General features: G+C 48.5%; 58 protein-coding genes and 1 riboswitch (2 of these 59 cut by a window edge). Of the genes, 47 read left to right on the forward strand and 11 right to left on the reverse strand.

The genetic code is table 11. The features are described 5' to 3' along the window. The 9 genes from Q0785_RS01425 to Q0785_RS01465 form a co-directional block, all read left to right on the forward strand. Positions 1–802, forward strand: the final stretch of a protein-coding gene (locus Q0785_RS01425; RefSeq protein ID WP_298824169.1) for a DNA topoisomerase III. Its footprint begins 1,358 nt before the window's first position; the window shows 802 of its 2,160 coding nt (coding positions 1,359–2,160); its start codon lies off the left edge, out of view; its stop codon occupies positions 800–802. A gap of 62 nt (positions 803–864) precedes the next feature. Continuing rightward, complete coding sequence (ybaK, locus tag Q0785_RS01430; protein WP_298824172.1) at positions 865–1,356, forward strand: Cys-tRNA(Pro) deacylase; 492 nt, start codon at positions 865–867, stop codon at positions 1,354–1,356. A gap of 66 nt (positions 1,357–1,422) precedes the next feature. Continuing rightward, the gene (locus Q0785_RS01435) at positions 1,423–2,064 is read left to right on the forward strand and encodes a YitT family protein (protein WP_298824176.1); all 642 of its coding nucleotides are present in this window, start codon (positions 1,423–1,425) and stop codon (positions 2,062–2,064) included. Positions 2,065–2,317: 253 nt separating this feature from the next. Next, complete coding sequence (locus Q0785_RS01440) at positions 2,318–2,953, forward strand: methyltransferase domain-containing protein (protein ID WP_298824179.1); 636 nt, start codon at positions 2,318–2,320, stop codon at positions 2,951–2,953. Between the two features lie 19 nt (positions 2,954–2,972). After that, positions 2,973–3,446, forward strand: a complete 474-nt coding sequence (locus Q0785_RS01445) for an S-ribosylhomocysteine lyase (RefSeq protein ID WP_223640035.1) — start codon at positions 2,973–2,975, stop codon at positions 3,444–3,446. A gap of 11 nt (positions 3,447–3,457) precedes the next feature. Beyond that, the gene (locus Q0785_RS01450) at positions 3,458–4,390 is read left to right on the forward strand and encodes a cysteine synthase family protein (protein ID WP_298824183.1); all 933 of its coding nucleotides are present in this window, start codon (positions 3,458–3,460) and stop codon (positions 4,388–4,390) included. Beyond that, the gene (locus Q0785_RS01455; RefSeq protein ID WP_298824186.1) at positions 4,390–5,523 is read left to right on the forward strand and encodes a bifunctional cystathionine gamma-lyase/homocysteine desulfhydrase; all 1,134 of its coding nucleotides are present in this window, start codon (positions 4,390–4,392) and stop codon (positions 5,521–5,523) included. The genes Q0785_RS01450 and Q0785_RS01455 overlap by 1 nt, the downstream gene beginning before the upstream one ends. A gap of 205 nt (positions 5,524–5,728) precedes the next feature. Next, positions 5,729–7,837, forward strand: a complete 2,109-nt coding sequence (locus Q0785_RS01460) for an immune inhibitor A domain-containing protein (RefSeq protein WP_298824189.1) — start codon at positions 5,729–5,731, stop codon at positions 7,835–7,837. Positions 7,838–7,930: 93 nt separating this feature from the next. Then, the gene (locus Q0785_RS01465) at positions 7,931–9,121 is read left to right on the forward strand and encodes a glycine C-acetyltransferase (protein WP_298824191.1); all 1,191 of its coding nucleotides are present in this window, start codon (positions 7,931–7,933) and stop codon (positions 9,119–9,121) included. A 119-nt stretch (positions 9,122–9,240) separates the two neighbouring features. On the opposite strand, the gene Q0785_RS01470 is transcribed toward Q0785_RS01465, so the two are convergent. Beyond that, a complete protein-coding gene (locus tag Q0785_RS01470) occupies positions 9,241–10,446 on the reverse strand; it encodes an amidohydrolase (RefSeq protein ID WP_298824193.1) in 1,206 nt (401 codons plus the stop codon). A 100-nt stretch (positions 10,447–10,546) separates the two neighbouring features. Between Q0785_RS01470 and Q0785_RS01475 the strand changes: the two genes are divergently transcribed. Next, on the forward strand, positions 10,547–11,662 hold the full coding sequence (locus Q0785_RS01475; RefSeq protein ID WP_298824195.1) for a mandelate racemase/muconate lactonizing enzyme family protein: 1,116 nt from the start codon (positions 10,547–10,549) through the stop codon (positions 11,660–11,662). Between the two features lie 66 nt (positions 11,663–11,728). Here the strand turns inward: Q0785_RS01475 and Q0785_RS01480 are convergent, their stop codons facing one another. From Q0785_RS01480 to Q0785_RS01490, 3 genes are read right to left on the reverse strand one after another with little or no spacing between them, the layout of a single operon-like run. After that, the gene (locus tag Q0785_RS01480) at positions 11,729–12,478 is read right to left on the reverse strand and encodes an amino acid ABC transporter ATP-binding protein (protein ID WP_298824200.1); all 750 of its coding nucleotides are present in this window, start codon (positions 12,476–12,478) and stop codon (positions 11,729–11,731) included. Positions 12,479–12,514: 36 nt separating this feature from the next. Then, positions 12,515–13,216: an amino acid ABC transporter permease gene (locus Q0785_RS01485; RefSeq protein WP_203339677.1), complete on the reverse strand. Its 702-nt coding sequence runs from the start codon at positions 13,214–13,216 to the stop codon at positions 12,515–12,517. Then, positions 13,203–14,027 carry an amino acid ABC transporter substrate-binding protein gene (locus tag Q0785_RS01490; protein ID WP_223640080.1) on the reverse strand — a complete coding sequence of 275 codons (825 nt, stop codon included), beginning with the start codon at positions 14,025–14,027 and terminating at the stop codon, positions 13,203–13,205. Before Q0785_RS01490 ends, Q0785_RS01485 begins: the two co-directional genes overlap by 14 nt. A 445-nt stretch (positions 14,028–14,472) precedes the next feature. Here Q0785_RS01490 and Q0785_RS01495 point away from each other — a divergent pair, with 445 nt between their 5' ends. Continuing rightward, positions 14,473–15,417, forward strand: coding sequence for an L-threonine 3-dehydrogenase (locus tag Q0785_RS01495; RefSeq protein ID WP_298824207.1), 945 nt, complete (start codon positions 14,473–14,475; stop codon positions 15,415–15,417). 502 nt (positions 15,418–15,919) lie between these two features. On the opposite strand, the gene Q0785_RS01500 is transcribed toward Q0785_RS01495, so the two are convergent. From Q0785_RS01500 to Q0785_RS01520, 5 genes are all read right to left on the reverse strand, one after another. Beyond that, positions 15,920–17,272: a YjiH family protein gene (locus tag Q0785_RS01500; protein WP_298824211.1), complete on the reverse strand. Its 1,353-nt coding sequence runs from the start codon at positions 17,270–17,272 to the stop codon at positions 15,920–15,922. Between the two features lie 156 nt (positions 17,273–17,428). Then, on the reverse strand, positions 17,429–18,118 hold the full coding sequence (bshB2, locus tag Q0785_RS01505; protein ID WP_298824213.1) for a bacillithiol biosynthesis deacetylase BshB2: 690 nt from the start codon (positions 18,116–18,118) through the stop codon (positions 17,429–17,431). A gap of 14 nt (positions 18,119–18,132) precedes the next feature. Next, positions 18,133–18,483 (reverse strand): YojF family protein, encoded by a 351-nt coding sequence (locus Q0785_RS01510; RefSeq protein WP_223640104.1) that lies wholly within the window; start codon positions 18,481–18,483, stop codon positions 18,133–18,135. Positions 18,484–18,772: 289 nt separating this feature from the next. Next, positions 18,773–19,606, reverse strand: a complete 834-nt coding sequence (pdxK, locus tag Q0785_RS01515) for a pyridoxine/pyridoxal/pyridoxamine kinase (RefSeq protein ID WP_298824220.1) — start codon at positions 19,604–19,606, stop codon at positions 18,773–18,775. Between the two features lie 61 nt (positions 19,607–19,667). Continuing rightward, entirely contained in the window at positions 19,668–19,922 is a 255-nt protein-coding gene (locus Q0785_RS01520) for a hypothetical protein (protein WP_298824223.1), read from the reverse strand. Between the two features lie 70 nt (positions 19,923–19,992). Here Q0785_RS01520 and Q0785_RS01525 point away from each other — a divergent pair, with 70 nt between their 5' ends. Genes Q0785_RS01525 through Q0785_RS01540 form a run of 4 tightly spaced genes read left to right on the forward strand, consistent with a single transcriptional unit; the run spans position 19,993 to position 22,111 of the window. Next, a complete protein-coding gene (locus tag Q0785_RS01525) occupies positions 19,993–20,712 on the forward strand; it encodes a DUF4230 domain-containing protein (RefSeq protein WP_298824225.1) in 720 nt (239 codons plus the stop codon). A 5-nt stretch (positions 20,713–20,717) separates the two neighbouring features. Further along, a complete protein-coding gene (locus tag Q0785_RS01530; RefSeq protein ID WP_298824227.1) occupies positions 20,718–21,392 on the forward strand; it encodes a uracil-DNA glycosylase in 675 nt (224 codons plus the stop codon). Positions 21,393–21,452: 60 nt separating this feature from the next. Then, the gene (locus Q0785_RS01535; protein WP_298824230.1) at positions 21,453–21,713 is read left to right on the forward strand and encodes a YwdI family protein; all 261 of its coding nucleotides are present in this window, start codon (positions 21,453–21,455) and stop codon (positions 21,711–21,713) included. Between the two features lie 20 nt (positions 21,714–21,733). Then, a complete protein-coding gene (locus Q0785_RS01540; protein ID WP_223640135.1) occupies positions 21,734–22,111 on the forward strand; it encodes a DUF423 domain-containing protein in 378 nt (125 codons plus the stop codon). Between the two features lie 364 nt (positions 22,112–22,475). Here the strand turns inward: Q0785_RS01540 and hemQ are convergent, their stop codons facing one another. Then, positions 22,476–23,225, reverse strand: coding sequence for a hydrogen peroxide-dependent heme synthase (gene hemQ / locus Q0785_RS01545; RefSeq protein ID WP_298824241.1), 750 nt, complete (start codon positions 23,223–23,225; stop codon positions 22,476–22,478). A gap of 175 nt (positions 23,226–23,400) precedes the next feature. On the opposite strand from hemQ, the gene Q0785_RS01550 reads away from it, so the two are divergent. The 3 genes from Q0785_RS01550 to Q0785_RS01560 are packed head-to-tail and all read left to right on the forward strand — an operon-like array spanning position 23,401 to position 26,076. Further along, entirely contained in the window at positions 23,401–24,222 is an 822-nt protein-coding gene (locus Q0785_RS01550; RefSeq protein ID WP_298824244.1) for a lipoate--protein ligase family protein, read from the forward strand. A 54-nt stretch (positions 24,223–24,276) separates the two neighbouring features. Then, complete coding sequence (locus tag Q0785_RS01555; protein ID WP_223640144.1) at positions 24,277–25,581, forward strand: HD domain-containing protein; 1,305 nt, start codon at positions 24,277–24,279, stop codon at positions 25,579–25,581. Then, a complete protein-coding gene (locus Q0785_RS01560; protein ID WP_298824249.1) occupies positions 25,582–26,076 on the forward strand; it encodes a YwgA family protein in 495 nt (164 codons plus the stop codon). A 99-nt stretch (positions 26,077–26,175) separates the two neighbouring features. Here Q0785_RS01560 and Q0785_RS01565 read toward each other — a convergent pair whose 3' ends face one another. Further along, positions 26,176–26,361: a 2-hydroxymuconate tautomerase gene (locus Q0785_RS01565; protein WP_038704761.1), complete on the reverse strand. Its 186-nt coding sequence runs from the start codon at positions 26,359–26,361 to the stop codon at positions 26,176–26,178. 61 nt (positions 26,362–26,422) lie between these two features. Here Q0785_RS01565 and Q0785_RS01570 point away from each other — a divergent pair, with 61 nt between their 5' ends. The 29 genes from Q0785_RS01570 to Q0785_RS01710 form a co-directional block, all read left to right on the forward strand. After that, positions 26,423–26,941: a YwhD family protein gene (locus tag Q0785_RS01570; RefSeq protein ID WP_298824284.1), complete on the forward strand. Its 519-nt coding sequence runs from the start codon at positions 26,423–26,425 to the stop codon at positions 26,939–26,941. Between the two features lie 431 nt (positions 26,942–27,372). Further along, complete coding sequence (gene speE / locus Q0785_RS01575; RefSeq protein WP_223640153.1) at positions 27,373–28,206, forward strand: spermidine synthase; 834 nt, start codon at positions 27,373–27,375, stop codon at positions 28,204–28,206. Positions 28,207–28,209: 3 nt separating this feature from the next. Next, complete coding sequence (gene speB / locus Q0785_RS01580) at positions 28,210–29,082, forward strand: agmatinase (protein ID WP_298824294.1); 873 nt, start codon at positions 28,210–28,212, stop codon at positions 29,080–29,082. Positions 29,083–29,332: 250 nt separating this feature from the next. Continuing rightward, the gene (locus Q0785_RS01585) at positions 29,333–29,830 is read left to right on the forward strand and encodes an antibiotic biosynthesis monooxygenase (protein WP_223640159.1); all 498 of its coding nucleotides are present in this window, start codon (positions 29,333–29,335) and stop codon (positions 29,828–29,830) included. Between the two features lie 167 nt (positions 29,831–29,997). After that, the gene (locus Q0785_RS01590; protein WP_298824299.1) at positions 29,998–30,405 is read left to right on the forward strand and encodes a DUF1934 domain-containing protein; all 408 of its coding nucleotides are present in this window, start codon (positions 29,998–30,000) and stop codon (positions 30,403–30,405) included. Then, positions 30,405–32,066, forward strand: coding sequence for an arginine--tRNA ligase (argS, locus tag Q0785_RS01595; RefSeq protein WP_298824302.1), 1,662 nt, complete (start codon positions 30,405–30,407; stop codon positions 32,064–32,066). The genes Q0785_RS01590 and argS overlap by 1 nt, the downstream gene beginning before the upstream one ends. Positions 32,067–32,113: 47 nt before the next feature. Next, positions 32,114–32,301: riboswitch (cobalamin riboswitch) on the forward strand. A gap of 558 nt (positions 32,302–32,859) precedes the next feature. Further along, on the forward strand, positions 32,860–33,837 hold the full coding sequence (locus Q0785_RS01600) for an ABC transporter substrate-binding protein (protein WP_298824304.1): 978 nt from the start codon (positions 32,860–32,862) through the stop codon (positions 33,835–33,837). Further along, a complete protein-coding gene (locus Q0785_RS01605; RefSeq protein WP_298824305.1) occupies positions 33,830–34,822 on the forward strand; it encodes an iron ABC transporter permease in 993 nt (330 codons plus the stop codon). Before Q0785_RS01600 ends, Q0785_RS01605 begins: the two co-directional genes overlap by 8 nt. A gap of 2 nt (positions 34,823–34,824) precedes the next feature. Beyond that, positions 34,825–36,291, forward strand: coding sequence for an adenosylcobinamide amidohydrolase (locus Q0785_RS01610; RefSeq protein WP_298824306.1), 1,467 nt, complete (start codon positions 34,825–34,827; stop codon positions 36,289–36,291). Continuing rightward, complete coding sequence (gene cbiB / locus Q0785_RS01615) at positions 36,288–37,241, forward strand: adenosylcobinamide-phosphate synthase CbiB (protein ID WP_298824308.1); 954 nt, start codon at positions 36,288–36,290, stop codon at positions 37,239–37,241. The genes Q0785_RS01610 and cbiB overlap by 4 nt, the downstream gene beginning before the upstream one ends. Next, positions 37,228–38,307, forward strand: a complete 1,080-nt coding sequence (locus Q0785_RS01620) for a histidinol-phosphate transaminase (RefSeq protein ID WP_298824310.1) — start codon at positions 37,228–37,230, stop codon at positions 38,305–38,307. The genes cbiB and Q0785_RS01620 overlap by 14 nt, the downstream gene beginning before the upstream one ends. Next, on the forward strand, positions 38,289–38,837 hold the full coding sequence (locus Q0785_RS01625; RefSeq protein WP_298824312.1) for a bifunctional adenosylcobinamide kinase/adenosylcobinamide-phosphate guanylyltransferase: 549 nt from the start codon (positions 38,289–38,291) through the stop codon (positions 38,835–38,837). Before Q0785_RS01620 ends, Q0785_RS01625 begins: the two co-directional genes overlap by 19 nt. Before the next feature lie 4 nt (positions 38,838–38,841). Beyond that, positions 38,842–40,299 carry a cobyric acid synthase gene (locus tag Q0785_RS01630; protein WP_298824314.1) on the forward strand — a complete coding sequence of 486 codons (1,458 nt, stop codon included), beginning with the start codon at positions 38,842–38,844 and terminating at the stop codon, positions 40,297–40,299. Beyond that, entirely contained in the window at positions 40,296–41,066 is a 771-nt protein-coding gene (cobS, locus tag Q0785_RS01635) for an adenosylcobinamide-GDP ribazoletransferase (protein WP_298824317.1), read from the forward strand. The genes Q0785_RS01630 and cobS overlap by 4 nt, the downstream gene beginning before the upstream one ends. Beyond that, the gene (locus Q0785_RS01640) at positions 41,039–41,623 is read left to right on the forward strand and encodes a histidine phosphatase family protein (RefSeq protein ID WP_298824320.1); all 585 of its coding nucleotides are present in this window, start codon (positions 41,039–41,041) and stop codon (positions 41,621–41,623) included. Before cobS ends, Q0785_RS01640 begins: the two co-directional genes overlap by 28 nt. Next, positions 41,575–42,006: a bifunctional adenosylcobinamide kinase/adenosylcobinamide-phosphate guanylyltransferase gene (locus Q0785_RS01645; protein WP_298824322.1), complete on the forward strand. Its 432-nt coding sequence runs from the start codon at positions 41,575–41,577 to the stop codon at positions 42,004–42,006. Before Q0785_RS01640 ends, Q0785_RS01645 begins: the two co-directional genes overlap by 49 nt. Next, positions 41,978–42,568, forward strand: coding sequence for a cob(I)yrinic acid a,c-diamide adenosyltransferase (locus tag Q0785_RS01650; protein ID WP_298824325.1), 591 nt, complete (start codon positions 41,978–41,980; stop codon positions 42,566–42,568). Before Q0785_RS01645 ends, Q0785_RS01650 begins: the two co-directional genes overlap by 29 nt. Position 42,569: 1 nt before the next feature. After that, the gene (locus tag Q0785_RS01655; RefSeq protein WP_298824328.1) at positions 42,570–43,052 is read left to right on the forward strand and encodes an ECF transporter S component; all 483 of its coding nucleotides are present in this window, start codon (positions 42,570–42,572) and stop codon (positions 43,050–43,052) included. Continuing rightward, on the forward strand, positions 43,042–43,719 hold the full coding sequence (locus Q0785_RS01660) for an alpha-ribazole-5-phosphate synthase (RefSeq protein ID WP_298824331.1): 678 nt from the start codon (positions 43,042–43,044) through the stop codon (positions 43,717–43,719). The genes Q0785_RS01655 and Q0785_RS01660 overlap by 11 nt, the downstream gene beginning before the upstream one ends. Positions 43,720–43,988: 269 nt before the next feature. Further along, on the forward strand, positions 43,989–46,124 hold the full coding sequence (locus Q0785_RS01665; protein ID WP_298824334.1) for a (Fe-S)-binding protein: 2,136 nt from the start codon (positions 43,989–43,991) through the stop codon (positions 46,122–46,124). A 337-nt stretch (positions 46,125–46,461) separates the two neighbouring features. Beyond that, complete coding sequence (locus Q0785_RS01670; protein WP_298824337.1) at positions 46,462–47,655, forward strand: acetyl-CoA C-acetyltransferase; 1,194 nt, start codon at positions 46,462–46,464, stop codon at positions 47,653–47,655. Between the two features lie 2 nt (positions 47,656–47,657). After that, the gene (locus tag Q0785_RS01675; RefSeq protein ID WP_298824340.1) at positions 47,658–48,509 is read left to right on the forward strand and encodes a 3-hydroxybutyryl-CoA dehydrogenase; all 852 of its coding nucleotides are present in this window, start codon (positions 47,658–47,660) and stop codon (positions 48,507–48,509) included. Positions 48,510–48,527: 18 nt separating this feature from the next. Next, the gene (locus Q0785_RS01680; protein ID WP_298824343.1) at positions 48,528–49,664 is read left to right on the forward strand and encodes an acyl-CoA dehydrogenase; all 1,137 of its coding nucleotides are present in this window, start codon (positions 48,528–48,530) and stop codon (positions 49,662–49,664) included. Between the two features lie 19 nt (positions 49,665–49,683). Then, complete coding sequence (locus tag Q0785_RS01685) at positions 49,684–50,823, forward strand: acyl-CoA dehydrogenase (protein WP_298824346.1); 1,140 nt, start codon at positions 49,684–49,686, stop codon at positions 50,821–50,823. A gap of 15 nt (positions 50,824–50,838) precedes the next feature. Further along, on the forward strand, positions 50,839–51,480 hold the full coding sequence (locus Q0785_RS01690; RefSeq protein ID WP_298824349.1) for a TetR/AcrR family transcriptional regulator: 642 nt from the start codon (positions 50,839–50,841) through the stop codon (positions 51,478–51,480). Between the two features lie 5 nt (positions 51,481–51,485). Then, on the forward strand, positions 51,486–54,737 hold the full coding sequence (gene icmF, locus Q0785_RS01695; protein WP_298824352.1) for a fused isobutyryl-CoA mutase/GTPase IcmF: 3,252 nt from the start codon (positions 51,486–51,488) through the stop codon (positions 54,735–54,737). Between the two features lie 361 nt (positions 54,738–55,098). Continuing rightward, positions 55,099–55,335, forward strand: coding sequence for a hypothetical protein (locus Q0785_RS01700; RefSeq protein ID WP_298824353.1), 237 nt, complete (start codon positions 55,099–55,101; stop codon positions 55,333–55,335). 563 nt (positions 55,336–55,898) lie between these two features. Beyond that, a complete protein-coding gene (rpoE, locus tag Q0785_RS01705) occupies positions 55,899–56,474 on the forward strand; it encodes a DNA-directed RNA polymerase subunit delta (protein ID WP_298824355.1) in 576 nt (191 codons plus the stop codon). A gap of 158 nt (positions 56,475–56,632) precedes the next feature. Then, positions 56,633–57,671: the 5' portion of a CTP synthase gene (locus Q0785_RS01710; RefSeq protein ID WP_223640274.1), read on the forward strand. It continues 560 nt past the right edge of the window; only the first 1,039 of its 1,599 coding nucleotides appear in the window; it begins with the start codon at positions 56,633–56,635; its stop codon lies off the right edge, out of view.

Here is a 57,671-nt window from a genome sequence, read left to right on the forward strand (position 1 = left end):
GGCCATCAAAGGCATAGCCTTGACTGATGGCAAAACCAAGCCGCCCGCTTTCTTCAATGAAGGAACGCTGCTCGGCGCTATGGAAAATCCGGCACAGTTCATGAGCGGTGAATCGAAAGAGCTGATCCAAACGCTTGGCGAAACGGGTGGCCTCGGGACGGTTGCGACGCGTGCCGATGTCATCGATAAGTTGTTCAATACATTCCTGATTGAGAAAAAAGGCAAGGACCTGACGATTACCTCAAAAGGCCGCCAGCTGCTCGAGCTTGTTCCGGAAGACTTGAAGTCGCCGAAACTGACAGCCGACTGGGAACAGCAGTTGACCAAGATCGCCAAAGGCCAATTGAAAAAAGAAGAATTCATCAAAGAAATGATCGTCTTTGCCGAGAAATCGGTGTCGGACATCAAGAAGAGCGACAAGAAATTCAAGCACGACAACATCACCGGCAAAATGTGCCCGGATTGCGGCAAGCCGCTTCTGGAAGTCAACGGCAAGCGCGGCAAGATGAATGTCTGCCAGGACCGTGACTGCGGATACAAAAAGAATGTGGCGATGCAGACCAATGCACGCTGCCCGAACTGCCACAAGAAACTCGAGATGCAGGGCGAAGGCGATGGCAAGATCTTCGTCTGCAAATGCGGACATCGCGAGAAGCTGTCGGCCTTTGAGAAACGCAAAAAATCCGGCCAGTCCAAAGCCAATAAGAAAGACGTCAATAAATACTTGAACCAGCAGGATGAAGCGCCGCAAAATACGGCAATGGCAGATGCATTGAAAAAATTATTGGGCCAAACCGAATAGAAACCCGCTGATGAAGATGGTATGCTGTGAAGAAGAGAGTTTTCAGATAAGGAGAAAACGCCATGGCTAAGAAAATCGCAAAAACCAATGCGGCACGCATGCTCGACAAAGAGAAGATTTCTTACGAACTGCTTCATTACAGCACCGATGACGGCAAAGTGGACGGTGTTTCTGTTGCCGCTAAAATCGGCGCCTCTGCCGACCTTGTCTACAAGACACTGGTGGCGATCGGTGCGTCAAAGCAGGCTTATGTGTTCGTCATTCCGGTTGCAGAAGAGCTGGATCTGAAAAAAGCGGCTAAAGCCGCCGGCGAAAAGAAAATCGACATGGCACCGTCCAAAGATATTCTGTCTTTGACCGGCTACATCCGGGGTGGCTGTTCACCTGTCGGGATGAAAAAACCGTTTCCGACATTTCTTTCAACTGAAGCGGAACAATTGCCTGAAATGATTGTGTCCGCCGGCAAAATCGGCATGCAGTTGAAACTGGCTCCTGCCGAACTGGCCGGTGTGACAGATGCCCAGTTTGCCGAATTAACAGCCTCCGGTCAATGAGGCCTCCATCCATTCTTTTAGAATGGGTGGATTTTTCATATCACACTAGCAGAAAGAAGGATTTGGATGAAGCGTTCGTTGTTTTACCGTTGGCTGTTTTTTATTGTCGGATTGATCGTGCTCGCTCTTGGTTTCACCATGACCATCAAAGGCAGCAAGCTGGGCATCGGACCATGGGATGTGCTGCATGTCGGGCTGTACCTGAATTTCGGATTGACGATCGGTACCTGGTCGGTTATCGCCGGGTTTGTGCTGATTGCCAGCACGGCTTTGTTCACACGGCGAATTCCGCAAATCGGCACCTTCTTGAATATGGTGCTGATCGGGGTATTCATCGATATTTTCAACTTTCTGATTCCGGACATCCACACGCTGGTCGGACAAATCCTGATTTTGTCAGCCGGCATCGTGGTTTCGGGTTATGGCGTCGGCCTCTATGTGTCGCCGAAAATCGGAGCGGGGCCGCGGGATAGCCTGATGATGATGCTCGTTGAAAAGACCGGGCTCAGCATCAGCGTCGTGCGGGCGGGCATCGAAGTGGGTGTCGCCTTGCTCGGCTGGCTGCTCGGCGGACCGGTTGGCGTCGGTACGATTGCAGTGGCGTTGCTGACCGGGAGAATCGTGCAAGTCTCCCTGCCGCAATTTGAAAAGCTGCTGGTGACGCTCATCGGCAGAGAAGAAGAAATTCCGCCTGTGCTCAAAATTTGAGCTGAGCCAGCTTAAAATGATAACAGTAAAGCTTGTTTTTATACCAATGATATCTGCAGCGATGTCCCGTTGGTGGGGCATACGAAAAAGGAAGCCAGTGTGTAATTTGCCTGGCTTCCTTTTGACGATATGGAGGAAATAAGCTGAATCTTCGATCCGTCTCATATAGTTGAAACCGCTCTGCTGATATGGTATAAATAAAGCCGAGTAACTCTATTGGTTTTATTGAATATAAACGTAAAGGGGTATTTTTATGGGACGTGAATTTGTAGAAATCTTTGATGAATGGGTTCATACGTATGATGATTCAGTCAGTGGAAAAGACCAGGAATACAGGGATGTATTCGTAAAATATAATGAGATTCTGCAGGCAGTGGCCGATGCGGCAGTTGGTCCGGTGGTGGAATTCGGTGTCGGTACGGGAAACCTGACCGAAAAGCTTCTTGTCCGTGGCTTGGAAGTGGTGGGAATCGAACCGAATCAGGCGATGCGTGAAGTGGTCGCGGAAAAACTGAAAGACCTGACAGTCACAGACGGAGATTTTCTGGAATTTGAGGCAGGCATCACACCGCAGAGCTTTGTCAGCTCTTACGCCTTCCATCATTTGACGGATGCAGAAAAAGCACAAGCTTTCCAGATTTACGCGGAGCAATTGCCGACAGGCGGCAAAGTGGTTTTCGCAGATACGCTATTCGAATCAGAAGATGCTAAAAAGGAAATAATTGCATTTGAACAAGCAAGAGGTCATGCTAATCTAGTAGAGGACTTGAACCGTGAGTATTACACCACAGTGCCTGTCATGGAAAAGTTGATTACGGATGCAGGGTTTACGGTAGAATTGTCGAAGTTGAACAATTACGTATTTCTGATTGATGCAACGAAAAAATAAGAAACAAGGAGCGATTAAGATGAAAAAAATGAATGTTGAAAGCTTTAACTTGGACCATACAAAAGTAGTGGCGCCATATGTACGCCTCGCAGGAGAAAAAACTGGAGCCAAAGGCGATACGATCCGCAAATACGATATCCGTTTCAAGCAGCCGAACAAAGAGCATATGGATATGCCCGGACTTCATTCGCTTGAGCATATGATGGCAGAACACAGCCGCAACCATTCGGACAACATTGTGGACATCGGGCCGATGGGATGCCAGACCGGCTATTACCTGTCCGTCATCAACCATGACGATTATGAAGACATACTCCGCATTCTGGAAAACACATTGAAGGATGTAATCGAAGCGGACGAAGTGCCTGCATGCAATGAAGTGCAATGCGGTTGGGCTGCAAGCCATAGCTTAGAAGGCGCAAAAGAACTGGCACGTGAAATGCTGGCGAAAAAAGACCAATGGCGCCAAGTCTTCGCGGATGAAGCGATCTAAGGAGAATAACGATGAAATATGTTACTGAAATTCAACAGCTGATCGGCAATACGCCACTGTTGGAACTGACACACAGCGAAATTCCGAACGGCTGCCGCATTTTTGCCAAGCTGGAGTATTTTAACCCCGGCGGCAGTGTCAAGGACCGTTTGGGCGTTTCGTTGATCGAAGATGCTGAAAAACGCGGGCTGCTCCAACCGGGCGGTACGATGATCGAGCCGACAGCCGGCAACACCGGCATCGGTCTGGCGATCGCCGCCATCGGCAAAGGCTATCACGTGAAATTTGTGGTGCCTGAAAAATTCAGCCAGGAAAAACAAGGGCTGATGCGCGCATTGGGAGCGGAAGTCATCAATACGCCTACTGAAAAAGGCATCAAAGGCGCAATCGAAAAAGCCAAGGAACTGGTGGAAGCGGAAGGGGCATTCTCCCCTTCCCAATTTTCCAATCCAGCCAATCCCGAAACCTATGTCCGGACACTTGGACCGGAAGTCTGGGAAGCGCTTAATGGAGAAATCGATGTTTTTATTGCCGGAGCAGGATCCGGTGGCACTTTCATGGGTACAGCGCGTTATTTGAAATCAAAAAAACAAGCCATCAAAACAGTCATCGTGGAACCGGAAGGCTCGATTTTAAACGGCGGGCCATCAGGACCACATTTGACTGAAGGCATCGGCATGGAATTTTTGCCGGATTACATGGATGCGCGCTATTTTGAAGCCATCCACACCATAACGGATAAAGAAGCATTTATGGCTGTCCGCGAATTGGCTAAAAGTGAAGGGTTATTGGTGGGCAGCTCTTCAGGCGCGGCTTTCGTGGCAGCGCTTCGGGAAGCGGAATCCGCTAAACCGGGAAGCCATATTGTGACCGTGTTCGCTGATTCGAGCGAGCGCTATATGAGCCAGGATATTTATGGCCGAAGTTTTGAGGAGGATCATTGATGAAACCAAAAACAAGATTAATCCACGGCGGCATTGTTGGAGATGAAGCAACAGGTGCCGTATCTACACCGATTTACCAGGTCAGTACCTATAAGCAGGAAGCGGTCGGCAAATTCAAGGGCTATGAATATTCCCGTACAGGAAATCCGACCCGCCATGCACTGGAGGAATTGATCGCCGATGTGGAATTCGGCCATGCCGGTTTTGCGTTCGGTTCAGGGATGGCTGCGATTTCGTCAGTTATGATGCTGTTTTCAGCCGGAGACCACGTCGTACTGACAGACGACGTTTATGGCGGCACCTACCGTGTCATCAATAAAGTACTGAACCGTTTCGGCTTGGAATTCACGTTTGTCGATACCGGTAACCTGGCGGAAGTGGAAGCGGCAGTCAAAGAAAATACCAAAGCGATTTTCATTGAAACACCGACCAATCCGCTGTTGAAAGTGACGGATATCGAAGCGGTCGCTGCCTTCGCTAAATCGAAGGATCTGCTGACGATTGTCGACAACACGTTCATGACGCCGTATTTGCAGAACCCGATTGCCTTGGGTGCTGACATTGTTGTGCACAGTGCGACGAAATACATCGGCGGCCATAGTGATGTCGTAGCAGGTTTGGTAGTCGTCAATTCAGCGGAACTTGCTGAAGAGGTCCACTTTGTGCAAAACTCTATCGGGGCGATTTTAGGGCCGCAGGATTCATGGCTGTTGATCCGTGGGTTGAAGACTTTAGGATTGCGCATGGAAGAAGCCAATTCCAATGCACAGAAAATTGCAGAGTTTTTAGAAGCGCATGACGCCGTCGGCAAAGTCATCTATCCAGGACTTGAAAGCCATCCAGGACGCGATTTGATGCAGAAACAAGCAACTGGATTCGGCGGTATGATTTCATTTGATGTTGGCAGCAAGGAGAAAGCCGGAGAATTATTGGCGAAGCTGAAATACTTCACATTGGCTGAAAGTTTAGGTGCTGTGGAAAGCTTGATTTCCGTACCGGCCCAAATGACCCATGCTTCAATTCCTATAGAACGCAGGGGCGAATTGGGTATCGTCGAAGGACTCGTCCGAATTTCAGTCGGGATCGAAGATGTTGAAGATTTGATCGAAGATCTGGATAATGCTTTAAAATAAGTGATAAACCGCCTAATAAAGGCGGTTTTTTTATGCTTTTTTTCTTTGTTAAAACCATTTTACCTACTTTTTATGAAAAAAATTGTATCTTATTACCCGTAATTTCGTAACTCGAAATATACCTTTTCCCCTATTCTTCTGACTATTCTGTCATGGTAAGATTTTGAAAGAAATAATATTCTGACAGTTTGGAAGGGGATGCAACATGAAGAACAGCAAATGGGTATCGATCTTATCGGCTAGTGCGTTAACCCTATCTTTATTCGCGCCAGCAGCTGCAGCGGCACCAACCGAAGCAGTACCATCAGTAAACGACTGGAACAGCGAACGATACGGGGATCGGATCGATATCGACCAAAGCTTGAATGATTTAACGCAGGATGAAAATTTCAAAAAAGAAGCGGATAAAAAGATAAAAGCACAGGCTGATGATGTAACAGACGGAACGTCTGATGCGGCAGCCGATGGAACATTTACAGAAGATCACGGGACGAAATTATTCTTGGACCGCAATTTAGCTTTTAAAGAATTTACACTTCGGAGCATTGGCGACAACGTGGAAATCTGGGTGGCCAATGATTTGGCTTACGGACCGGACAACCCGAAACCGGCTGACGTCGTGACACAGGCTCAGGTGGATAAATTGAAGGCTGAGTTTGACAGCAATATCTATCCGGTAGCGACTGACTTCTTCGGAACACCGGATCAATTGGATGGCTCCAACTCGCCGCTTCCCGGTATGGTCAATCTTCCTGAAGGCTATTACGAAGGATCTGATAAAGTCATCATGCTGGTCGATAATGTCCAGGATGAAGGATGGAACAACCCAAGCTACCCATTCTTTGTTGCCGGCTTCTTCTGGCAGACACTTGAAAATTACACAGACCGCAACATCATCACCATCGATACGAATTCATGGGAAACGCGTCTGGAGAGCACATTCTTCGGGACAACAATCCACGAATTGCAGCATTTGATCCAAGCTGATAATGACCCTTCTGAAGAAACATGGTTGAACGAAGGCATGTCGACATTCTCTGAATTTCTGGGCGGATATGGCCACGGAGAAGGATCGATCAACTTCTATTTGGACCACCCGGAAAACTCATTAGTCAACTGGGACGAGCATGGAACAGCAGCAACCGGCCCTGAAACAATTGCGGATTACGGCCAGGTTTACCTGTTCACTCTATATATGTACGACAAGTTCGGACAAGAGTTCATCCGTGAATTAGCGACAGACGGCGACAGCCAGGGAATGGCGAGCGTCGACAAAGTATTACAGGATTATGGCACCAATAAGACATTCACTGAAGTCTACCAGAACTTCATGACGGCGTTGACGTTGGACAACTCAGACGTCAGCAGCGATTATAATTTCGAAAGCATTGATTTGCGTGAACTGCCGGTCGGTACAAATGGTGAAGTGCGCGGCAAAACGGTAGACTTTGAAAAAGCGAAGACATTCGAAAAAGAAGGTGTTCCAGCGTGGGGCGGCGACTTTAAGGAATTCAACTTCGGCAAAGATGTCCGCGGCCTGGAATTTGACGGCGTCGACTTCCTGCCATTGCAATGGCAAACTGTAGCAGATCCAAAAGGTTCTGGTGCACAGGTACTACACGCAAATAACGGCGACGAAGCAGATCAGGAATTGATTTTCGGAGCAACTATTCCTGCTGACAACGCGACATTGACATTCGAGCATTACTACGATATTGAAGAGCAATGGGATTTCGGTATGGTTCAGGTTTCAACGGACAATGGCGATTCATGGACTTCTCTTGAAAATGAAAACACGCGCAGTGATGTAGTTGAAGAAGGTTACCCGACCATCAAGGAAAATGTTCCTGGATTTACTGGGACGAATGGTGATTGGGCAACTGAAAGCTTTGATTTATCCGCTTATGCAGGACAGGATGTTCTGGTTTCATTCCGCAACCTGACTGACTGGGGCTCAAACAATCCAGGGTGGTTCATCAAGAACATTGAATTAGGCGAGTTCACAGCTGATGGCACTTCAACGGATGTGTTCCAGTCATTGGGCCAATTGAAAGGTGACTATGTCAACTTCACGACAACATTCATCCAAACCAAGAAAAACGGCAAAGAACGCGTTTTCCACGTAGATCCATTTAACGTGACAGAAAAACAGGCGTTGGATCTCAACCAGGTTCTTCGTGAAGGCAATGTGAAAATGATCACTTCTTACGCTGCAGAAGAAGGGCAAAAAGAAGCGAAAGAATTCACGTATGAAGTAATCTATAAGCAAGACAACCCGAAAAAAGGCAAGAACAAAGAAAAAAGCAATAAATAAGCTGAAAGCGGACCCCGGTCCGCTTTTTCTTTTGGAGAAAAAGCCCCGTATGGTAAGATGGAAACTGAGATTGTTTGTGAAAGGAAGAGGACATTGTCGAAAAAACTAGATGCATTTTTAAATGAAAACTTAACAGAATTAAAAGAGCAGGGCCTCTATAATGAAATCGATCCGGTTGAAGGACCGAACGGCGCAATCATTAAAGTGCGCGGCAAGGAATTGATCAACCTTTCTTCAAATAACTATTTAGGGCTTGCGACCAACGAAGAGTTGAAGCAAGTGGCAAAAGACGCAATCGATAAATATGGAGTCGGTGCAGGGGCAGTCCGCACAATCAACGGGACGCTTGATCTGCATGTGAAATTGGAAGAGAAATTAGCCGAGTTTAAAGGGACCGAAGCGGCCATTTCCTATCAATCCGGTTTTAATTGCAACATGGCGGCAATTTCAGCTGTAATGGACAAGAACGATGCGATTCTATCCGATCAATTGAACCATGCATCGATTATCGATGGCTGCCGCTTGTCAAAAGCGAAAATCATCGCGTACAAGCATTCCGATATGGAAGACCTTCGCATGAAAGCGAAAGAAGCGACAGAATCAGGCCTCTACAATAAAGTTATGGTCATCACGGACGGGGTCTTCTCGATGGATGGCGATATCGCCAAGCTTCCTGAGATTGTGGAAATCGCCAAGGAATTCGACTTGATCACGTACGTGGATGATGCGCACGGTTCAGGCGTCACTGGCAAAGGAAAAGGAACTGTGAAGCATTTCGGCCTTGAAAAAGAAGTCGATATGCAAATGGGAACTTTGTCTAAAGCAGTCGGAGTTGTAGGTGGTTATGTAGCCGGCAAAAAGAACCTTATCGACTGGCTGAAAGTCCGTTCACGTCCGTTCCTGTTCTCGACAGCAGTAACTCCAGGCGACGTGGCAGCTATCACCGCTGCAGTCCAAATGATCATGGATTCAACGGAATTGCATGATAAATTATGGAACAACGGCGATTACCTGAAAAAAGGGCTGGATGCATTAGGCTTTGATATCGGCCATTCCGAAACGCCGATTACGCCTTGCATCATCGGCGACGAAAAGCTGACGCAGGAATTTTCGAAACGTTTATTCGAAGAAGGCGTCTATGCAAAATCAATCGTTTTCCCAACCGTTCCAAAAGGTACTGGACGCGTCCGCAACATGCCTACAGCTGCCCACACGAAAGAAATGTTGGATGAAGCCATCGCCACTTACGAAAAAGTCGGCAAAGAATTAGGCGTCATCAACTAAATAAACGAAAACACGCCCGGCTATACGCTGCTGGGCGTGTTTTTATTTCCAGATATAGGATATACAGTCCGGATGATGCGATATACAGTCCAAACGGCGGGAAATACTGTCCAAACTTCTCAAATACTGTCCAAATCAACCAAAATACTGTCCGCAGGCATTTCTTGCGCCTCAAAGTAAATCGCAGCGAACATTTTTGCCGTCACCAGCATGGCGGTTTCATTGAAATCGAAGTTTTCGTGGTGATGTGGGTAAACGGCGGCATCATCTGCCATTTTCGCCCCGACAAAAAAGTAGGCACCCGGTTTTTCCTGCGTAAAATAAGTGAAATCCTCGACCGGCATGACCGGATCGATTTCCACGACATGTTCTTCGCCCAACAAGCCCCGGCCCGCATTACGGACTACATCAGCTTCTGCCGGATGGTTCCACAGCGCATCATAACCATTTTCGATGATCACTTCAGCAGTAGCGCCCATCGCGATGGCGACATTCTCCACAATTGTCCGCAGACGCTGGCTGGCCAGCTTGCGCAGCTCAGGATCGAAGACGCGGATGGTGCCTTCCAGCACGGCTTTGCCCGGAATGACGTTATCGGCATCACCTGCATGGAATTTGCCGATGGAGACGACCAACTCCTTCAGCGGGTCGGCGCTGCGGCTGACGATGGATTGCAATGCCACCATGATGTGGCTCGCTGCCAGAATCGGATCGATCCCGTTATGTGGTTCTGCACCGTGGCTTCCTGAGCCGTGGACGATAATTTTGACCGTATCCTCGGATGCCTGCAGAAAGCCATCGCGCAAATAAATACGGTCACTGTCCATTTTACTTTGCAGATGGGCGCCGTAGACGGCATCCACGCCATCCAGGCAGCCATCTGCAATCATGGCGCGTGCACCGCCAGGCGACAATTCTTCGCCGAATTGATGGATCAGCACAATCGTGCCCGGAATCTCTTCCCGAATGGTCATCATCGCTTTAGCGAAGCCGAGTAAAGCAGCAGTGTGTCCATCGTGTCCACAAGCATGCATGACGCCGGGAACAGTGGATTTATAAGGGACATCTTTTTGATCATCGATCGGCAGGGCATCGAAATCTGCACGAAATGCAATCGTTTTGCCAGGCTTGCCGCCGCGGATTGTCCCGACGACTCCGCGACCGCCAACTTTCCGACGAACCTCAACGCCCAATTCTTCCAGACGGTCCGCAATAAAAGCAGGAGTCGCAATCTCTTGATGCGACAGTTCGGGATGCATATGCAGGCGCCTTCTTGTTTCCACCATTTCATCGTAAAGTGAATCAATTTGCTCAGCTAGTGTCATACATGTAAACTCCTTTGGATATAAAATAAAATACCAATCATGCCTTAATTTCACTATAGTAGTAAGTATACAATAAGTTAAAATCATTGGAGGCACTCAAATGAAAATCACAAAAGCAACTTTGCATGCAGTCAGATTTCCTCTCAACGAACCATTCATCATCTCTTATGCGACTTATCCGGATATGCCGGCATTGATTGTGGTACTGGAAACAGACACCGGCCTTGTCGGATACGGAGAAGCAGTTCCGGATGAACATGTGACAGGAGAGTATTTCACTGCCGCGTTTGAACTATTGAAAGAGCTGTTCCTCCCGGCGATCATCGGAATGAACCCGTTCGATATTGAAACTATCCATTCGAACCTGAATGCGTTGATGGCCCGCAATCCAGCGGCTAAAGCCGCTGTGGATATCGCCTGCTATGATTTGATGGGCAAAGCGTCCGGACAGCCAGTCTATAACCTGATTGGCGGGCAGGCAACTGCTCATTTAGATTATCCGAAAGTGCTCAGCATCGAAGCGCCTGAAATCATGGCGGAAAAAGCGAAGAAAGCCGTTGAAATGGGCTATGCTTCCCTAAAGCTGAAAGTAGGGAAAGGGCAGGCGCAGGAAGATGTCGACCGGATTTTGGCCGTTCGCGAAGCAGTCGGCAAAGACATGCCGATCCGAGTCGATGTCAATCAAGGATGGAAGTCGCCAGGCATTGCTGTAGCGGCAATCAAACAACTTGAAGGGGCCAACATTGCCTGGATCGAGCAGCCGATCCGCATGGGCGACATCCGGGGACTCGCTGAAATCCGTTCGAAGACCGCCGTGCCGATCATGGCCGACGAAAGCATTCAATCGATGGAAGACCTTTTGGAAATCATCCGGCTGCAGGCGGCGGATGTCATCAACATCAAATTGATGAAATGTGCGGGGATTTTCCATGCTGCACAAATGGCAAAGACTGCTGAAGCAGCGGGTATGCTGTGCCAAATCGGTTCCATGGTGGAATCATCCATCGGTTCAGCCGCAGGCTATCACGTTGCGATGTCACGCATCAATATCGAAAGCACCGAATTGACGGGACCGTTACTGTTCAGTGAAGAAATCGGCGACTTGACCTATCAGCACCCGAATGTCTTATTATCCGGTAAGCCAGGTCTGGGTGTGGAAGTGGATCAGGCGCAATTGGAGAAATTGACGGTTAAATCATGCATCATCGAAAAGTGACCGCAAAAAAACTCGCAATCTCAAAAGAGAGGCGAGTTTTTCTGTTTCATTCAGTTTAGGCTTTTCTTAAATAGTATCGGCTTTCTGTATCAAACTCAGGAAACGTTTTGTCCGTTCTTCTGTCGGATGGTTGAAGATGTCTTCGGGTTTGCCGCGTTCGACGATGCGTCCCTCGTCCATGAATAGCACTTCGTCAGCGACGCCTTTGGCAAAACGCATTTCGTGTGTCACCACGACCATCGTCATGCCTTCAGCAGCAAGGTCTTTCATGACCTGCAGCACTTCACCGACCAATTCGGGATCGAGCGCAGACGTCGGTTCGTCGAACAGCATGACTTTCGGTTCGAGTGCCAGCGCCCGTGCGATGCCGACGCGCTGTTGTTGGCCGCCGCTCAGCTGGAACGGATAGTCATTGATCTTTTCGCCGAGCCCGACTTTCGTCAGCAGCTGTTCGGCTTTTTTGCGGGCGAGCTTCTTGTCCTGTTTTTGGACCGTGACCGGGCCTTCCATGACATTTTCAAGAGCTGTCATGTGAGGGAACAGGTTGTAATGCTGAAAGACCATAGCCGATTGCTTGCGAAAAGCCATGATCTGCTTTTTCGACAAAGGCTTGGAGAAGTCGACGGTTTGTTCGTCGATCGTTACGGAACCGGAAGTCGGTGTCTCCAACGTATTGAGGCAGCGCAGGAATGTCGTTTTCCCGGAACCGGAGGGCCCGATGACCACGATGGCCTGGCCTTTTTGGACGTCTGCATCAATGCCTTTCAATACTTCAAGATCGCCGAACTTTTTATGCAAATTTTTGATTGAAATCATCTGGAACTCCTTACTGCAATAAGTGAACTGCTTTTATTATCTGGAAACGTACCGGTCAAAGCGGTGTTCGAGTCTTCCTTGAACCAGAGACAAGGCAAAGCAGATGACCCAGTAAAGCAATGCCGCCTGCCCGTAAAGCAGCAGGAACTCGTAATTGGTCGCAGCGATTTGCTGGGCGACTCTGAACATCTCGGTAACCAGAATGAGCGATGCCAGCGATGTATCTTTAATCAGACTAATGAATGTATTCGACAAGGGAGGCAAAGAAACGCGTGATGCCTGCGGTAAAATGACGCGTCGCAGGGATTGTGTGTAAGACATGCCGATGGTATCGGCTGCCTCCCATTGACCTTTTGGAATCGACAAGATGGCTGCCCGGATCACTTCGGAAGCATAAGCTCCGACGTTCAAGGAGAAACCGATCACTGCCGCTGGGAATGGATCAATCGTGATACCGAGTGTCGGCAATCCGTAAAACAGGATGAACAATTGGACCAGCAGAGGTGTACCCCGAATGATGGAAACATAGACGCGGGCAATGATCTGGAAAATTTTAACTGTAGAAATTCGCGCCAAAGCTGTCAAAATCGCCAGTACCAATCCGAAAATAAAGGAAATGATCGATAGAGGCAAGGTGAATTGAAGCGTTGCCTCGATTAATGGAAGGAATGAGGATTGCGCAATGTCCACAAGCCGTTCCATTCTGACAGGATCGGAGAAAATACTATTCAAGTACATTTTCACCAAACCATTTTTCTGAAATTTCATCGTAGGTGCCGTCTTCGATCATATCGGCCAATGCCTGGTTGACTTCATCGACGATTGCGCCGCTGTCCTGTCTGAACAATAATCCACTTTGAGCAGCATCTTCAGACTCATCGACAACTTTCACCTGTGCATCCGGACGCTGTTTCAGGAAATCCAAAACGGTCAAATTATCATTGACAGTCGCATCAACACGGCCCGAATTCAATAATTCGATTGCTTGGTTAAATCCTTCGACGCCTTCAAGTTCTGCGCCGAATGAAGTTGCGGTTTCAGCATAATTGCTGGTCAGTGACTGCGCAGACAATTTGCCTTCCAAGTCTTCAAAGCTCTGGATATCGGTGTTGTCTTCTGCAACCACCAATACGGCAGTAGATGTGATGTATGGGTCTGAAAACTCATAGCTTTCCTGACGTTCCGGGTTGATCCCGACTTGGTTCGCTACCATATCAAAACGGCCGGCATCCAATCCTGCAAACATGGCATCCCATTGTGTTTCAAGGAATTCAGCTTCAACGCCAAGACGATCTGCCACTTCACGAGCTATTTCCACATCAAATCCAGTCAAGTCACCCGAAGCATCATGGAAAGTGAAAGGAGGGTAGGTTCCTTCCGTTCCGATAACCAATGTTCCTTCTTCCTGGACCTTAGCCAATAGATCTTGCTCTGAGCTTTCGTCTCCTACTGCATCATCTGTCGTGGGATCTTCTTCCGGCGATCCCCCGCATGCAGCTAAAACCAACATTGCCACCAACAATAAAAACGCTAAACTAAATTTCTTCATAAACTCTCCTCTATTCTTTTTTATTTTTTGGATTTCCTTACCGAATGCCGCATCCTTATTTTAAACCTACTGTAAATATAATTCATAAAGACATAATAACCAACCGGATTAGTAGGTTTAAAGTTTAAAAAAAGGAAAATTGATGCGAAATCTACAAGTAATCCTAAAGCTGATTTATTATAGCACGCCTATCCTACAGTCTCAAATGAAGCGAACGCAAAAAGGCAGATTTTCTGAAGCTCGATGATTCAGCGGTTATGCACTGATAGAGAATGTTTTGCCAGTTAAAAATCAATTGACGGTAAACTTTTTTTAGAAATCATTTGTGTTTTTAAAGAGAACACATTATAATAACTAAATATTAAAGGTTAAATTAACAAGGTTTACAAGCTGATTTTTGTGTTTTTACACAGGACAAATGTTTTGGAGAAAAGGAGTGTTGAAAATGGAACGAATTATGATTACAGGTGCTTTAGGACAGATTGGGTCGGAGCTTGTCGGGAAAATGCGCAGCATCTATGGCAATGACAATGTATTGGCGACTGATATCCGCCAAACTGCCGATCAATCCGGTCCTTTTGAAATTTTGGATGTGACAGACGCACAGAGAATGCACGATTTGGCAAAGGATTTTGGAGCGGATACAATGGTCCACATGGCGGCTTTGCTGTCAGCGACTGCTGAAGAAAAACCGCTGCTTGCCTGGAACCTGAACATGGGCGGCCTTGTAAATGCGCTCGAAGCATCTCGTGAGCTTGGCATGCAATTTTTTACACCCAGTTCCATTGGCGCATTCGGTCCATCAACACCTAAAAAGAACACACCCCAGGACACATTGCAGCGTCCGACCACCATGTATGGGGTCAACAAAGTAGCCGGTGAATTGCTATGTGACTACTACTATACAAAATTCGGCGTTGATACACGCGGCGTACGTTTCCCTGGGCTGGTTTCAAACGTTGCACAGCCGGGCGGAGGCACGACCGATTACGCTGTCGACATCTATTACAAAGCAATTGAGCAAGGCAGTTACACCTCTTATATTGCAGAAGGCACTTACATGGACATGATGTATATGCCGGATGCACTGCAGGCCATCGTCGACTTGATGGAAGCAGACCCCGCCAAATTGATTCACCGCAATGCTTTCAACGTGACGGCGATGAGCTTTGAGCCGGAACAGATTGCAGCATCGATCCGCAAGCATATTCCGGACTTCAAGATGTCCTATGCTGTTGACCCGGCAAGACAGGAAATTGCAGACAGCTGGCCGGGTAATATTGATGCATCGGCAGCGAAATCAGAATGGGGCTTTAAAGCTTCCTACGATCTGGACGCGATGACTTTCGATATGCTGGAAAAATTAAAAAAAAAGCTTCAACCCGCTTGAGTGAATCCCATTAGATGAATAATACGAAACGCCATCCGCATGCCGCGGATGGCGTTCATACTGTAGAAGATTATCCAAAATGTATAGCGGTGCATTATCCCAAAGGTCCGGCCACTTCGCTTTCTGCGGTCTCAACTTCAGTCTTCTCGTGATTGCGTGACTGCAGGGCCTTCAGCTTTCATCGCTGCGCTGCTCCCATAGAAATCTTCGTGGTTAGAACGATCGGGGACATGTGGCTTAAATGAGAGAAAGTAGCCAGCTAGTCGGTTCTAAGATAAAAGACTTCCAATAAATCTAGTAAATCCGTCTCTCAGGAATCCGGAGCGCAAGGCGGTGACTCCAGCGGGATTACGGCGCAAGCCCGCAGGAAAGCGTCCAACTGGAGCGCAGGATCCGGAAAAAAGAAGATGAAGTGCGGATTCATTCTTTAAAAGACATAAATATTCTCTTATCTGCAATAAAAACGCCATCCGCATGCCGCGGATGGCGTTTTGTGATTTGATTAGAATAAAAGATGTGCTACGCCTACAACAATCGGCAAAGCGATGATTGTGCGGAGCAGGAAGATGATGATCAGGTCAAGAATATTGACAGGAATCTTGGAACCGAGCAGCAATCCACCCACTTCGGACATATAGATCAATTGGGTAACGGACATGGTAGCGACGACAAATCGTGTCATTTCAGATTCGATGTCTGCTCCAAGAATAGCCGGCAGGAACATATCGGCAAAACCGACGACCATCAATTGTGCAGCTTCTGCTGCTTCCGGAACGCCGAGCAATCGTAAGTACGGTTCAAATGGCGTACCCAGAATCGTAAATACAGGCGTATATTCAGCCAAAATCAATGCGACCGTACCGAAAGCCATAACAACCGGCGCGACCCCAATCCACATATCCAACACGTTTTTGAAGCCGTCTCGGAAAAATTTACTGATAGAGCGATTATCATCGGCTTTCGTCAAGGCATTTTCAATGCCGTGGGAAGCGACGTTATAACCTTCTGGAACATCCTCAGATTGAGATTCCTGTGGCGAACCGTCCATGAACGTAGTCGGTTTTTTTGAAAGCGGATAAATGCGCGGCATGATGAGCGCCAAGATGATACCCGCAAGAATGACAGTAGCGTAGTAAGGCAGGAAGTAGCTGCCAAGACCAATCTCCTGAATGACCACAATCGCAAATGTGATGGAAACGACCGAGAAGGTGGTTCCGATGATTGCGGCTTCACGTTGCGTGTATTTATTTGCTTCATATTGTTTGCTTGTCAGTAGAACCCCTATGGTGCCATCTCCGACCCATGAAGCCAAGGCGTCAATGGAAGAACGGCCAGGCAACCGGAAAAGCGGACGCATGATTTTCACCATCATGGTTCCGAAAAACTCAAGCAAGCCAAAGTTCATCAAGAGCGGAAGGAATAATCCGGCAAAGAGGAAAATGGTGAAAAGGAATGACAGTAAACCGTCTCCAGCCAGAAGAAGTCCTCCGGTATTTTCGTTCCAGATCGGTTCAGGACCAACTTGGAAAAGCACCATAATTGCAAATGCAGCTCCCAGGATGCGGACGATGGTCCAGAAGAGATTGACATTGAAAAGCTTATCGATAAATGAAACGGATTCTTTCTCATTGACTTTCTTTGTGATGAAAAACAATGAACCTAAAGCGGCCACGATTAAAATGACCATCATTATCCACGGTACAATGGATTCAATAGATCCGGCCAACAAGTTGGCAAGCACAGCAATTGTTACCATCCAGCCATCTTCGGTTGGAATCGGTATTAAAAACAGCAGGATTCCAAGTAAAGAAGGAATCAAGAACAATAACCAAGTTGAAGCAGAAAACTTTTTCACAACTAATTCCCCTTTTCTGAGTGTATGAATACACATGATACTAACTGATTATACAGCGTTTTTCCCCATGAAAACGCTTAACAGCCAATGTTTATATTATCTGAAAATGTCCATAAAAAATACCCCCCAACAGAGAAAAAGTTGAGGGGTGTATTTTTAAAAGGATTTTTCAAAATCCTCGTGCCAACGATAATTGTAGAAACGTTCTTTCGTCAGCCAGTTTTCTGTCTCTTTATCGCCCTGTTGAAGTTTATGTTCCATCTCTTCAAGCATCCAGGCGGTTTGAGAGATATGGGCTTTCATGGAATTCATCTTTTGGTCGCGGACTTCCTGGATATTGTAGATGACATCGGGTTGGCCGAGCATCTCCACTGTATTGTTCGCAAACGCGACGCAATGCAATGTCGGACGATCCTTCATCCGGCGAACGGCACGCACAACGGCACGGGCAGTCGCTTCATGGTCCGGATGGACAGCGAAATCAGGATAGAAGGTGATGATCTTCGAAGGGTTCAGCTCTTCGATCAGATCCGTCATCAAACCGACCATCTTCTCGTCATCTTCGAATTCAATGGTTTTATCGCGCAGCCCCATCATCCGAAGGTCGGTCAATCCCATTGCATCAGCAGAAGCCTGAAGCTCCTTTTTGCGGATGATCGGCAATGATTCTCTTGTGGCAAATGGCGGGTTGCCCAAGTTGCGGCCCATTTCGCCAAGTGTCAGACACGCGTATGTAACCGGGGTGCCTTGCTGAATATGTGTAGTGATCGTTCCGGACACTCCGAATGCTTCATCATCCGGGTGAGGGAAGACGACCAGGACATGTCGTTCTTGTGGAATTGTCATCGTAAGTTCCTCCCTTAATAACTGAACGGTGTTTCGCTGATTTGCAGCGCGACCGCCAATTTTCCAGAGCCGTCGTGTCCTGCAAGGAGCAAGCGGCCTTGTTCGTCCAATTCATAATGTGTAATGCCTTGTGCGTAGACCCAGCCATGCGGCAATTTCAGTCCGACACGATGGGGGCTGTCCCCAACCACTTTTCCGAGTTCGTAATTGATGACGACGTTTCGGATAAATGCGCCAGCGTTGAAAAAGCCTTCATTGAAATGGGTGGCATACGAGCCGTTTGTCGTTTCCAAATGAAGGTAGACATCTCTACCTGCAAAAGCATCCAGTTCAACTTGCAATTTTTTTACTTCGACTAGTTCCATGATGTTCCTCCTATTGAATCGGTATTCTTTCAGTATAGGGAAATGTGCGGGATATTGCGATTAGGATGCTTTGCAGGGTCAGGATTATACTGAAATTCTTCCGACCGCACCTCGAATGCTGTTAAGCGCACCTCATGCTGCAATAACCGCACCTCCCAGGCCGAAAACCGCACCTCATTCGACAATAACCGCACCTCACGACACGAAAACCGCACCTCAGTCCGGCAGCAATAAAATCCGGTCACAAAAAAGCGTACCGAAGAAAAAATCGGCACGCTTTGATTATTGCTTACAATTCGGTTACTTCAACTTCAGGTTTTGTGAATTTCGAAGCGGCACCATGCATGACAGGGCCGACGTATTCATTCAGCTTCCAGCCGTGCTGGATCGCTGTTGCGACAAAAATTTTGGCGTTGAGGACTGCGTCTTTAACCGATTGGCCGTTTGCCAGGTTCGCCGTAATCGCCGCTGCGAATGTGCAGCCTGCGCCGTGGTTGTATGTGGTATCCGTTTTTTCGGATGTCAGCAAATAATGTGTTTTGCCATCGAACAGCAAATCTGCCGCCTTTTCGTGCTTCAATTGCTTGCCGCCTTTGATGACAACAAACTCAGCACCGTGCGCGTGGATCTTTTCAGCAGCTGTCTGCATGTCTTCCACTGTTTGCAAAGTGCCTTCGCCTGATAATTGGCCAGCTTCCACCAGGTTCGGCGTAACGACTTTAGCGTTCGGCAGTAAATACTTGATCATAGCGTCAACGTTTTCAGGAAATAAAACTTCGTCTTCGCCTTTGCACGCCATTACCGGATCGATGACCACGTCTGTGATGCCAGAATCAGCAATCGCTTTTCCAGCCATTTCGATAATGTCGACAGTCGGCAGCATGCCGGTCTTCAAGGCGTCAACGCCTGTAGAGAACGCTGTTTTCAACTGGGCGTCGAGCGTATCCAGTGCAATCGGATGGATGCCGTGGCTCCAACCATTTTCAGGATCCATGGTGACGATGACAGTCAATGCATTCATGCCGTATGTTCCATGTTCCTGGAAGGTTTTAAGGTCTGCTTGTATGCCTGCTCCGCCGGAAGTGTCAGAACCGGCGATGGTTAAGGTTTTTTTGAGTGTCATGCGTAAATCTCCTTTTAAGTGGATTATGTCATTGCTCTCATTTTAACAAAAATTCGAACATTTACAACGGATTGCGCTTATTCGGTACTAGCAGAAGAGCTGCCGTAGCAAGGCAGATAAGCAAGAATATGGTGGTGAAAATCCCCATTAACGCAAAGCCGCTTTTGAAAAGACCAATCGTAATAAGTAATGTTAGAATGGAAACAGCTACTATTATCAGGCCAAGACAGCCCAATCCGGCCCGCTTTGCGCCTTCTGGAGCAGTCGTGCCTTTAGTTTTTGAAACACTGGTTATTTTTTCGCGCCAATCGGCCATGCTGATCGCTCCTTTAGATAAGCGTAACATGAAGCAGAGATGAATAGAATATAAGAAAGTAGGGGTTTTATTGGCGAAAGATCCGAAATTGACGGAAATTGAACGGTTATTGGCAGAAATGAAAGAGCAGGGAACTACGAAAGAATCGGGTTTTTGGAAAAGCACCAAATTGATGATGAGTGTCTGGCGCAATACGTTTCTGGTACTGATTGCGGTTTTGCTGCTGCTGCTCGTCGCTCTTCCATTGGGCACTTTTTGGATGATCAAAGGCAGCACAGCGACTGAAAGCAAAGGTGCATTTCTGGAACAGATCCAGGAATTGAACGAGCTGTCCACAGCGGAAGCTTTTTCGAAAGTCATCATTGAACGCGAAGACAATGCAGTATTCGGGCAGGAAATCGGCTTGGACCTGCCGGGGACGAAACGCCAACTGCTGGTCGTCATACCGGGATCGGTCCGCGCCGGCATTGATTTCTCCAAAGTATCGGAAGACGATATCATTTTAGACGAAGAGGCCCAGACGGCAACATTGACGTTGCCGCCGGCAGAGTTTCTGGGAGGGCCGGAACTGTTTATGGATCAGGTGGAGGTTTATTCGTATGAAGGGCTGTTCCGCAGCGGAACGGACTTTTCTGAGGCCTATGAACTGGCTGAAGAAGCCAAGAACCTGATGTTGGAAGAGACTGAGGGACAGGGCGTGCTGCAGACAGCAGAAGACAATGCAGCGCGTTCGGTCCAGGAGATGTTCGGCCTGGTCGATTATGATGTCACAGTAGAATTCGAGGAGTGATGAATATGGGCAAACAGATTTTCAAAAACGATTGGCAGGACGTCGTGGGTGAAGAATTTGATAAACCGTATTATTTGGAGCTGCGCGAGTTTTTAAAAGAAGAATATGCCAATAAAACAATCTATCCCGCAAAAGAAAATATTTGGTCAGCTTTCGAACATACAGCATACCAGGATGTCAAAGTCGTCATTTTGGGGCAGGATCCGTATCATGGGCCAAATCAGGCGCATGGCCTGAGTTTTTCAGTACAGCCGGGAGTGCCGCATCCGCCGAGCCTGCGAAATATGTTCAAGGAATTGAAGGAAGATATCGGCTGCGACAAGCCGAAAGACGGGACTTTGACGGAATGGGCCGACCAGGGCGTCCTGATGATGAACACTGTCCTGACAGTCAGAGCTGGAGAAGCGAACTCGCATCGCAATAAAGGCTGGGAAACGTTTACGGATGAAGTGATCCGCAAATTGTCCGAGCGCGAGGAGCCGATTATTTTTGTGTTGTGGGGAAAACCTGCCCAAACGAAGAAGCGGCTCATCGACCTCGGGAAGCATGATGTTCTTGAAGCGCCACATCCGAGTCCGCTCAGTGCGAGCCGTGGATTTTTCGGCAGCCGGCCGTATTCAAAAGTGAACAGTCTGTTACAAAGCCGCGGCCAAGCTCCCATCGATTTCTGTTTGGACTGACCTGCAGGAGAGCGGCGTGGTAAACTGGAAGTAATCCAAAAAAGGAGAGGGGGCAGTAACATGGCCATCGATACCATGCGTATTTTAAATGAAATCGACAAGCACACGATGCGTGCGCGAAGCGGCGATCCTGCAAAGGTGCGTGAATCTGTCGCGGCAATCCGTGCATTATGTGATTTGCTGCTGGAGGACGATCAACCGGCTGTCACCAAGGAAACACCGCGCGCGGTGCCGCTTGCTTCCCCTCAGCCGCAGACGGTATCTGCCGTCAATAAGCTGAAAGAAGAAGACGCGAACGGCGATTCGTTGTTTGAATTTTAAAGGGAAAGAGGAAATGGAATATGAAGTTTTTCTTGATTGCCGGAGCGGTTAACGCTCTTCTGTCTGTCGCATTTGGCGCGTTTGGCGCACATCTGCTGGAAGGGCGCGTTGCGGACAAATATTTGGATACATGGCAGACGGCCGTGCAATATCAGATGTTCCATGCAGTAGGCTTGATGGTCATCGCGATCCTCATGAGCTCATCGCTGCTCGGTCCACTCGGATCATTGAACTGGGCCGGCTATTTGATGCTTGCTGGAATCGTCATTTTTTCAGGGAGCTTATATGTCCTGAGTTTAACAGGCATCAGCATTCTCGGTGCCATCACGCCGATCGGCGGCGTTGCATTTATCGCCGCCTGGGTAATGGTCATCATTGCTGCAGTAAAAGCATTGTAAGAATAGGAAAAGGGCAATCCGTTTTATGCGGATTGCTCTTTTTTGTGGCTGCGGACAGTAAATGTAGTTGTTTGGACAGTATTTTCAGAGTTTGGACAGTATTTGAGGCGTAATGGACTGTATATCGCTCAAGCCGGACTGTATATCCAATTAACTGGGAAAATGGCGCATGAAACTGCCGCTGATTCCGTGCCGAGGTGCGGTTTAGGACGTTTGAGGTGCGGAAATGGGTCGTCGAGGTGCGGTTACACCCGTTTGAGGTGCGGAAATCACTCCTCGAGGTGCGGTCGTAGCCAATCGAGGTGCGGTCCTATACAAATCAAATAAAAAAGCCGCCCAAAAGGCGGCTTTCAGCATGCATCCATTAAACTTCCAAAAATTTAACGGTTCTTTCGGCATCCAGTCTTGTACCGACATAGAATGAACCGAATTCTGCGTAACGCGCGCTGACTTCGTCAAAACGCATCTCGTAGATCAGTTTCTTGAATTGAAGAACGTCGTCTGCGAACAAAGTAACGCCCCATTCGTAGTCGTCAAAGCCGACAGATCCAGAGATGATCTGTTTAACTTTGCCGGCGTAGCTGCGGCCGATCTTGCCGTGTGACAGCATCAATTCTTTGCGTGTGTCCATTGGAAGCATGTACCAGTTGTCGTCGCCGTCGCGGCGTTTGTCCATCGGGTAGAAGCAGATGTACTGTGAACGCTGAAGCTCTGGGTACAGGCGCGCACGGACATGTGCATTCTGGTAAGGATCTTCGTCGGATTTTCCAGCCAAGTAGTTGGAAAGCTCGACCACTGAAACGTATGAATAGGTAGGGACTGTATAAGCGATCAATGTCAGCTTATTGTATTCCGTTTCAAGTTCATTCAATTCGTCCATTGTTTCACGCAGCATCATCAGCATCAAGTCAGCTTTTTGGCCAACAATTGAATACAATGCGTGTGCTCCGGTTTTATTTTCATCGGCTTGGTTGATTTTGTCCATAAATGCCTGGAATTCGTCGATCGCGAATTGGCGCTCTTCTTCCGTCAGCATTTTCCATGATACCCAATCCATCGAACGGAAATCGTGGAGGACGTACCAGCCGTCTAATGTAATCGCTGCTTCATTCATTACTCAAACACTCCTTTTAATGTAAATCTCTCACCACTCAGTTTATCACAACGCCTCAACAACTTCCTTTAAAACTAATGGCTGTCACCAATTTGACATGACGCGCACGGGTTTTCAGCAACAGCCGAAAAGGGTAAACTGGAGACAAGCAATTGCAGAAAGAGGAGAAGGAAGCATGCCGTTATTTTTTGAAGAAACAGCCTGGCGTTTTTGGGACCAGTCCCTTAGCGCCAAAAACCGCTCTGCACTCGAGTCGTTTGCAGCGGACGATACGCTATGTGAATTGGTTGGCTCGGGAAAAAGCGCCCCGACCGTCCGCACCTGGGTGCACGACGATACGGTAGTATTAGGCATCCAGGATCACCGGTTGCCGCACATCGATGAAGGGATGGACGCTTTGAGAGCACATGGCTATACACCGATTGTCCGCAATTCAGGCGGGCTCGCTGTTGTGCTGGACGCCGGTGTCCTGAACATTTCGCTGGTGCTGTCGGAAAAGGACAACGCCATCGACATTCCGGCAGGGTACGAATTGATGCTCGATTTGGTGCGTGAGCTGTTTCCAGAAGCCACAATCGATGCCTACGAAATCGTCGGCTCGTATTGTCCGGGGTCCTATGACCTGAGCATTGGCGGCCGGAAGTTCGCCGGCATCTCGCAGCGGCGGATCCGCCGCGGAATTGCCGTACAAGTTTACCTGTGCGTTGAAGGCAGCGGTTCGGAACGCGCAGAAGTCATCCGCGATTTTTACGAAGCGGGACTGCAGGGAGAAGAGACGAAATTCACTTATCCGGAAATAAAACCAGAAACGATGGCATCGCTCAGTGAGCTGCTGGAAAGAAACATTACCGTCCAGGAAGTTGTGTTGGATCTCCATGCTTTGATGGGCGAACCGGCACCGATGCCCCTGCAGCAGGATGAGACGGAGCTGTACGGATTTTATTTGAAACGGGTGGTCGAGCGCAATAGCAAAATGCTGGAATGCCCTCTTGAATAGAAGAGCGGCGCTGGTGTAGAATAGCTGGTACATGAAAAATCTGGAGGTGCGCAAGTGAGCTACGCAACGCAAAAATTAGCTGAGGAAAAAGTCTTCAAAGATCCGGTTCACCGGTATATCCACGTGCGCGACCAAGTGATTTGGGATCTGATCAATTCGCGTGAAGTTCAGCGTTTGCGCAGGATCAAGCAATTGGGCACCTCGTATTTAGTATTCCACGGCGCGGAACACAGCCGTTTCAACCACTCGCTGGGCGTTTACGAAATTGTCCGCCGGATTTCGGATGATATTTTCCACGGCCGTCCGGAATGGGATGAAAGCGAACGGCTGGTGGTTTTATGCGCGGCGCTTCTCCACGACTTGGGGCATGGCCCATTTTCGCATTCATTTGAAAAAGTCTTTTCTGTTGACCATGAGGAATTCACGCGGGAAATCCTGCTGGGGGATACCGAGGTCAATGAAATCCTATTGAAGGTGTCCGCAGAATTTCCCAAGAAAGTCGCGGAAGTCATTGCCAAAACGTATTCGAATAAACAAGTCGTTTCATTGATATCCAGCCAGATCGATGCGGACCGTATGGATTATCTCCAGCGGGATGCGTATTATACAGGGGTTTCCTACGGACATTTTGATATGGAACGGATTCTCCGCGTCATGCGCCCGCTGGATGACCAGGTTGTCATCAAATCGAGCGGCATGCACGCTGTTGAAGATTACATCATGAGCCGGTACCAGATGTACTGGCAGGTCTATTTCCATCCGGTTGCCCGCAGTGCAGAAGTGATTTTGCGTAAGATTCTGCAGCGTGCGAAGGAATTGAGCGAAAGCGGCTATAAATTCGAGCAGCCGCCGACGCATTTTTTGGCATTTTTCGACCGGAGCTTTACGCTGAAAGAATATTTGGCGCTCGATGAAGGCGTATTGATGACCTATTTTCAGTTGTGGATGACTGAACGCGATCCGATTCTATCCGACCTGTGCGACCGCTTCGTCAACCGGCGCCTATTCCAGTACGTCGATTTCGATCCCGGCAAGGACTATAAGAAGCTTGGTGAGTTGGCTCAGCTGTTCCATTCTGCTGGCATTGACCCGGAATATTATTTGATAGATGACTCCACATCCGACTTGCCCTACGATTTCTATCGTCCGGGAGAGGAAGAAGAGCGCCTGCCGATCCATTTGCTGATGCCGAATGGCGACATCAAGGAATTATCGCGCTTGTCCCAGATTGTGGACGCCATTTCAGGCAAGCGCAGAACCGATTATAAATTGTATTTTCCAGCTGAGCTATTGATCGACGGCAAGAAAACAGCCATCAAGCAGCAGATTTTGGAAATGCTTCGAGAAGGAGGGCTCTAGTTGCTCCAGGAACATGCAAAAATTGTGGACTTTATTGCCACAGCGGAAGGTGTCACCGGCCGCAAGAAACTACAGAAAATGATCTACATAATGAAAAAGATGGACCTGCCGTTTCAGGAAAAATACGAGTTTCATATTTATGGGCCGTACTCGGAAGAATTGACTGCCCGTGTACACGAATTATGCGATATGGGTTTTTTGACGGAAGCGTTGGAGGACAAAGGCTCGTACGTTCAATATAAATACACCGTTACAGAAGAAGGCATGGAATTCCGTAAAGTGTTGGGCAAATCCGTTTTGGATAACCCATCGACTGCGGAAAAACTGAATGCCAGAAGCGGACGATTCCTGGAGTTGACCGCGACTCTCCTGTATTTCGATAATTTGAATCGTCAGGAACAGATCGACAAGCTGCATGTCGTCAAAGGGAAATTGAACTTTACGGCAGAGGAAATCGATGAAGCATTCGCTTTTATTGAAGGATTACGCTCTTAAGGGAATTGGAAATGAAAAAAGCTCCCGTTATGGGAGCTTTTGAGTAATAGAGGTTGACTTTCATTTGGTGTCCAGCTGAAACGGCCATTTCCGCTCCTCTTACTGATCGCTGAACAGTTTGCCTTTTGTGCCGTAATCGGTTTTTTTCATGTCCTCGATAAAGACGGTGACATTTTCGATCGGTGCGCCTGTTGTTTCAGAAACAGCTTCGGATACCTTCTCGACTAGTGCGCGTTTTTGGTCTTCTGTGCGGCCTTCGAGCATTTTTACAGTTACGTATGGCATAATGGATACAGCTCCTTTTCTTGAGAATACTATCATCATAGCAGAACGGAGGATTCAGACAATGGCGAATGAAGAAAAACCAAAACAAAAAGTAGGCTTCACCATCATAAAGAACGATCCGACGGACGGCCATAAAGGCTACGGCATCGGTTCCTTGTCACTGGAAAACGTTTCTCCATTATTCATTGATGTGGAAGAGCAGGAAGCCTTTATTGATATCGGTGCCATGCACGCCCGCAGTGAAGTGGAGCGCGGCATCAAGTTCACCACCAACCCGGAAGATTCTGCTGGCGGCAAAGATTATTGGCTCGTGTGGATCACTATCGATTACAATCCGGAGGGTCCTTATTACGCGGGAGTTGCAGCGTGCGAAATGGTCGTCAACCGTGAGAAGCGGCGTGGCTATAAGATTCTGGCTGATCATGTCAATCGCATGGACAAGTCGATGAAGCGTAAAATCCTTGTTGAACAAATGGATGAACCATCGAAGAAAGTGCTGGCCGATTACTTGGAGAGCCATAACCCGGAAATGTGGCAGCGCAGCTCAGAACAGCTTCACCAGGACCTTGGCCGAAAGTAAAGAACACGGCTTGGCCAATAAATGGCGAGAATGTCAAAGCAAAATATCTATTAAAAATGCAGTTTTTTGAACAGAATGTGACATTTCTATTTGCTTCCATTGGATGGTTGAAGTTGTCTATAAAAGGCAGTACACTAGAAATACAGCTTTTCAATAGAAAGCTAGGACACCTGGTAGCGAGCAAGTGCCATGAGCCATTGAGATTAAAACCCAAGCCCAATGCCTCATGTCTCTTTCTCTGCACCATCAGGCTTTAAAAAGGTTTTCTGTGAAGGGAAAAACATTCCCTGTACAGGAAACCTTTTTATTTGGAGTGTAGCGCCACTTTCAACGGGTAAAGAGGAGTATAAAAAAATATTGCACTTTCACCGAAAACACTTATACTTTTTTAAGGTGGATTTGATTCAGATTGAAAAGGAGTTTGATTATAGATGGCAGGATTTTGGTATACAGAAAAACAGACAGAGAATTTCGGGATTACAATGAAAATCAACAAGACGCTTCATACGGAGCAAACGGAATTTCAATACCTTGAAATGGCGGAAACAGCGGAATGGGGCAATATGCTGTTCTTGGATGGCATGGTCATGACCTCTGAAAAAGACGAATTCGTTTACCATGAAATGGTGGCACATGTGCCATTGTTCACGCACCCGAACCCGGAAAATGTATTGGTTGTAGGTGGCGGTGATGGCGGTGTCATCCGCGAGATCCTGAAGCACCCGTCTGTCAAGAAAGCGACGCTTGTCGACATTGACGGAAAAGTGATCGAGTACTCGAAAAAATTCCTGCCAAGCATTGCGTCCGGCCTGGAAGATTCACGCGTAGAAGTGATTGTCGGCGACGGTTTCATGCACATCGCGGAATCCGAAAATGAATTCGATGTCATCATGGTTGATTCAACTGAACCGGTCGGACCGGCAGTGAACCTATTCTCGAAAGGCTTCTATGCAGGCATTTCGAAAGCTTTGAAAGAAGACGGCATCTTTGTGGCCCAATCCGACAACCCGTGGTTCAAAGCGGATCTGATCAAGCAGGTACAAAGCGATGTGAAGGAAATTTTCCCGATCACCAAGCTGTACTTGGCGAATATCCCGACTTATCCAAGCGGTCTGTGGGCATTCACGATCGGTTCGAAGAAATACAACCCGCTGGAAGTTCCAGCTGAGCGTTTCCATGAAATCGACACGAAATACTATACGCCTGAGCTGCATAACGCCGCTTTCGTGTTGCCTAAATTCGTAAAAGATCTGACAGGAGAGTAAACGATGAGATTTGACGAAACCTATTCAGGAAAAGTATTCATCAAAAGCCATCCGAATTATGAAGAGTCGAAAGCCGTCCTTTACGGCATGCCGATGGACTGGACAGTCAGCTACCGTCCAGGATCCCGTTTCGGCCCCAACAAAATCCGTGAAGTGTCAATCGGACTGGAAGAATACAGCCCGTATCTTGACCGCGAGCTTGAAGATGTGAAGTTTTTTGATGCCGGCGACATTCCATTGCCATTCGGCAATCCGGAAAAAAGCCTGATTGAAATTGAAACTTACGTCCACACGCTTTTAGCTGACAATAAAATCCCAATGGGCATGGGCGGCGAACATTTAGTGTCATTACCGGTCATGAAAGCGGTCGCCAGCAAATACGACGATTTGGCGATCATCCATTTTGATGCACACACCGACCTTCGTGAAAATTACGAAGGCGAAGAATATTCCCATTCGACACCGATCCGTAAAATCGCGGACCATATCGGACCGAAGAACGTCTATTCATTCGGCATCCGTTCAGGCATGAAAGAAGAATTCGAATGGGCAAAAGAACAAGGCATGCACATTTCGAAATTTGAAGTGCTGGAGCCGTTGAAAGAAGTATTGCCGACTCTTGAAGGGCGCAATGTCTATGTGACAATCGATATGGACGTGTTGGACCCTGCACATGCACCTGGCACCGGAACCGTCGACGCAGGCGGCATCACATCCCGCGAATTGCTGGCTTCGATCCACGCAATCGCAGCGTCAGGCGTCAACGTCGTCGGCTTCGACTTAGTCGAACTTGCACCTGTCTACGACCATTCCGACCAAACCGCGAACACAGCCAGCAAGCTGATGCGTGAGATGATTTTGGGTTGGATTAAGTAGAGAAAAGCGAAGGCAGCCGTTTAGCCGCGACAAGCGCAAGCGAACATCTGAATTTGAATGACACAAAACAAACCAAGCCGGTCTGGAATTTCCCAGACCGGCTTTTTCAATTTCATTTTAAATTACAGAAGCCGTAAGTCAGACGGAATGCTGGGAGAACCACAAAACCGGTCGAAGCCCTCCAAAATAGAATCTTTGATTTAAAACCGTTAAGATAATAGAGACTAATTATCTGGAAGAGGTGCTGACGATGGAACTGTATAAATGGACGGGCCATCGCGATCAGGCGGTGACGTTGATGGCGAACTTGGCAAATGCACGGCTGATTTACTTGGTGAACGGCGACGAAGCGGTTCTGCTTTATGAAACAGAAGGCGGCCCAGGATTGCAGGGGGCAGAAGCTTATGGAGTATTGAATGCCGTGGGAGATATCAACGACGGTTACTACGCAGTATTCAATAATATTCCGGTGACGGAGGAAGGCCGTGAGCTGTTTGAATCACGCTTCCAAAATCGGGCAGGGATGGTTGAAAAGGAACCCGGCTTTGCAGCAATTCGCGTATTGCGTCCGCTGAATTCGGATACCTATGCGATTCTGACGATTTGGAAAGACGAGCAATCATTCAAAGACTGGCAGGAATCACAGGCATACGGCCATGCACATGCAAAACGTGGCACGGCGGAAGGCATCGACAAACGACCGAATATTTTCCCGCGCCCTTCTTTTGTCACAACCTATACAAGGTAACCAGCTATGCTCTGCAATGAATAGGATTAAAGACCACGTAGCTTTGGCTGAGGCCAAAATATGTGGTCTTTTGTCTAATCTGCAGTTCCTGCCAATCCTTCATTGAAAAAAACAGTCGAGTCAAGCTATAATATAAAGGTTATCAAAGGACGGGGAGGCGGAGAGCCATGCAAAAGACAGTAACGATCAAACTGACGACGACGATCCGCCAGCCGGATATGGAAGAGCAAGTGATGAAGCTGGAATCCCAAGGAACCTTGACGGAGAAAAACGAGCTGCGCTATCTGCAGTATGCGGAGCAGCAGGATGAACTTGAAATCCGGACAACGGTCAAAATTCAAGACGATGAAGCGGTGATCATGAGAAGCGGCGGCCTGCAGATGCGGCTACCTTTTTTATTACATAAAGAACAAACCGGCAATCTGACCAATGAACAGGGGTCATTCATGCTGACGACAAAAGCGCACGAGCTGTCGGTCAGCGATACGCGGTTCATGGTCCGCTACGACCTTACGCTTGGCGCAGATCATGTCGGCGAATACGAAATGGAAATACAGTTTATGGAGGCTAAATGATGAATGCAGTAGAAAAAGTTCAACATGCGATTAAAACAGCGTTTAAAGAAGCAATCGAAAAAGCGGAATTGACGACCGAGCCGGTTGAAGTCCAACTCGAATCGCCGAAAGATAAAGCGAATGGCGATTACGCCACGAACATCGCCATGCAATTGACACGCTTGGCGAAAAAGCCGCCCCGCGCAATTGCCGAAGCGATTGTAGAAAACCTCGATAAAGATGCGGCAAATATCCAGACAGTTGAAATTGCCGGACCAGGCTTCATCAACATCACCATCAAAAAGGATTATTTGCAGGATGTCATCAAAACCGTGCTGGAGCAGAAAGCCGATTATGGACGTTCAACAGCAGGTGGCGGCGAACGCATCCAGGTGGAATTCGTATCAGCCAATCCCACAGGCGATCTGCACTTGGGCCATGCCCGTGGATCTTCAGTCGGCGATTCGCTGTGCAATGTATTGGACCTGGCAGGATACGAAGTATCACGCGAATATTACATTAACGATGCCGGCAATCAAATCAACAATTTGGCTTTGTCGATCGAAGCACGTTATTTTGAAGCGCTAGGCAAAGGCGACAGCATGCCGGAAGACGGCTACCGTGGACAGGACATTAAAGACATCGCGGACGCGCTAGTCCAGGAACATGGCGATAAATTCGTCAGCATGACCCACGAAGAGCGCTTTGAAGCATTCCGCCAGCACGGATTGAAAGTGGAATTGGCGAAATTGCAGCAGGATCTGGCGGACTTCCGCGTGGAATTCGACGTTTGGTATCCTGAATCATCCCTTTACAAAAATGGCAAAATTGATGATGCGTTGGCTAAACTCCGTGCCAATGGGCATGTCTTTGAAGAAGATGGGGCGACTTGGTTCCGTTCAACGACCTTTGGAGATGACAAGGACCGCGTGTTGATCAAGAATGACGGCACGTACACATATTTGATGCCTGATGTCGCTTATCATGAAGACAAATTGCAGCGCGGATTCGACAAGCTCATCAATGTCTGGGGAGCAGATCACCATGGCTATATCCCACGCATGAAAGCGGCGATCCAAGCACTTGGTTATGACCGCGACACGCTTGAAGTCAGCATCATCCAGATGGTGCAACTGTACAAAGACGGCGAAAAGATGAAGATGAGCAAACGTACCGGTAAAGCGGTGACGATGCGCGAACTGGTTGAATTGGTCGGCTTGGATGCGGTGCGTTATTTCTTCGCGATGCGTTCAGGCGATACGCATATGGACTTTGATTTGGATTTGGCCGTTTCACAGTCCAATGAAAACCCGGTCTATTACTCGCAATACGCCCATGCCCGCATCTCTTCAATTTTGCGTCAGGCAGAGGAGCAAGGTCTGTTGGCTTCAGAAGGACAGTTGAACTTATTGACTTCTGAGAAAGAAATCGATGTTCTGAAGAAAATCGGGGATTTCCCGCAAGTGATCGCCGATGCAGCGAAGCAGCGCGCGCCACATAGAGTTACGACCTATATCCATGAACTGGCATCCAATTTCCACAGTTTCTACAATGCCAATAAAGTGTTGGACGCGTCGAATCCGGAATTGACGGGCGCCCGTCTGGCATTGATCACAGCCGTGAAAACGACTTTGGCCAATGCATTGAAAACAGTCGGCGTTGCAGCTCCGGAAAAAATGTAAGAAACACACCCTCGTTTAGGTGTATAATAATAGAGAAGCAACAGAATATGATAACAATTCATAAAGGTGCTTATGTCTAAGAACATGAGTTAAAAGGGAAGCCGGTTCAATTCCGGCGCGGTCCCGCCACTGTACGTGAGAGGAATCTGCGGTATGCCACTGAAGCGATGCTTTGGGAAGGTGCAGAAACCGACGACCACAAGCCAGGAGACCTGCCTTTATGACGACACACCCAAACGCCTGCGAGGAAAGGCTGGATGCGCATGCTTTTTTATGGCGTCCTTTCCATCCCCCGCAGTTTGCTGCGGGGGATTTTGTGTTCCCAAGAAAATTTTTCAACCTTTTGTACCTGAATTGTTTAAGGAGTTATTTCTATCATTTAATAAAAATGGCTAGATAAGTTGAGCTAAAGATTTACTTTAGCCGATACTCCGCAAAACAGCTTCGCTTTCCAGCGGGCTCCCGCCCAATCCTCCTCGTCCGTTGCGCTCCCTGCGGTGTATCGGTCGAATCGCTAAGCCGCAGGAGTCTTTCGCTGTTTTGCTCCGTATCTATGAGAGCTCTCCAGAGCGGGTGCGGCTCAGGACGAGATAGAGAAATAAGGCGGGTGTTCTTCACGGCTTATTGTGGGAACCAAGGCGGGCCATAAAAATTTGGTCCACCTCTGCGACAGAGTGTGTGGAGGAGTATTGTTCTTTGCACTTCCATAGCCGCCGATATGACATATAAATGTTACTTTTTTAGTTCAACTTATATAGATAAAGCATTACAAACAAAAAAGGGGGAATTATTCATGAAGAAGATTTGGAAGTTCGGAGCAACAGCAGGATTGGCCGCGGTTTTAATGGCAGGTTGTGGAGACACGGCAACACCGGTGGAAGAAGAAGACGTGGAAACACCGGCGGAACCGCCGACAGAAGTAGCCGATGTTGAATTTCCAGTGACTATGACGGATGCAGTCGGGGAAGAAGTGGTCATTGAGGAAGAACCGGAAGCCATTGTCTCAATGGTGCCCTCGAATACGGAAATCGTCTATGAGTTAGGGGCGGGCGACAAAATGGTCGGGGTCTCGGATTTTGACAATTTCCCGGAAGAAGCAACAGAAGTCGAGAAAATCGGCGGCCAGGAATTCAATGTGGAGAAAATCATCAGCCTACAGCCGGACTTGGTGCTGGCCCATGAATCCGGACTAGGTGTCGGAGACGCAGGCTTGCAGCAGTTGCGTGATGCGGGACTCGATGTATTTGTCGTCAATAATGCGATCAGTTTTGAAGAAGTCTATGATTCCATCACCGTTATCGCGCAAGCGACCGGTACGATGGAAACAGCGGAAAGCATCGTTTCAGAAATGGAAGTACAAGTGGCGGAAATCGAAGAGCTGGCAAATACAATCGAAGAGCCGAAAACGGTCTTTTTGGAAGTTGGCAGCCAGCCGGATATCTATACGACCGGTAAAGGGACATTTATGGACGAAATGCTGACACTCATCAACGCTGAAAATGTAGCCGGCGATTTGGAAGGTTGGGTAAGCATGGATCCGGAAGCCATCGTTGCAGCTGATCCAGATGTGATCATTTCAACCGAAGGCGCTTATGTAGAAGACGCTGTCGAACAGATCAAATCACGCAGCGGCTTCGCAGAAGTGACTGCTGTTAAAGAAGATGCTGTCTACAACCTGGATTCGGATATGCTCACCCGTTCAGGCCCACGCTTATCAGAAGGGCTGATGGAAATGGCGCAAGCTGTTTACCCTGAAGTTTTCAATGACTAAGAATATACTGGCATACAGCCTCTCGCTGCTGATTTTAGCAGGAGCCGTACTGCTGGGAGTAACGGTCGGCACGGTCTCCATTTCACCGGTCGTGCTGTGGAATCCGTCAGCGGATGAAGCAGCTGCCAATATACTATGGAACATCCGCATGCCCCGTGTCATTTTAGCAGGGCTTGTCGGTGCGGCGCTGGCGATTGCCGGTGCAGCGTTTCAGGGGCTTCTGAAGAATCCACTGGCCGATCCTTACACCTTGGGAGTGTCTTCCGGTGCCTCAGTCGGCGCTGTGATGACGCTCTTTTTTGGTATTTCGATTCCGTTTCTGGGACCATTCACCTTACCGGTCATGAGCATGATCGGTGCGCTTCTGACGATGCTTGCCGTCATGAGCTTCGCCAAGCTGGTGGATCGATCCATGAAAATGGAAACGGTCATTTTGACAGGCATCATCTTCAGTTCATTTCTCGGATCGATCATTTCCCTGATGATCGCGTTGACCGGGGAAGAATTGCGCCAAATCATCGGCTGGCTGCTCGGCAGTGTGTCGATGCGGGGCTGGCCATACGTGCGGATGGCGCTGCCCTTCGTTTTGATCGGCTCTTTCGTTTTATGGCTGAAGCGCCGTGAGTTGAACGCCATGCTGTTCGGGGAAGAGCGCGCGCAGCATTTGGGTGTGGATGTCAGAAAGAGCAAAATGACGATTTTAATCGGTGGTTCGGTGCTGACGGGAGCAGCTGTTTCGGTTTCAGGAACCATCGGCTTTGTCGGCTTGGTCGTTCCGCATATGACACGGTTGCTGTGGGGTTCGGACCATCGCCACGTCTTGCCTTTATCGTTCATCAACGGAGCAGCTCTTTTGATTGTCTGTGATTTGGTATCACGAACCATCATTTCACCGACGGAATTGCCGATCGGTGTCATTACCGCCTTTATCGGAGCACCGGTATTTGCATTCATCTTTTTCCGACAACGCAAAGGAGGGGCTTAACTATGCTTGAAATAAAAGGACTGACAGGCGGCTACGGCGATAAGGATATCGTCAAAGACGTATCGTTCACTGTCGATAAAGGCTCAATTCTCGGTATTTTAGGGCCGAACGGCAGCGGCAAATCGACCCTGATGAAACTGATCAGCGGCGTGCTGCCGACAGCAAAAGGGGATGTCCGGATAGACGGTGTATCGATTGCTGATTTTCCGGCAAAGGATTTGGCCAGAAAAATGGCGGTCTTGCCTCAATTGCATGCCCACGCTTTTGCCCATACCGTCCGGGAAACGATTTCACTTGGCAGATACCCGCATCAAAGCGGCTGGTTTTCTTCCTGGTCGGAAGAAGATGAGCAGGCCGTCCTGGAAGCGATGCGCCTGATGGACATCAGCCATTACGAAAAAACTCAGATCGACCGGATGTCTGGCGGCGAACAACAGCGCGTCTTTGTGGCTCAGGCACTGGCGCAGGATGCTGGAATTCTGTTGCTGGATGAGCCGACCAACCATTTGGACATCAATCATCAGAAGGAATTACTCGACACCATCAAAAAGCAGGCCATCGAAAAAGACTTGACGATCGTCTCCATTTTTCATGATATCAACCTGGCGTCGATGTATTGCGATCAATTGCTGCTGCTGGACCGGGGACAGGTTGTCCGGATCGGTGAACCGCATGAAGTGGTTCGGGAGCAGGACATCGAAACGGTCTACCATACACGCGTCAGCAATCATCCGCATCCTGAATTGCCGAAGCCGCAGATCACTTTATTGCCTGGAATCGAACGTGAAGCCGATTTCCACACTATACGCGCTGAGGAATTTCAGATTTCCAAAGATATGGTACTTTATGAAAGCCCAATTCCGTTAAAGACGGTTTCTTCAGCGGTTGTCAACGCGGGTTCCGGATGGTTCCGTAATTTTATGAACCGCCATGTGGATGCTTTCTATAATATCAATGACAGCGTCCAGGAAATGTCCGATTTCATTGAACAGAGCGGATTGAAGACGACGGATACGGTAGGGATGATGACCGCTGTCCAGACGCAGGATGCCATCATCAAAGAATACCTTGGTCCATTCGGTTCAGTCGTGATTGCTGTTACGGCGGGTGTCGGCAACGGTGTGGATGTCTCGAAAGCCGTGGAGCGTACATTGCGCGTCGGGACCATCAACACATGGATACTGGTCAATGGTGTATTATCAGATGAAGCTTTTATCCAGGCGATGATCATCGCGACAGAAGCCAAGACAAAAGCACTCCAGCAGGAGCAGGTCAAAGATCCGTTGACGGGTACGATTGCAACGGGCACGTCTACTGACAGCTGCCTGGTGGCGGCAACGCAGCAGGGCGAGCAATTGCCTTACGCAGGGCCTATCACCGAACTTGGAAAATTGATCGGTGTCGGTGTTTTTGAATGCACCATCGAAGCGCTCAAACTCTACCGGCTGGCGAAAGCGAAAAGCATATGATTCCTCATTTGATTGCAATTGCGCTGGGATTGGCCATCGACCGCATCGTCGGTGATCCGCCGGATTGGCCGCATCCGGTTCGCTGGATCGGCACAGCAATCCGCAAGCTGACCAAACGATGGAACCACGGGCCGAACGCCTTCCGAAACGGTTTCCTGCTGCTGACGACGATTGCTGTTTCGTCCTTTTTGATCGTATACGCGATTGCTTTTCTGGCCTATTCACTGAATGTGTTCGCTGGAATTGCTGTTGAAGCATTGCTCATCGCTTCGGGCCTTGCCCAAAGGAGCCTGAAGGATGCCGCGATGGATGTCTACAACCCCCTGACGAATAAAAACATGGTGCTGGCACGAGAGAAATTGTCATGGATCGTCGGCAGGGATACAGATGGGTTAAATGAAAGCGAAATTACGAGAGGCGTCGTAGAAACGGTATCGGAAAATACCAGTGACGGGGTAACAGCTCCGTTGTTCTGGGCATTTCTTTTAGGCGCACCGGGATTATGGCTTTACAAAGCGGTCAATACGCTGGATTCGATGGTCGGCTACCGGAATGAGGAGTACGAGAAATTCGGCTTTGCCTCCGCAAAAGCGGACGATGTCCTGAACTTTATTCCGAGCCGTTTGACGGGGATGTTGATTTTATTGATGACAGAAAATAAACGATCACTGACCATGCGTCAGCGTTTTTCAGAATGGCTGCAGGATGCTCCGAAGCACCCGAGCCCGAACAGCGGCTGGCTGGAAGCGGCGACTGCCGTACAATTGGGTGTAGAACTTGGTGGATTGAACCGCTACAAGGGAATCGAGTCGGACCGTGCGCGTATGGGAAGACCGATTCATCGACTGGAAGCGCATCATATCAAGGATGCCGTCAGCCATATGCAGACGGTCACCATCGGTTTTTTCATTTTATTTGCCTTAGGAGGAATTTTGCTTGGAGTTGCCTAATCACGGAGCCAATCCGCTGCGTTTATACAAACAGGCAGGCATCAGTCCGCCACAACATATTTTGGATTTCAGTGAAAACGTCCACCCATTCGGACCGCCGGATTTTCTGGTGGAGCAATGGCCGGAAATGCTGGCCTTAACTGGTTCCTACCCGGATCCGGATGGCGAACCGTTCCGCATGGCAGCTGCAGAATACCATGGGGTCGCAGCCAATCAAGTGGCTGCAGGAAACGGCGCGGCCGAGATTTTCACTTGGCTGGCCAGAAGGTACCGTGGTCAGCAGGTGGTCTTGGTCGAACCGGCATTCTCCGAATATCGACAGTCACTTGAAGCGGAAAATGTCCGGATTAAAGAGATTCAATTGCAACCGGAAACCGGCTGGCGATTGACGGCCCAAAACGTTCAGGAAGCAATTTCAGGTTGTGCGGCTCTGTATATCTGCAACCCGCATAATCCTACAGGTACATTGCTGGATCTGGATGAACTTCAGGATATCGCGCAGATTTGCTTAGAAAATCACTGCGAACTCGTAATCGACGAGGCGTTTATCGACTTTATCGGTGAAGAGGCATCCTTTATGCCGTTTTTGAAAAGCTTTCCGAATGTCATCCTCGTTCGGTCGATGACCAAAATGTATGCGATTCCTGGACTCCGCCTTGGTTATGTGGTCAGCCAGGCCGACAAGATCGGCCAACTGAGGCAAGGGGCGGCGCATTGGAACGTCAATGCCTTATCTGCGGCTATTGGTGCCGAATGCTTGGACGAAGCGGCTTATCGCAGCAAGGTCATTGCAGCTGCAACGGAAGAACGTCGGAAGATGCAGCAGTTTTTAGCGAAAAACCAATGCCGGACAAGTGATTCTGCAGTAAATTTCCTGACTTTCCAACTGCCAAACCCCGATAGATCCGCTGCATTTTTTAGGGAGCTCCTGAAAGCAGGAGTCGTCCTGCGGCATACCGAATCGTTCCGGGGGATGGATGGCAAATGGTTCCGGATCGGCATGAAATCAACGGAAAACATGGAGATATTGCGGGAGGCGATTAAGGAATGGCTCGAGGCCAATTGATTTTTATCAGCGGAGGGGTCCGAAGCGGCAAAAGTGCTTATGCAGAGTCGATCGTCTGCGCAGCCGGAAACCGCCGGAAAATCTATTTGGCGAGCGGACAGGCTTACGATGAAGAAATGAAAGATCGCATTGAACGCCACCGGATAGACCGTCAGGAAGATGGCTGGCAGACAATCGAAAAGGCCTATCGTATGGACAGTGTTCTGGATGAACTGCAAACGGAAGACTTGGTTCTATGGGATTGTGTGACGACTTGGCTCGCCAATGAACTGTACGAAGGCTGGGAAGCAGGCAGTATGTGTGCTGAAAAGCCAGGGTGCATGGAACAGAAATGGAGTAGCCTCCAAAAGACGATTCTCGAAATGCTGGAAACCGTTGATTTATTGACAGTCGTCTCGAACGAAGTGCTGGACGACTTCGTGCGCGACGAACTGTACCAAAGCTGGCTTGGGCGCATCCATATCTGGCTCGTGCAGCAAGCAGATCAGGCTATCGAAATGGAAAATGGGCTGGCATTCAGAAGGAAGTGAAAAGATGCGCGGAATAATGATTCAAGGCACCGCTTCAGATGTCGGTAAAAGCATGATCTGTACAGCTTTTTGCCGGATACTTTCTGATGAGGGAGTGAAAGTGGCTCCTTTCAAATCACAGAACATGTCGAATAACTCCTATGTGACCGTGATGGGAGAAGAAATCGGACGCGCGCAGGGTGTTCAGGCGGAAGCTGCCCGTACAGTGGCGACTGCCGACATGAACCCGATCCTCTTAAAGCCTGAAAGCGGCATGAAATCACAAGTGGTCCTATTCGGCAAAAAATTGGAAACGATGGACGGCATGGATTACCGGTCGCAGTTTTATGAAAAAGGGCTGGCTGCAATCGATCAGGCACTGGGCAATCTGGCAAAAGATTTTACCCATTTAGTCATCGAAGGGGCTGGCAGTCCGGCCGAAGTCAATTTGAACGACCGGGAACTGGTCAATATGACAGTTGCCAAACGTGCGGATGTACCGGTGATTCTCGTTGCTGACATTGAACGCGGCGGCGTGTTTGCATCGATTGTCGGGACGCTCGCCTTGATTCCCGAACGGGAGCGGGTGAAAGGGCTGATCGTCAATAAATTCCGCGGGGATGCGCGACTTTTTGATGACGGAGTCCGTTTCTTGGAATCCTATACCGGCATTCCCGTGCTCGGTGTCATCCCCTATATGGCCAGCCATGAAATCGAACAGGAAGATTCACTCGGTGTTCAAGCGGTCCAGCGGGTATCCAGCGTAGAAGATGCGATTGAACTGGTAGTATGCCGGCATCCGTATATCTCGAATTTTACGGATATCGAACCCTTTCTGAATGAGCCGGATGTGACGATCCGCTGGGCGGAAACGGTCGAAGACATCGGACAGCCGGATATCCTTTTGCTGCCGGGCACCAAAAGTACGATTGGTGATCTGCGCTATTGGAAAGAGCAGGGGCTTAGCGCCAAACTGCAAGCCTTGAAGGAGGGTACTTGGATTGTCGGATTATGCGGAGGCTATCAGATGTTTGCCGAAACCCTATCGGATCCGGAAGGCCATGACGGTTTATCTGCAGAAAGTGAAGAAGGATTGGGTTTGGTGCCGAATATGCGTGTCCATTTTCAAGAACAGAAAGTAGTCCAAAGACAGAGCGGCACAGTGAAGTTTGCAGAAGCAATAATCAGCGTGTCCGGCTACGAGATCCATCACGGCAAAGTGTCTGGGACGGAACATCCGCTTATAAGCTGTGAACGTTCTGTCGAAGGTTATTTCCACGGCCATCTGCTGGGTACGCATCTGCATGGATTTTTCCGCGATCCCCATTGCCGCACCGCTTTTCTGGCACCTATCCGAAAGCAGAAGAACCTGCCATTGCCCACGCCTGAAAAGGTGGAGGATCCTTTTGACCACTGGGCAAAGCATGTCAGGAGTCATCTGGACTGGCAGAAAGTCGAAGAAATAATGGAGGGAAGCCGATGATTCGCCTTCTGGGAACGGGAATTCTATTGGCGTTTCAATTTTTCTCGGTGATTCCTGTGAAAAAGCAGCTGCCGATGGAAAAAGCCCCTATTACGGCTATGTATGCCATGTTGCCTTTATTGGGCCTGTTTTTTGGCAGCATGCTGACAGGGGCGGTCTGGCTGCTGCGGGAAGCAACTGACACTAGTTCGCTGTTGATCGGCTTTGTAGTTATTGTCATCAGTATCGTACTGACCGGTGGATTGCATATGGACGGACTGGCCGATACTGGAGATGCTTTTTTCTCTTATCAGGACCGGGAAAAACGACTTGAGATCATGGGCGACCCACGGATTGGTGCGTTCGGCGCCATGGTTTTGCTGCTGTCGATTGTCGGGAAAATCATTATCGTAGCAGAATCCATAGAACTTGTTTCGCTGGTGCTGGTTTTATTTGTTCCAATATTATCCAGAATCGGTTTGTTGATCCTATTCAGCTCGACGAAATCAGCGAAGCGGGGAGGTTTAGCGGCCTTCTTCCAGCAGCATGCAGACCATAGTAAACTGAAGCTCGCAGCTGTTAGTTTATTGGCTGCCAGTTTTGCCTTCCTAGCTTGGAGCACGAGTTTCGGAATAGCCTTTATATTGCTGCTGCTCCTGCTCGTTTCGCTCTGGCTATTCCGTGCCTGGTGCCTGCGGAATTTCGGTGGCGTGACCGGTGACTTGTTTGGTGCTTATGTGGAAGGAGTGGAGATTCTATTATGGATCAGCCTTTTGTTCTTCGTTTAATCCGTCATGCCCCTACGCGAGGCAATCAACAAAAACGCTATATCGGTTGGACTGACGAGTCGATCTTGCCATTTCAGGCAGAACCTGACCTGGGATTGGAAAAGGTTATCGGCAGTGACTTGAAGCGGTGCCGGCAGACGGCAGCTATGCTGTTCCCGAACGCTGTCTACCTGGCAAACCGGGATTTGCGGGAATGCCATTTCGGCGAATGGGAAATGAAAACCTATGAACAACTGAAAGAGATTCAATTGTACCGAAATTGGATTGATGAACCATGGAATATCCGGCCGCCTGGCGGTGAAAGTTTGGCAGACATGGCCGAGCGGGTCGAGCAGGGCATACGTAAGCTGCCGAATGACAGCGAAGTGACGCTGGTTCTCCATGGCGGCCCGATTCGCTACCTGATTGCCCAGGCCATGGGTGAAAGGTTTCAAGATCAAATTGCGCTGCACGGCGGCTGTCATATTTTGACCTGGCAAAGCCGCCGGGCATTCGAGGAGCGGGAATTATGCACATCGTTTTCGGTGGAGCCTTTAACGGTAAACGGCACTATGTGAAAGAACAATTGAAAAAACAGGATATCGATTGGAATGAAGGACGGTTACCTGCACCGGCAGCTGCTGAAACCATCGTTGTCATCGCCGGTTTGGAGCTGTGGGTGAAACAGCAGCTTGAACAGGGCATGTCAGAAGAACGGCTGACCGGGCAAGTGAGAAGAACAGCTAGCCATGGCCAAGCGCAGCAAATTTGGATTTTAACGGATCTGAACCGGGGCATCGTACCGACCGAACGGATCGAGCGGGAAATGCGCGATGTTATCGGACGGCTTTATCAGTTTTTATTTTCCGAAGCTGAAGAAATTACACGAATTTGGTACGGCATACCAGAAAAAATTAAAGGGGCGGATAAAGATGAAGATTTACACGAAAACAGGAGATAAAGGACAAACCAGTTTGATTGGAGCGCGTACAGATAAAGATGCGCCGCGCGTTGAGGCATACGGCACGATCGACGAAGTGAATTCGTTTATCGGCAAGGCGATGACCGAATTGGCACCGGAGACATATGCGGATCTGCTGAAGGATCTGGAAGCGATCCAAAATGAATTGTTCGATTGCGGCGGCGATTTGGCTGATGTCCGCAAGGAACCCAATTACAAAATGACGGAAGAGCCGGTGGAAGTTCTGGAGAAACGCATCGATGAATTGATGGAGGAACCGCCTTTGCTGGAACGCTTCATCTTGCCTGGAGGTTCTCCTGCAGCTGCGACGCTTCATATTGCACGCACCATTACACGCCGTGCAGAACGCCAGACAGTGACGTTGATGAGGGCAGGGGAAGATTTCCCGCCTGTAGTCCAGCGTTATTTGAACCGTCTGTCTGACTACCTGTTCGCCGCATCGCGCGTCGTCAATTCGCGTGCGAATGTGCCGGATAACGAATATGTGCGCAGCGCCAAAGTATTCAAGAATGGCGGACGCAGCAAAAAGTCGGTGGATTGAGTTGTCGGCGAGAAAATTGGCACTTGCGGCTCTATTCATCAGCTTATCCGCAATCGGAGGCATGATCAAGATTCCGCTCGGCATCGCGTCCATCGCGCTCGATTCGATGCCGGCACTAGTGGCCGTGCTGTTCTTTTCAGCGCCGCTCGCCGGAACCATTGCGGCGTTCGGCCATTTGATTTCAGCTTTGTTCGGGGGCATGCCGCTCGGGCCGTTTCATCTGATCATTGCGTTTGAAATGTGGGCAGTGGTGTGGCTGTTCGCGAAGCTGCATCAGTCCGGCAACCAATGGCTGAAATGGCCAGCATTCATCATCGGAAACGGAGTGCTTGCGGCAATCCCATTCTATTTCCTCCTGTCACCGGCATTTTTCTATGCGTCGGTGCCGGGGCTGGTGATTGCGGCTGCGATCAATGCCGGGGTTGCAGCTATGCTGATGCCTTACGTGCAGAAAGTCTATGGAGGGTCTCTGCATGCGTCATGAACTTTTGATCGACGGCTTTGTCATCACTTCAGATAATTCAGCTGCAATCGGTGAAAAGCAGCAGGATGTGGTCTACGCTCCTGATGCCATAACGGCTAAGTTTGCGGCGCGGGTTGCGCTCCTTGAGCAATGGGCGGCGGGCAGCGAACCGCAGGCCGTACTGCTGCAAAACTTCAGCGGAGCCGAACGATGGGCTGCCTATATGGACGGCATCGCCGATCTTTTCGCTGAAGCAGAAACTCCAGTGCCCCCAGTTTCAGGAAGCACAGAAACCAATATGCCGACGCTGCAATCCGGAATCGCTGTGACGATGATCGGCAAACAGCACCGGACACAGCCGCCTGCCGAATCGCTGCAGTGGCTCGTCTACGGTGTTCCGCTATTCGGGGAAGATGTTCTGGCGAAGGCTGATCAAGTCGCCAATCTCGCTACCATCAGGAAAGCTTTTGAATCGGAGCTGATTGAACGGGTCTGGCCAGTTGGATCAAAAGGCATTGCGCATGAAGTTGAATTGTTGATGGGCAAGTCAAAGGAATTTTCCACAGTACCTGACGTCGACAGCTCCGCTGGGCCGGCGACCTGCGTCCTGATCGGTGTCCTGCCGTCAAATAGAGGACGTGTTCAAGATTATTTCAAAGAACAACTTTTTCCGATCGAATTCCAATAGAGCAGAAACATCATCCATGAGTGGATGATGTTTTTTTGTCGAGGGAAAATTTATTCGAGGAGCAAAAGAACTGTAGATTTTATAATCTTGAACTGGTATCTTATGGATAGCAAATAGTCAAAAGATGAAATTTGAAAACTCTTTTAAATAGTTGTTGACTGAATGCTCATTCATATTTTAATATAGAACATAGTATCGACAAGTTGTTATCATTCACGTAGACTTTGGGTATGGAGTTTTTAGAATATACACACAAGGGGGATATCACGATGGAGCCATTGCTTATTGCCAACTGGATTTTATTCATAGCTGTAACCGCTTACGCCATCTATCTCTTCATTTATTTATTGAAGTCGAGATATGATTTTATCAAACTCGGTAAAAAAGTTGAGTTTGAAGAAAATTTCAACGAGCGATTGCGCAAAGTTATGGTCAATGTTTTTGGACAAAAGAAATTAATGAAAGATAAGAAGAGCGGAACGATTCACGTCATGTTCTTCTACGGTTTCCTGCTGGTTCAGGCGAGCGCCATTGATTTCATCATCAAAGGCCTATCTCCGGATTCACATTTGCCGCTTGGTCCGCTATACCCGGCCTTCACTTTCTTCCAGGAAATCGTGACGTTGACGATTTTGGTTGCAGTGGTCTGGGCATTCTATAGACGCTATATCGAAAAGTTGGTTCGCTTGAAGCGCGGATGGAAATCGGGGCTTGTCCTTATTTTTATCGGTGGACTGATGGTGACCGTGCTGATCGGCAACGGAATGAACATGATCTGGCACGGCCACGAAGGTGCATGGACAGAACCCGTTGCTTCACTTGTGGCGGCTGCCTTCTCTTGGTTGCCTCAAGCTGCAACTGTAACGATTTTCTACGTTATGTGGTGGGCGCATCTATTGTTCCTGCTGACGTTCCTGGTTTATGTTCCACAATCCAAGCACGCTCACTTGATCTTCGGACCGGTCAACACCTGGTTCCACCGAGTTGATCATGTCGGACGCTTGAAGCCGATCAACTTTGAAGAAATGGAAGATGAAGAAGATCCGGATGCCATGCCTTCATTCGGTGTCGGAAAAATCACCGACTTCACTCAGGCGCAAATGATTGATTTTTACGCCTGCGTAGAATGCGGACGCTGTACGAATATGTGTCCGGCAACCGGGACAGGAAAAATGCTGTCTCCGATGGACCTTATTACAAAACTCCGTGACAACCTGACAAATACAGGTGCGGTCATGACACAGAAAAAACCATGGGTGCCGGCAATGGCATTCAGCAATACACAAGGAAACCAATTGGCGATGGCTGCCGGTGCTGAAGGAATCAGCATCGACGAACTATACAGCCCGAGCTTGATCGGAGACGTCATCACAGAAGAAGAAATCTGGGCATGTACGACTTGCCGTAACTGTGAAGACCAATGTCCGGTTATGAACGAACACGTCGACAAAATCATCGACCTTCGCCGTTACCTGGTAATGACGGAAGGGAAAATGGACAAAGATGCTCAGCGCGCGATGACAAACATCGAAAAGCAGGGGAATCCTTGGGGACTTAACCGCAAAGAAAAAGAAAACTGGAGAGATGCACGTCCAGATATCTCGATTCCGACGGTTAAAGAAATGAACAAAGCCGGAGAAGAATTCGAATTCCTTTTCTGGGTTGGATCGATGGGTTCATTCGACAGCCGTTCACAAAAGATCGCTTTGTCATTTGCCCGTCTAATGAATGAAGCCGGTGTGAAATTCGCGATTCTCGGCAATAAAGAAAAGAACTCTGGAGATACGCCGCGCCGCCTCGGAAACGAATTCCTGTTCCAGGAACTGGCGACAGGCAATATCAAAGAATTTGAAAAAGCGGAAGTCAAGAAAATCGTCACGATTGACCCACACGCTTACAATATTTTCAAAAACGAATACCCGGATTTCGGCTTTAAAGCTGAAGTTTACCATCATACCGAAATGCTGTTCGAACTGGTCCAGGATGGCCGTTTGAAACCGCAATTCCCGGTGAACGAACGAATCACGTTCCACGATTCCTGTTACCTCGGCCGCTACAACGATGTCTATGACGCACCGCGTGAGATATTGAAAGCGATCGAAGGCGTGGAATTGGTTGAAATGGTCCGTAACCGACAAGACGGCATGTGTTGTGGAGCCGGCGGCGGAATGATGTGGATGGAAGAAGACGCAGGCCATCGCGTCAACGTGGCCCGAACTGAACAGGCACTTGAAGTCAGCCCGACGATGATTTCCTCCGGCTGTCCATACTGCCTGACGATGCTGTCAGATGGAACGAAAGCCAAAGAAGTAGAAGACGAGGTTGGCACATACGATGTGGCTGAGCTGTTGGAAATGGCCGTTCTCGGAAACGAAACACCGGAACCGGAAGCGATTGTCCAGTAAACATCCACAAGAACGCTTCAATAATTAATAATTGCTTAATGACAGAAAATTGAGTAGAATAACAGCATAAGCTAAAAAAAGGAAGGGAGTGAATGCTCCCTTTTCTTTTGGAATTAAACCGAGCGAGCGTTCAGTCAATTTTATGAACTGAATGAAATTCAACTTATAAAATTTGTGATGAAGCTAGCGAAGCGATGCAGGAGCAATGTTTTTAACTATTTCTGATTCTAGAATAGTTAAATGTCTGAGTGGGACAAGCCGATTAAAAGTTTCCAATTATATTTTTTTACCACAGTTGAAACCGTTTACACGAAAACAAAAGGGGAGGAAAATAATCATGGCAAAAACAGTCATCATCGATGGGGCACGCACAGCATTCGGGAAATTCGGAGGAAACTTGAGCACATTGACGGCAAGTGAACTCGGGGCAGAAGCGATCAAAGCGGCAATGAGCCGTTCAGATATCCAGCCGGAAGATGTCCAGGAAGTCATCATGGGCAACGTACTGCAAGCCGGGCAAGGGCAGATCCCTTCACGCCAGGCAGCAAAAAAAGCTGGTATTCCTTACAACGTTAAATCTGAAACGATCAATAAAGTGTGTGCATCTGGTATGCGCAGCATCACATTGGCAGACCAAATCATCCGTTTGGGTGACGAAGAAGTCATCGTTGCAGGCGGCATGGAGTCCATGTCCAATGCACCTTATTATCTTCCGAAAGCGCGTTGGGGCCTTCGCATGGGGGATGCTCAGGTCGTTGATGGCATGGTCCATGACGGTTTATCCTGCTCATTCCATCCGGACAAAGTCCATATGGGGACTTACGGGAACTCGACTGCAGAAGATTTCAACCTGACGCGTGAAGCGCAGGATGAGTGGTCCGCCCGTTCACATGAACGCGCCATCAAAGCGAAGGATCTGTTTTCTGAAGAAATCGTCGCCATCGACATTCCGCAGCGCAAAGGGGATCCGATTACAGTTGATGTAGATGAAGCACCACGCGCCAATTCTACCATCGATGCATTGGCGAAACTGAAGCCGGCATTCGGCAAAGACGGAACAATCACTGCAGGGAACGCGCCCGGCATCAATGATGGGGCGGTGGCACTTGTATTGATGAGTGAAGAACGTGCACAGAATGAAGGGAAAAACGTCTTGGCGCATATTTTGTCCCACACCGAAGTGGCGATCGAGCCGCACCGTTTCCCGGAAACACCTGGTATCGTCATCAATGAATTACTGAAGAAAACCGGTAAATCGCTGGATGATATCGATCTGTTTGAGATCAACGAGGCATTCGCGGCTGTTGCGCTGGCGAGTTCGAAAATCGCTGGTTTGGACGCTGAAAAAGTCAATGTCAATGGTGGATCAGTTGCACTCGGTCATCCGATCGGGGCAAGCGGTGCACGCATCATCCTGACATTAGCCTACGAGTTGAAACGCCGCGGAGGCGGCATCGGCATTGCAGCCATCTGTTCAGGCGGCGGTCAAGGCGACGCGATCATGATTGAAGTTCCTAAGGAGGCAAAATAAGCATGTCGATTCAAAATGTAATGGTCATTGGCGCCGGACAAATGGGTTCCGGCATCGCGCAGGTTTGCGCGCAAGCAGGATTGAATGTGAAATTGAATGATATGAAGCAGGAAGCATACGAGCGTGGAATCGGGACCATCACCAAAAACCTGTCCCGTAATGTTGAAAAAGGCCGCATGACAGAAGATGAAAAAACAGCCGTTCTCGGCCGCATCACCCCATCGCTTGATCTGAAGGATGCACATGATGTCGATATCGTCATCGAAGCGGCTGTCGAAAACATGGCCATCAAGCACAGCATCTTTAAAACACTGGACGAAGTGGCGCCGAAGCACGCAATCCTGGCAACGAACACGTCGTCACTTCCAATCACAGAGATTGCGGCAGTCACTAATCGCCCAGAGCAGGTCATTGGCATGCATTTTATGAATCCGGTACCGGTGATGAAATTGGTTGAAATTATCCGAGGCTTGGCAACTTCCGATGAAGTCTACAAAAAAGTAGAAGAAATGACGGTTCAATTGTCGAAAACACCTGTGGAAGTGAACGACTTTCCGGGATTTGTCGCTAATCGCATCCTGATGCCGATGATCAATGAAGCGATTTTCACGCTTCAAGAAGGTGTTGCGACCAAAGAAGCGATCGATGACATCATGAAACTCGGCATGAACCATCCGATGGGGCCGCTGCAATTGGCTGATTTTATCGGATTGGATACCTGCCTGTACATTATGGAAGTACTGCATGAAGGATTCGGCGACAGCAAATACCGCCCAAGCCCGTTATTGCGCCAATACGTCAAAGCAGGCTGGCTGGGCAAGAAAACCGGACGCGGTTTCTATGAATACACTTAATTATTAGGGGGAACCGCAATGGATTTGCACTTTACAGATGAACAACTTATGATGCGCAACATGGTGCGAGATTTCGCGAAAGAGGAGATTACACCGTTTATCGAGAACATGGAGAACGGCGAATTTCCAACAGCTATTCTGAAGAAGATGGGCGAGCTTGGATTGATGGGCATAACGGCACCGGAAAAATACGGCGGCTCGGAAATGGATTTTACTTCTTATATCACAGCTATCCATGAACTATCAAAAGCGAGCGGTGTGGTTGGGGTTATCTTATCAGTCCACACGTCTGTCGGCACCAACCCAATCCTTAATTTCGGATCACAGCAGCAAATCGAAAAATACGTACCAAAACTGGCGAGCGGGGAATATCTTGGCGCTTTTTGCCTGACAGAACCTTCGGCAGGATCGGATGCAGCCAGCCTTAAGACAAAAGCTGTGCTGGACGGCGATGATTATGTGTTGAACGGCTCGAAAGTCTTTATCACCAATGGCGGGGAGGCCGATACGTATATCGTATTCGCGTCTACAAAACCTTCCGCAGGTTCACGCGGAATTTCGGCTTTCATCGTTGAAAAGGATACGCCGGGCTTGATCATCGGCAAAAACGAAAAGAAAATGGGTCTCCATGGTTCGAAGACGGTCCAATTGACTTTTGAAAACATGCGGATACCGGTTGAAAACCTGTTGGGCGAAGAAAATAAAGGATTCAGCATCGCAATGGCGAATTTGAATGTGGGACGGATCGGCATCGCGGCACAAGCGCTCGGCATCGCCGAAGCGGCATACGAGTATGCAGTCGCCTATGCCAAAGAGCGTGAGCAATTCGGAAAACCGATTGCACAGCAACAAGGCGTCGGCTTTAAACTGGCAGACATGGCGACGCAGGTGGAAGCAGCGAAACTGCTGGTCTACAACGCAGCTGACCTCTATTCCAAAGGCAAAGATTGCAATAAACAGGCTTCCATGGCGAAACTTTTCGCGTCGAAAGCCGCAATGGATGTGACGATTGAAGCCATCCAGGTTTTCGGTGGCTACGGCTACACGAAAGATTATCCAGTCGAGCGCCTGTTCCGCGACGCAAAAGTGACGGAAATTTACGAAGGCACAAGCGAGATTCAACGCATCGTCATTAGTAAACAACTAATCAAGTAATTAATTGGAGGAATGGAAAATGAATTTTCAACTGTCTGAAGAACATGAAATGATCCGCAAAATGGTAAGAGATTTCGCTAACAAAGAAGTGGCGCCAACAGCGGAAGAACGCGACGAAGAAGAACGCTTTGACCGTGAAATTTTTGACAAAATGGCTGAACTGGGCCTTACAGGAATTCCATGGCCGGAAGAATACGGCGGAATCGGATCGGATTATTTGGCGTATTGCATCGCAGTTGAAGAATTGTCACGCGTTTGCGCATCAACAGGTGTTACATTATCTGCGCATACTTCACTTGCCGGATGGCCGGTTTACACATTCGGAACAGAAGAGCAAAAGCAAAAATACCTTCGTCCGATGGCTGAAGGCACAAAAATTGGTGCTTACGGCTTAACAGAACCCGCTTCAGGATCAGACGCAGGCGCGATGCGCACTTCTGCAAAAGAAGATGGCGACCATTATGTGCTGAACGGCTCGAAAATCTTCATCACCAATGGCGGGATTGCGGACATCTATATCGTATTCGCGGTAACGGATCCAGAATCGAAGCATAAAGGCACGACAGCATTCATCGTTGAAAAAGACTTTGAAGGCTTCTCGGTCGGCAAAAAAGAACGCAAGCTCGGCATCCGTTCAAGCCCGACAACAGAAATCATTTTCGACAACTGCCGTGTACCGAAAGAAAACGTTTTGGGCGAGCTTGGCCAAGGCTTCAAGATCGCAATGCAGACACTTGACGGCGGACGCAACGGCATCGCAGCTCAGGCTGTCGGAATCGCACAAGGCGCGCTTGATGCATCGATTGATTATGCCAAAGAGCGTGAGCAATTCGGCAAGCCGATTTTAGTCAATCAAGGGGTTTCATTCAAATTGGCGGATATGGCGACTTCGATCGAAGCTTCCCGTCTGTTGACTTACCAGGCAGCTTGGTTGGAATCAAATAAATTATCCTACAGCAAAGAGTCGGCGATGGCGAAATTGATGGCCGGCGATACAGCAATGAAAGTGACAGTCGAAGCGGTTCAAGTATTTGGCGGCTATGGCTACACGAAGGATTATCCGGTCGAACGCTTTATGCGCGACGCGAAAATTACGCAAATCTACGAAGGCACGCAAGAAGTCCAGCGTCTGGTTATTTCCCGGATGGTCACGAAATAAGCGGAGGGTTGCCTTATGAACAAAAAGCGTGAAATTGAGTCCTCCGTGAAAGACGAAAGCCTGATTGAAAAGCGCCGCGAACAAATGATCCGCGGGGCTGTCACGCTTTTTAAAGAAAAAGGCTTTCACCGGACGACGACGCGGGAAATTGCAAAAGCAGCCGGTTTCAGTATCGGTACGTTATACGAATATATCCGGACCAAAGAAGATGTGCTGTATCTCGTCTGTGATTCCATCTACGACGAAGTGCACACGCGCCTGGACCGGCTCGATATCGAACAAGGCTCCATCAGCGTATTGGTTACGGCGATCGAGCATTATTACACATTGATCGACGATATGCAGGATGAATTCGTGGTCATGTACCAGGAATCCAAATCCTTGCCGAAAGACGCATTAAACTATGTGTTGAATAAAGAACTTGAAATGGTGGCGATTTTCGAGCGCCTGTTGATGCAATGCGTCGACAACGGGGAAATCGAGATGAGTCCGAAAGAAGTGGTCATGGCTTCCCATCATTTATTTGTTCAGGGACAGATGTGGGCTTTCAGACGGTGGGCGTTAAACGATTTCACCATCCAGGAATTTATCAGCATGCAAACCAAATTTCTTTTGCAGGGGATGGCAGGGGAAAACATCTCAATACAGGGGGCTTGATCATAATGGCTACAATTGAAGAAACGAAGACTTATCAACCGAAAAACCATATCCGCTTTGTCACAGCTTCCAGCCTGTTTGACGGCCATGACGCGTCCATCAACATCATGCGCCGGATTCTGCAGTCAAGCGGTGCAGAAGTAATCCACTTGGGCCATAACCGGTCGGTTGAAGAAGTGGTCAATGCAGCGATTCAGGAAGATGTCCAGGGAATCTGCATATCGTCCTATCAGGGCGGCCATATGGAATACTTCAAGTATATGCACGACTTGCTTCAGGAAAAAGGCGCTTCGCAGATCCGCATTTACGGCGGAGGCGGAGGCGTTATTTTGCCGCGTGAAATAAAAGAGCTTGAAGAATACGGCATTGCCGGTATTTTTTCGCCGGAAGACGGCCGCAAAAAAGGGCTGCAGGGCATGATTACGGAAATTGTGGAAGAATGTGATTTCTCGACAGCGAAACCGGATGTGAAGGTTGAAAACCTGTCAGCCGACGAGCCGGTTGTGTTGGCCCACGTCATCACAGCAGCGGAAGAAGCCCACACGCGCGATACCGATACCGACGATCTGTTGAGAGCGGTTCGGGAACAGACAAAAAATACACCGGTCCTTGGCATCACAGGAACAGGTGGAGCCGGTAAAAGTTCATTGACGGATGAATTGATTCGCCGATTCTTGTCTGAACTGCCGGATAAGAAAATCGCGATTCTTTCAATTGACCCGACCAAGCAAAAAACGGGCGGTGCACTTCTTGGTGACCGGATCCGCATGAACGCCATCTTTAACAAACGGGTTTTTATGAGAAGTTTGGCGACACGTGGTTCACGCTCTGAGTTGTCTGGTGCCATCGGCGACGTATTGGATGTCGTGAAAGCGGCCGACTTTGATTTGATCATCGTTGAAACGAGCGGAATTGGCCAGGGAGATGCGGAAATCGCTAATTTCTCGGATATTTCCATGTACGTCATGACCAGCGAATTCGGTGCGCCTTCACAGCTTGAGAAAATCGATATGATCGATTATGCGGATTTGATTGTCATCAATAAATTCGAACGCAGCGGTTCGCAGGATGCGCTTCGCCAAGTGCAGAAGCAGTATCAGCGCAGCCATCTTCTGTGGGAAAAAGACCTGGACGAAATGCCAGTCTACGGTACGATCGCCAGCCAATTCAATGATAAAGGGACCAATTCCCTGTTTGCTGCATTAGTGGCTACGGTCAATGAAAAATGTGGAACCGACTGGGAAACGGATTACGATAAATTCGTCAAAACCCAGAAAGAGAACCTGATCATTCCAAATGATCGCCGTTATTATTTGCGCGAACTGACGGATACGGTCCGCGGCTATCACGCAAAAGCCAAAGAACAATCCGCCTTTGCGCGCCGCCTGTTCCAATTGGAAGGCGCCATCGAAGCGGTAAAAGAAAAAGCGCCGGATGATGCATTGGTCGCTTCACTCGAATCGCTGGCTGACGGCGTGCGTGATGAACTGACTGCTGAATCCAAACGCATTCTCGCCAACTGGGATGCATTGAAAGAAATGTATGCCGGCGACGAATTCGTCACATCGGTCCGCGACAAGGAAATCCGTACAATCTTACGCACAGAAAGCCTGTCAGGCATCAAAGTGCCACGCGTCGTATTGCCGAAGTTCGTCGATTACGGCGAAATCCTGTCATGGGTTTATGCGGAGAACGTTCCGGGTTCATTCCCTTATACAGCTGGAGTATTCCCGTTCAAACGTGCCGGAGAAGATCCAAAGCGCCAGTTTGCTGGCGAAGGAACACCCGAACGCACCAATCGCCGCTTCCATTATTTATCGAAAGATGATGATGCAAAACGTTTGTCGACAGCATTTGACTCGGTGACGCTTTACGGCGAAGACCCGGACCACCGCCCGGATATTTATGGGAAAGTCGGCGAGTCGGGTGTGTCGATCTGTACGCTCGATGATATGAAGAAACTGTACGCAGGATTCGACCTGTGTGCGCCATCGACGTCCGTCTCCATGACGATCAACGGACCGGCGCCGATCATTTTGGCGATGTTCATGAACACAGCCATCGATCAGCAGGTCAAGTTGAATGAAGAAAAACTGGGCCGCACATTGACGGTCGAAGAATTCACGGAAGTCCGTGAAAGCACGCTGCAAGTCGTACGCGGAACCGTACAGGCCGATATTCTGAAAGAAGACCAAGGACAGAATACCTGCATCTTCTCGACCGAATTCGCGCTTCGCATGATGGGCGATATCCAGCAATACTTTATCGACCACAAAGTCCGCAACTATTACTCTGTATCGATTTCGGGCTACCACATTGCCGAAGCCGGCGCGAACCCGATTTCACAATTGGCGTTCACGCTGTCCAACGGGTTCACGTACGTGGAATATTACTTGAGCCGAGGCATGAACATCGATGACTTTGCGCCGAACCTGTCGTTCTTCTTCTCGAACGGACTGGATCCGGAATATACCGTCATCGGACGTGTAGCACGCCGCATCTGGGCAGTCGTCATGCGCGATAAATATGGCGCAAATGAACGCAGCCAGAAACTGAAATACCATGTCCAGACATCAGGACGCAGCCTTCACGCGCAGGAAATCGACTTCAACGATATCCGCACGACATTGCAGGCCTTGATGGCGCTGCAGGACAACTGCAACTCGCTGCACACCAATGCCTATGATGAAGCGATTACGACGCCGACGGAAGAATCAGTCCGCCGGGCGATGGCGATCCAGATGATCATCACCAAAGAGCACGGCTTGTCAAAAAATGAGAACCCGCTGCAAGGTGCCTTCATCATCGAAGAAATGACGCAATTGGTGGAAGAAGCGGTGCTGACCGAGTTTGACCGCATCAACGACCGCGGAGGCGTCCTGGGCGCGATGGAAACACAATACCAACGCGGCAAAATCCAGGAAGAGTCCATGCATTACGAAATGAAGAAACACACAGGCGAATTGCCGATCATCGGCGTCAACACCTACCTGAACCCGAATCCACAATCGGACGACGACATCAATGCGATGGAAATCGCCCGCGCCACAGTGGAAGAAAAAGAAACGCAAATCAACAACCTGCGCGCTTTCCAGGAACGCAATGACTCAACCGAAGCTTTGGAGCGCCTCAAGCAGGCAGCCAAGACCGGCGGCAACATCTTCGAAGAATTGATGGAAACCGTAAAAGTCGCAAGCCTCGGCCAAATCACAACGGCCTTATACGAAGTCGGCGGGCAGTATAGACGGAATATGTAGTTGGAAAAGCGGAAGCAGCCGTTTTGCTCCGATAGGCTTAAGACGACTTGGCGAAGCGGCATGTTTTCAGCCGCACAGCCGAGTTGACTTAAGACCCCGAGGGGCTGGGCGGAGGAGCTGGACAAGGAAAAGTGAAAGTGCCTGTTTAGCTCTGAAAGGCATAAGGCAGACCGGCGAAGTGGTGTTCTTTGCGACGAAGCACAAAGTGCTGCAGGAGCAGTAGGGCTTTAAACAGGCCAACATAGTACTACGCTTCCTGGCGCAACGGTTAGCTGACCCAAATCCTGTGGGCCTCTGCCCACGAAATCAAGGTTTGGATAAAAAAACTGAATAAAACACGATAAAAGTAAGCGGAATCCATTTGAAGACGGATTCCGCTTACTTTTTTTGGCGGAAAAGCGAGCTGGATTTAATTTGTGGGCGTTCAAACAGAATTGTGGTCGCTCACGGGGATTTATGGGCGTTCAAACAGATTTGCGGTCGTTTGGCTGAGTTAAGACCTAAGAGCCAGATGGATGAAAGTATGAAAAAAGGCGAAAACCCGTCAAAAGACGGGCTTTGCACCTTTTTTGAGAAGAAAAAGAAAAGAGAGATCTAACTTGCAGGCTGAGACACTGGATTTTCATTGATTTAAAGTAGGTTATGCACGCTCAGCAGGAAATATGCGCGCTCAGAAAAAAATGTGCACGTTCAAAAGAGAATACGCACGTTCAGAAAAAAATATGCACGTTCAAGAAAAAATACGCACGCTCAGCAGAAGTACAGAAAAGGAAGTATGATAAAAAGAAGTTAAATCCAGAACCTGATTTAAAAAAGAAAATATTCCCAAAAAGATAATCCATAACATTCCTCTACTAGTTCCGCCAAGTCGATATCCCTGCTCTTTTTCTGTATAATAGAAGAATACGCACCGCAGAAACCAAGAAGGATGGATCCTATGCGCAAAGCTATCCACTACATAATCATCACAATCTGTGTCATACTGATTTTCTTCCTGTACAATAAAGCTTTGGGATCGATTCCGTTTATGATTCTGGCGCTCTATTTGTTTTATTTCGGATGGAGACAAATAGATCCGAGAAAAAAGAAAACACGGTAGCGGAGACTAGGTAGTTTGTATATAATGAATTAAGTTACGAAAGAAGAAGGGACGTGCACGGAATGAAAATTCGTGAATTATCTAAAGAAGAACTGATAGAAGAGTCATTCGTTGACTTGACATATGCAATGCTGGAAGAAACACATGAAACAAGAACTTACGCAGAATTGGTTGCGGAAATCGAAAAATTGCTGAACTTGTCTAAAGAAGAAATGAAAGATCGTCTTGTTCAGTTCTATACTGACCTGAATATTGACGGCCGCTTTTTGATCTTGGGCGAAAACCGCTGGGGCCTTCGCGAATGGTATCCGGTTGAACAGATTGAAGAAGAGTCGGCGCCGACCGTTAAAGCACGCAAGAAGAAAGCCAAAGTGGCTGACGACGAAGGCTTTGACGATTTGGACGAATTGGCATTGGAAGATGAATTGGAGTTTGAGGACTTCGGTGAAGACGACGATGACGATGACGACGAGGATGAAGTGGTTAAATCACCGGTTGAAGTGGAAGTCCTGGATTTCGATGCGGATGACGACGACGAAGAAGACGTCGACGTTCTGGTTGAAGACCTCGATGGCAACATCATCGATGATGAAGACGACGACGACGAAGACGACGATGAAGAAGATGACTTGAAGTAATCTGAACATTTTTTCACCTTGACTTATGAGGCTAGACTGGATAAGATTTTACTGGGCTCCTTAAAATAGGAGAGATGATTCGTACAGTTTACGCGCTCCCCCTGCATATGCAGCAGGTGGAGCGCTTTTTATTTTTACCATTCGAGGAGGAAGTAGGCATGACGAAGTATATATTTGTAACCGGTGGGGTTGTATCATCACTAGGTAAAGGGATTGTAGCCGCGTCATTAGGGCGTTTATTGAAAAACAGAGGGTTGAATGTAACGATTCAAAAATTCGATCCGTACATCAATATCGACCCTGGAACAATGAGTCCGTATCAGCACGGAGAAGTTTTTGTGACAGATGATGGCGCAGAAACGGATTTGGATCTTGGCCATTACGAACGTTTCATCGATATCAATTTAAACAAATACTCAAACGTAACAACCGGGAAAGTCTACTCGACCGTTATCCAAAAAGAACGCCGCGGAGATTACTTGGGCGGAACAGTTCAAGTTATTCCACATATCACAAACGAAATTAAAGACCGTCTATTGCGCGCTGCCAAAACAGCGAAAGCAGACGTAGTCATCACGGAAATCGGCGGAACCGTAGGCGATATCGAATCATTGCCATTCCTCGAAGCAATCCGCCAAATGCGTTCTGATCTTGGGCGAGATGAAGTTATGTACGTCCACTGTACCTTGATTCCGTATCTTGGAGCAGCTAAGGAAATGAAAACAAAACCGACACAGCATAGTGTAAAAGAACTTCGCAGCCTCGGCATTCAGCCGAACCTGATCGTCGTGCGTACAGAACATCCAGTGCCACAGGACATGAAGGACAAGATTGCATTGTTCTGCGACATTAAGCCGGAAGAAGTAATCGAATCACGCGATGTTGACGTGATCTACGAAATGCCGCTTCGCCTTCAGGAACAGCATATGGACCAAATCGTCCTTGATCATTTTGGGATCGAAGCGCCTGAAGCGAACATGACAGAATGGAATACCCTGGTCGATAAAGTAAAATCGCTTAAAAACAGCGTACGCATCGGCCTTGTCGGAAAATATGTAGAATTGCAGGATGCTTATATTTCTGTAGTGGAAGCCTTGAAACATGCCGGTTTCGCATTTGATTCTGAAATCGAAGTGGATTGGATCAACGCTGAACACATCAATGCCGACAATGTTGCAGAAAAATTGAAAGATTGTG

The sequence above is a fragment of the uncultured Planococcus sp. genome, from assembly GCF_947501725.1.
GTDB lineage: Bacteria > Bacillota > Bacilli > Bacillales_A > Planococcaceae > Planococcus > Planococcus donghaensis_C.

Bases quoted from the DNA above. Each gene is read 5' to 3' on its own strand.
- ybaK (WP_298824172.1), top strand. From the start codon at position 865: ATGGCTAAGAAAATCGCAAAAACCAATGCGGCACGCATGCTCGACAAA.
- Q0785_RS01435 (WP_298824176.1), top strand. From the start codon at position 1,423: ATGAAGCGTTCGTTGTTTTACCGTTGGCTGTTTTTTATTGTCGGATTG.
- Q0785_RS01440 (WP_298824179.1), top strand. From the start codon at position 2,318: ATGGGACGTGAATTTGTAGAAATCTTTGATGAATGGGTTCATACGTAT.
- Q0785_RS01445 (WP_223640035.1), top strand. From the start codon at position 2,973: ATGAAAAAAATGAATGTTGAAAGCTTTAACTTGGACCATACAAAAGTA.
- Q0785_RS01450 (WP_298824183.1), top strand. From the start codon at position 3,458: ATGAAATATGTTACTGAAATTCAACAGCTGATCGGCAATACGCCACTG.
- Q0785_RS01455 (WP_298824186.1), top strand. From the start codon at position 4,390: ATGAAACCAAAAACAAGATTAATCCACGGCGGCATTGTTGGAGATGAA.
- Q0785_RS01460 (WP_298824189.1), top strand. From the start codon at position 5,729: ATGAAGAACAGCAAATGGGTATCGATCTTATCGGCTAGTGCGTTAACC.
- Q0785_RS01470 (WP_298824193.1), bottom strand. From the start codon at position 10,446: ATGACACTAGCTGAGCAAATTGATTCACTTTACGATGAAATGGTGGAA.
- Q0785_RS01475 (WP_298824195.1), top strand. From the start codon at position 10,547: ATGAAAATCACAAAAGCAACTTTGCATGCAGTCAGATTTCCTCTCAAC.
- Q0785_RS01480 (WP_298824200.1), bottom strand. From the start codon at position 12,478: ATGATTTCAATCAAAAATTTGCATAAAAAGTTCGGCGATCTTGAAGTA.
- Q0785_RS01485 (WP_203339677.1), bottom strand. From the start codon at position 13,216: ATGTACTTGAATAGTATTTTCTCCGATCCTGTCAGAATGGAACGGCTT.
- Q0785_RS01490 (WP_223640080.1), bottom strand. From the start codon at position 14,027: ATGAAGAAATTTAGTTTAGCGTTTTTATTGTTGGTGGCAATGTTGGTT.
- Q0785_RS01495 (WP_298824207.1), top strand. From the start codon at position 14,473: ATGGAACGAATTATGATTACAGGTGCTTTAGGACAGATTGGGTCGGAG.
- bshB2 (WP_298824213.1), bottom strand. From the start codon at position 18,118: ATGACAATTCCACAAGAACGACATGTCCTGGTCGTCTTCCCTCACCCG.
- Q0785_RS01510 (WP_223640104.1), bottom strand. From the start codon at position 18,483: ATGGAACTAGTCGAAGTAAAAAAATTGCAAGTTGAACTGGATGCTTTT.
- pdxK (WP_298824220.1), bottom strand. From the start codon at position 19,606: ATGACACTCAAAAAAACCTTAACCATCGCCGGTTCTGACACTTCCGGC.
- Q0785_RS01520 (WP_298824223.1), bottom strand. From the start codon at position 19,922: ATGGCCGATTGGCGCGAAAAAATAACCAGTGTTTCAAAAACTAAAGGC.
- Q0785_RS01530 (WP_298824227.1), top strand. From the start codon at position 20,718: ATGGGCAAACAGATTTTCAAAAACGATTGGCAGGACGTCGTGGGTGAA.
- Q0785_RS01535 (WP_298824230.1), top strand. From the start codon at position 21,453: ATGGCCATCGATACCATGCGTATTTTAAATGAAATCGACAAGCACACG.
- Q0785_RS01540 (WP_223640135.1), top strand. From the start codon at position 21,734: ATGAAGTTTTTCTTGATTGCCGGAGCGGTTAACGCTCTTCTGTCTGTC.
- hemQ (WP_298824241.1), bottom strand. From the start codon at position 23,225: ATGAATGAAGCAGCGATTACATTAGACGGCTGGTACGTCCTCCACGAT.
- Q0785_RS01550 (WP_298824244.1), top strand. From the start codon at position 23,401: ATGCCGTTATTTTTTGAAGAAACAGCCTGGCGTTTTTGGGACCAGTCC.
- Q0785_RS01565 (WP_038704761.1), bottom strand. From the start codon at position 26,361: ATGCCATACGTAACTGTAAAAATGCTCGAAGGCCGCACAGAAGACCAA.
- Q0785_RS01570 (WP_298824284.1), top strand. From the start codon at position 26,423: ATGGCGAATGAAGAAAAACCAAAACAAAAAGTAGGCTTCACCATCATA.
- speE (WP_223640153.1), top strand. From the start codon at position 27,373: ATGGCAGGATTTTGGTATACAGAAAAACAGACAGAGAATTTCGGGATT.
- speB (WP_298824294.1), top strand. From the start codon at position 28,210: ATGAGATTTGACGAAACCTATTCAGGAAAAGTATTCATCAAAAGCCAT.
- Q0785_RS01585 (WP_223640159.1), top strand. From the start codon at position 29,333: ATGGAACTGTATAAATGGACGGGCCATCGCGATCAGGCGGTGACGTTG.
- Q0785_RS01590 (WP_298824299.1), top strand. From the start codon at position 29,998: ATGCAAAAGACAGTAACGATCAAACTGACGACGACGATCCGCCAGCCG.
- argS (WP_298824302.1), top strand. From the start codon at position 30,405: ATGAATGCAGTAGAAAAAGTTCAACATGCGATTAAAACAGCGTTTAAA.
- Q0785_RS01600 (WP_298824304.1), top strand. From the start codon at position 32,860: ATGAAGAAGATTTGGAAGTTCGGAGCAACAGCAGGATTGGCCGCGGTT.
- Q0785_RS01605 (WP_298824305.1), top strand. From the start codon at position 33,830: ATGACTAAGAATATACTGGCATACAGCCTCTCGCTGCTGATTTTAGCA.
- Q0785_RS01610 (WP_298824306.1), top strand. From the start codon at position 34,825: ATGCTTGAAATAAAAGGACTGACAGGCGGCTACGGCGATAAGGATATC.
- cbiB (WP_298824308.1), top strand. From the start codon at position 36,288: ATGATTCCTCATTTGATTGCAATTGCGCTGGGATTGGCCATCGACCGC.
- Q0785_RS01625 (WP_298824312.1), top strand. From the start codon at position 38,289: ATGGCTCGAGGCCAATTGATTTTTATCAGCGGAGGGGTCCGAAGCGGC.
- Q0785_RS01630 (WP_298824314.1), top strand. From the start codon at position 38,842: ATGCGCGGAATAATGATTCAAGGCACCGCTTCAGATGTCGGTAAAAGC.
- cobS (WP_298824317.1), top strand. From the start codon at position 40,296: ATGATTCGCCTTCTGGGAACGGGAATTCTATTGGCGTTTCAATTTTTC.
- Q0785_RS01640 (WP_298824320.1), top strand. From the start codon at position 41,039: ATGGATCAGCCTTTTGTTCTTCGTTTAATCCGTCATGCCCCTACGCGA.
- Q0785_RS01645 (WP_298824322.1), top strand. From the start codon at position 41,575: ATGCACATCGTTTTCGGTGGAGCCTTTAACGGTAAACGGCACTATGTG.
- Q0785_RS01650 (WP_298824325.1), top strand. From the start codon at position 41,978: ATGAAGATTTACACGAAAACAGGAGATAAAGGACAAACCAGTTTGATT.
- Q0785_RS01660 (WP_298824331.1), top strand. From the start codon at position 43,042: ATGCGTCATGAACTTTTGATCGACGGCTTTGTCATCACTTCAGATAAT.
- Q0785_RS01665 (WP_298824334.1), top strand. From the start codon at position 43,989: ATGGAGCCATTGCTTATTGCCAACTGGATTTTATTCATAGCTGTAACC.
- Q0785_RS01670 (WP_298824337.1), top strand. From the start codon at position 46,462: ATGGCAAAAACAGTCATCATCGATGGGGCACGCACAGCATTCGGGAAA.
- Q0785_RS01675 (WP_298824340.1), top strand. From the start codon at position 47,658: ATGTCGATTCAAAATGTAATGGTCATTGGCGCCGGACAAATGGGTTCC.
- Q0785_RS01680 (WP_298824343.1), top strand. From the start codon at position 48,528: ATGGATTTGCACTTTACAGATGAACAACTTATGATGCGCAACATGGTG.
- Q0785_RS01685 (WP_298824346.1), top strand. From the start codon at position 49,684: ATGAATTTTCAACTGTCTGAAGAACATGAAATGATCCGCAAAATGGTA.
- Q0785_RS01690 (WP_298824349.1), top strand. From the start codon at position 50,839: ATGAACAAAAAGCGTGAAATTGAGTCCTCCGTGAAAGACGAAAGCCTG.
- icmF (WP_298824352.1), top strand. From the start codon at position 51,486: ATGGCTACAATTGAAGAAACGAAGACTTATCAACCGAAAAACCATATC.
- rpoE (WP_298824355.1), top strand. From the start codon at position 55,899: ATGAAAATTCGTGAATTATCTAAAGAAGAACTGATAGAAGAGTCATTC.